The following is a 49277-nucleotide window of genomic DNA, read 5'->3' on the forward strand; positions in this document are numbered from 1 at the left end:
ACCGGTACGAGGGGGAAACCAGCACTGCCCCGGGACGAACTGGGGATAACTCAGGACGCACCCCCGCCCGGGCCGGGCGGTTCAGGTTCTTGCCCGAATCACCTGGCACATGGAGCGGGATGCACCGAGAGCATCCCGCACATCCATGCCAGCCGCACGACCAGGGCCCTTCCGCGTCACCTGGCTACCGACCTGGCAACGCGGTGACCGAAAACCCCGGCTAGTCGCCCTCCTCTACCACGGCTACCGCCGCCACCCGATCTTCTGCCGCCAGACGCATAAGGGTGACCCCCTGGGTGGTACGGCTGCGCCGGGGAATCTCCGCGGCCGCCAGGCGGATGACCTCACCTTCGGCAGAAATGAGGAACACGTCGTTCTTCTCCTGGATGACCCGTGCCGCTACCACCGGGCCCTGGCGCGAACCGGGCCGCAGGGTAAGGATGCCCCGACCTCCCCGGCCCTGTATCCTGTACGCGGCCAACTCCGTGCGCTTCCCGTAGCCGCGTTCGGTCACCACCAGGAGGTCCTTTCCCGCCGCCGGCCGCACCAGCGCCACCACCCGGTCATCCGGGGCCAGTTCCATCCCCTTAACTCCGCGGGCAGTGCGGCCCATGCTGCGTACTTCATCCTCGCGGAAACGGATCGACAGGCCGGCGCCCGAAACCAGCATTACGTCATCCCCGCCTTCGGTAACCTCCACCCCGATCAGAGAGTCGCCTTCGTCCAGGGAAAGGGCGATAATTCCCTCCCGCCGGGAAGTGGAAAACTCGGCCAGGGGTGTGCGCTTTACCACCCCCCGAGCGGTGGCCATAAAGAGGTAACCGCGGGTAAAATCGGCTACCGGTACTACGGCAGTTATGAGCTCGCCCTGAACCGGAAGCAGATTGACCAGGGGGAGCCCCCGGGCCTGTCTGCCGGCCTCAGGCACTTCGTACACTTTTAGGCGGTAAACTTTGCCGGCGTCGGTGAAGAAGAGCAGGTACGCGTGGGTATTGCAGATGAAGAAGTGCTCCACCACGTCCTGCTCGCGAACGGTGATTCCGGTAACTCCTCGTCCTCCCCGGCGCTGGCTCCGGTACGCCGAAAGCGGGATACGCTTCAGGTAACCCCGCCTGGTTATCGTCACCGCCACTTCTTCCTCCGGTATCAGGTCTTCCTCCCGGAGGTCGTCTTCGGCCTCGATGATGCCGGTACGCCGCTCGTCGGCAAAACGCTCTCCCAATGTCAGCAGCTCTTCCTTGACCAGCCCGCGAATCAGGGCCGCATCGGCAAGCACCCGTCGCAGCCGCTCGATCTCTTTTATGAGCTCGCCGTACTCCGTCTCCAGTTTCTCCCGTTCCAAGGCGGTCAGCCGCTGCAGCCGCATGTCCAAGATGGCCTGGGCCTGGACTTCGGTAAGTCCAAAGCGCTCCACCAGGGCCCGACGCGCGGTCTCCGGATCGCGGGACTGCCGGATGGTGCGAATCACGGCGTCCAGATTTTGCAGGGCAATGCGCAGGCCGAGGATTATGTGCGCCCGTTCCTCTGCCTTGCGAAGATCGTACGCACAGCGCCGCCGCACCACTTCCTCCTGGTGCTGGAGGTACTGTTCCAGCATCTCCCGCAGGCTGAGAAGCCTCGGCTGCCCGTCCACCAGGGCCAGAAGAATGATTCCAAAGGTCTCCTCCAGCGGGGTGTGTTTGAAGAGCTGGTTAAGGAGTACCCGGCTGTTGGTATCCCGGCGGAGCTCCAGTACTACCCGCAGGCCGCTCCGGTCGGATTCGTCCCTGAGCTCGGTTATGCCGTCGAGTTTCTTTTCCCGTACCAGTTCCGCTATCTTCTCCACCAGGCCTGCCTTATTTACCTGGTAGGGAATCTCGGTCACCACGAGCCGCGGCCGTCCGCCCTCGGTTTCCAGTTTCACCCGCGCCCGTACCCGGATGCTTCCCCTACCCTGGCGGTAGGCCTGCTCCACCCCCTGCCGTCCTACGATCATTCCTCCGGTGGGAAAGTCCGGACCCGGGACCAACCGGAAGAGTTCCGCCTCCGGGAGGCCGGGGTTATCGATCAGGGCCACCAGGGCGCGGATAATCTCACCCAGATTGTGGGGGGGAATATTTGTGGCCATTCCCACGGCTATGCCGGCGCTGCCGTTGATAAGCAGGTTGGGAACGCGCGCCGGCAGCACCGCCGGTTCGTCGAGGGAGCCGTCGTAGTTGGGGATGAAATCGACCGTTTCCTTTTCTATGTCTTGCAGCATCTCCATGGCCAGAGCCGAGAGCCGGGCCTCGGTGTAGCGCATGGCCGCAGGTGCGTCCCCGTCCACGGACCCGAAGTTGCCGTGCCCGTCTACCAGAGGATACCGGCTGGCAAAGTCCTGGGCCATGCGGACCATGCTCTCGTACACGGCCGCGTCGCCGTGGGGATGGTAGCGGGCCAGGACATCCCCGACCACGCGCGCGGACTTCTTGTGCGGGCGGTCGGGGCCCATACCCGCCTCGTACATGGCGTACAGTATCCTCCGCTGGACCGGTTTGAGCCCATCCCGCACGTCCGGAAGCGCCCGCCCCACGATTACACTCATGGCGTAATCGATATAGGACCGCCGCATCTCCTCTTCCAGGTCTAACGGTACAACCTTACCTGTCGCTTCGGCCATAGCCTCACCCTCTCAATCCCTTGCAAACCTATACGTCCAGGTTCCTTACTTCACGGGCGTGTGCTTCGATGAAACGCCGCCGCGGTTCTACCCTGTCACCCATGAGAATGCTGAATACGCGGTCTGCCTCGGCCGCGTCCCGTACCGAAACGCGCAGGAGCGTGCGCTTCTCCGGGCTCATGGTAGTCTCCCATAGCTGCTCGGCGTTCATCTCACCCAGACCCTTGTAGCGTTGAACACTCACCCCTTGCCGCCCAAGCCGCTGCAGTAGCGGCTCCAGTTCGGCCTCGGTGTAAAGGTAATATTCCTTCTTCCCCTTGACCACGCGGAAGAGGGGCGGCTGGGCGATGTATACGTATCCGCTTTCGATAAGCGGGCGCATGTAACGGTAAAGGAAGGTGAGTAGCAGAGTGCGGATGTGCGCGCCGTCCACATCGGCGTCGGTCATAAGGATGAGCTTATGATACCTGGCCTTCTTTAGGTCAAAATCCTCCCCCACCCCTGTACCCATGGCGGTAATAAGGGCCCGGATCTCCTCATTGCCCAGAACCTTGTCGAGTCTGGACTTTTCCACGTTGAGTATCTTGCCCCGCAGGGGCAGGATGGCCTGGAAGCGTCTGTCCCTCCCCTGCTTGGCCGAGCCGCCGGCGGAATCGCCCTCCACCAAATACAGTTCCGCCTGGGCCGGGTCCCTAACCGTGCAATCGGCAAGCTTGCCCGGCAGGGTGGTCACTTCCAGACCGCCCTTCCGCCGGGTGAGTTCCCTGGCCTTCCGAGCTGCCTCTCGGGCGCGGGCGGCGAGCAGGGCTTTCTCCACCACCCGGCGGGCCACCGCCGGCGTCTCCTCCAGGTAGGTGGCCAGGCCCTCCCCTACTACGGCTTCGACGATTCCCTTGACCTCACTGTTCCCCAGGCGGGTCTTGGTCTGACCCTCGAACTGCGGCTCGGGAACCTTAACGCTCACCACCGCCGTGAGGCCCTCCCGGATGTCCTCTCCGGTCAGAGCCACCTGGTCTTTGACCAGGTTGAAACGGCGGGCGTAGTCGTTGACCACTCGGGTGAGCACGGTCTTGAGTCCGGTTTCGTGCACTCCTCCCTCCCGGGTGTGGATATTATTGGCGTAGGACAGGATGTTTTCCACATAACCGTCGTGGTGCTGCAAGGCGACCTCCACGGTTACCCCGTCCCTCTCGCCGGCCAGGTAGATGGGCTCGGGATACACCGGCTCTCTCCCGTCATTCAGGTAGCGCACAAAATCCACCAGACCGCCGGTATGGACGAACTTCTCACTGCGCCCGGTGCGCCGGTCCTCCAGGGTCAGCTCCAGGCCACGGTTGAGGAAGGAAAGCTCGCGCAGCCTTTCGGCAATTACTTCGTACTCGAATTTGATGTGGGGAAAAATCTGTGGATCGGGCCGGAAAGTTATGCTGGTACCGGTGCCCTCGGCAGGCCCTACTACTTCCAGCTCGCTGACCGGTTCCCCGCGCTGGTAAGACTGGCGGTACAGGCGGCTGTCCCTCTTGACCTCTACTACCAGTTCTTCCGACAACGCATTAACCACCGACACCCCTACTCCGTGGAGACCGCCGCTCACCCGATACCCCTTCCCGCCGAACTTGGCGCCGGCGTGCAGCATGGTAAGAGCTACTTCTACCGCCGGCCGCCCGGTCGCCGGGTGGATATCGACAGGAATACCCCGACCGTCATCGGTGACCGTAATCGCTTCGCCGTGGTGGATAACCACCTCGATGCGGGTGCAGTAACCGGCCAGGGCCTCGTCTATGCTGTTGTCCACCACCTCGTAGACCAAATGGTGCAGCCCGTCGGGCCCGGTATCGCCGATATACATACCCGGGCGGCGCCTCACCGCCTCCAGGCCCTCTAACACTTGTATTTGGCTGGCATCGTAAATTTCTTCTCGGCCGGTCTCCGCCATTTTCACCCCTCCGATATTCCGGCAGCCATTCTAACATAAAGCCGTAACGGCCACAAGCGCTGCAGCACCTGGGTTCTTCCCGGTTTCTTTCCAGGCAACGCTGGGATACGTGGGTGGAGCACCGTGGCTATCCCTCGCTTGCCTGGCGGGTCGCGGTTCCGCCGGGAACCTGGAGTGAACCCCTCATAGACCCGCCGGAGGCAGAGGCCGAATCTCCCCGCCCTTCACCTCCACCGCAGTAACGCCGCTCCAGCGCCGCGGCAGAAGCAAGGTCTCGGTAGCGGTGACCACCACCTGAGGCCACGACTCCAGCACCTCCCCCAGCCATTCGCGCCTGCGGGCGTCGAATTCAGCGAAGATGTCGTCCAAGAGAAGCAAGGGCTTCCGTCCCAAGATCTCTTCTGTGACCTGGGCCTGAGCGAGCCGCAGGGCCACGGCCACCTCTTTCTGCTGTCCCCGTGAGGACCAGCTGCGTGCCTCGCGGGCCTGCACCAGGAGCTCGAGTTGATCTCGGTGGGGTCCGACTCGGGTATATCCTGCCTGGCGGTCCGCCGGCCGGCCGCGGCGCAGCAGTTCGAGTAATTCCTGTTCCAAATCGCACGCTTGGGGATCCGGGCCCACGGGCGAGTAGCGTATGGTGAGTTCTTCGCTGCCCCCGGCCAGAGCGGAATAGTTCTTTTCCGCACGCGTCCTAAGCCGCTCCAGGATCCGCAGCCTTTCTCTGATCAATCGCGAACCGTAGCGCGCCAACTCCTCCTCCCAAACCTCTATTCCCTCCGATCGGTCCCGGCGCAGGCACACGTTTCGCTGCAGCAGTGCGCGGCGATAGGCTCTCAAGTCCGCCAGATAACCGGGAGCCAGGCGGGCCAGGAAGGCGTCCAGGAAGCGTCGCCGCCACAGCGGTTCCCCATGCACCAGAACTACGTCCGACGGCCAGAATGACACCACCGGAAAGAGGCGAAATATCTCCGCCGCCGACCCGGCCACCCCGTTGAGGAACTGCTGGCGTTTTCCCTGTCGACTTACCACCGCCCGCAGGTGCAGACTGCGCCCCGCCGCCGTGACCTCGCCCTGTACCTCGGCCCAGGATTCTTCGTACTGGATCATCTCCGCGGGGGCCGTCAGCCCTCGGCCCAGTATCAGGAAGCAGACCGCTTCCAAGAGGGAGGTCTTCCCTTGAGCGTTGGCCCCCAAAACAGCATTAACGCCAGGCGAGAATGGCACCTCTGCCTGGCGGTACAGCCTGAAGTGACGGAGTCTGAGCCGGTTCAGGGACATCGGTAGACAAGTCTCACCCGCCTCCACCCAATCACCCTGTCCTAACGATTACCGGAAGCACCAGGTACGTATACCCCTCGTCCCCTTCCGGACGCAGGACGGCGGCGCTGAAGTCCCGGTTGAAACCGAGGCTCGCCCTGGAGCCCGGCAGGGCCTTCAGGCCGTCCAGGAGATACCTCACGTTAAAGAACACCTCTCCTCCTTCGCCCACTACCCGCGCCTCGACGGGTTCCATCAGGGTACCGATGCTACTCCGACCGCTTACTATAAGCACTCCCGAACCGATTTCCAGACGGACGATATTGGCATGGGTCTTATCCTCTTCCCTCACCAGCACGGCAGCCCGCTCCAGGGCCTCAAGGATGACCGAAACCTCGACGCCGACGGTGGTGGTAAGTTCGCGCGGAATCACGGCTTCGTAGTTAGGGTACCGCCCTTCTATTACCCGGGATAGAAGGAGAAAACCCTCGCCCTGAATGCTTACCTGTTGGCGGCCTACGGTAAGGCTAAGCCCCTCCTCCACTCCCTGGGCCAAGCGGGCGGCGATCTCCACCGTCCTCCTGGGCACCACGGCCCGAACTTCCGATTCCACCGTCACCTCGCAATTCACGCGCCACCAGGCCAGGCGGTGAGTGTCGGTAGCCACCAGGTTGAGGGGTCGGTTCGGACCCAGATCCCAGAGGATGCCGTTAAACATCGGCTGCACGTCGTCGTGGCCGCAGGCGATGACCACCTGTTTCAAGAGGGCCTGCCATTGCTGTGCGTCAAGAGTAATTCTGGCCCCGGTCTCCGGTTCGGGAAAGGCGGGGAACTGTTGCGCATCCAGGGTGGTGATCTGGTTTTGCCCCCGCGCATACCGAAGCAACACGGAGTTGTCCGCCTGTTCAGCGGCCACTTCCCCCTCCGGCAAAAAGCGGATCAGTTCCGCCGTCTGGTGTCCCGGGACCACCAGCCTGCCCGGGGTGAGGTCGCTCGCGGGTACCCTTACCCGTAGCGACACCTCCAGATCGGTAGCGCTTAACCATAATCCGGAGGCTTGCGCCTCCACCAGGATTCCCGCCAAAGTCGGAACACTGGGCCGACTAGGTAGCGCCCGGGCAACCAGCTGGAAACCCGCGCTGAGATCCTTCTGTTGGGCGCGAAAGCCAAGAGGCATGTGCTGATTTCCTCCTTAGCATTCTCTATTACTTTATCGAACCTCCAGTAAGTAGTCTTCGTCGTAGGGGCTGGGTATGGTGTGGATAAGGTGTCAAGGCGTAGGACCAAGAGGCAGCCGGTTCGAGCTGCGATTTTGAATAAGTCGTTTACAAGGACTGAAGTTGCTCGATCAGGTCTTTCACAGCCTGTTGCAGTACCGGGTCGGTCTGCAGGTCCCGGGTTATCTTTTCGCAGGCGTGGATAACCGTGGTGTGGTCGCGTCCGCCGAAGGCTTCTCCGATGCGGGGCAGGGAAAAGTCGGTAAACTCGCGGCAAAGATACATGGCGATCTGTCTCGGAAGGGCCACGTTGCGGCTGCGCTTCTTAGCCCGCAGGTCTTCCGGCCGCAAGTGAAAATAGCTGGCCACCAACCTTTGAATAATCGGGATGGTGATCTTCGGAGCCTTGTTTTTGGGCAGCATGTCCGCCAGGATGGTGGCCGCGGTTTCTGCGTCGACTTCGCGCTGGTAGAACGACGCATAGGCGGCTACCCGGATTAAAGCCCCCTCCAGTTCGCGAATGTTGGCCTGGAACTGCGAGGCGATGAAGAGCATTACCTCGGTAGACAATCGCGCACCTTCGAGTTCGGCTTTCTTTTCCAGGATGGCGATGCGGGTTTCCAGATCCGGGGGCTGGATGTCGGTGATCAGTCCCCATTCGAAGCGGGAGCGCAGGCGGTCCTCCAGTGTAGGTATATCTTTGGGCGGCCGGTCGCTAGATAGAATGATCTGGCGATTTGCCTCATGCAAAGCGTTGAAGGTGTGGAAGAACTCTTCCTGGGTGCGTTCCTTCCCCGCCAAGAACTGCACATCATCCACCAGGAGGACGTCGATGTGTCGGTACTTGCTGCGGAAGTCCTCGGTGGTGTCGTCCCTTATGGCGTTAATGAGTTCGTTGGTGAACTGCTCGGACGACACGTATACCACCCGGTAGTTAGGTAGACGGGCCAGCACGTGGTGGCCGATGGCATGCATCAGATGTGTCTTTCCCAGGCCCACTCCTCCGTAGATGAAAAGCGGGTTGTAGGTGCGTGAAGGATTCTCGGCCACGGCAAGAGCGGCGGCGTGGGCGAAGCGATTGCTGTTGCCCACCACAAAGGTTTCAAACGTGTACTTGGGATTGAGAGGCATGGACAGGCAGTCCTCGTTCGGACCGCGGGCTTCGGCGCCCGGCGGCAAAATGAACTGTATCTCCAGCTGCCGGTTGGCTACCAGACGCAGAGCGTTCTTTATGAGCGGTGCGTAGTTGTCCTCGAGCCAGTCGCGGGCGAACTGGTGAGGGACGCCGAGATACAGAGTGTTTCCCTGCAATGCCAGTGGCCGGGCGGACTGAATCCAGGTCTCGAAACTGGGGCGACTTACCTGCTTTTGAAGCAATTCTAGCGCCTGTTCCCAGATGGTCTGGACATTTTGGGAAGGCAAGGCCTCTTGACCTCCCAATGCAGGTTAAGGCTGGACCTATGTTAGCAGGAGTCGGGGTAAAAGGCAAGACCGGGGAAGTGCGAAGGTTGGCGAAGAAGGGCGAGATGGTAGCTGGCACCAACTCGGACTGGCTCCCGCACCGTCTTTTCGTCTTGACAGGTGGCCGGTGGTTGCGTAGACTAGGAATGGGTTGCCTAAGAAAGTCTCGTGGGGAGGTGTTGCCAGGCCGCCGGGGGCGGGTCTGGCAATAATGCATTGAAGCGGACTTATCAGCCGAAAATCAGACGTAGACATCGCCGCCACGGTTTTCTGGCCCGCATGCGCACCAGAACGGGACGGAGGATTATAGCTCGTCGGCGGGCGGTCGGCCGGAAACGTCTGGCGGTTTGAGGCGACTGAGGATTGCTTCCGCGGAGCAACCGCCTGCGGAGGAGCTCAGACGTCCGGGCGGTGTACCGGGAGGGCCGGGTGGCTTACGGTCGCTACGTTGCGGTGCGATGGCGCCCCAATTGTCGGCCGGTTAGTCGATTTGCCTTTTCGGTGTCGCGGCAGGTGGGCAAGGCGGTGGTCAGGAACCGCTACAGGCGTCGCCTACGGGAGGCCCTTCGGGCGCGGCTGGGCAGGCTGGTTCCGGGATACGATGTGGTGGTGAGAGTGTTGGGGGGGGCGCGAGGGCAGAGGGCGGCAGATTTTGCGGCCTTGGCGACCGACTTGGAAGCGGTGTTGAGGAAGGCGGGGCTGTTGAGGTGCGGGTGTCGCTGAGATGTCTGCTGGCGTTGATAGCGTTTTACCAGCGGTGGATATCGCCCTTGACGGGGCCGCATTGCCGGTTTTATCCGAGCTGTTCGGAGTACGCGCGGATCGCCTTAGAACGCCATGGGTGGCGAGGGGTGGGATTGGCGCTTTTACGCTTGCTTCGCTGCCATCCTTTTTCCGCCGGTGGCTGCGATCCGGTCCCATAAGCAGTCGGGAGGTGGCACCTGGCTTAAGCCGGCTACTTAAGGTTTAGGCGCAGGGCAAGAAATTGGGTGTACTGGTTAACTGGCTCTCTCAGGCGATTCAGTTCTTTTACATTCTGTGCTCGCATTTGGGGATACCCAGCTACGGTCTGGCCATAATCGTGTTTACGGTCGTGGTGAAGGCCGTTTTACTCCCTCTGACTCTCAAGCAACTACAGGCCATGCGGCGGATGCAGTTGCTTCAGCCTAAGGTGCAGGAGATACAGAAGCGGTACCGCAACAATCCTCAAAAGGCCCAGCAGGAGATTATGCGGCTCTACCAGCAGCACGGCGCCAATCCCCTGGGCGGCTGCTTGCCTCTGCTGATCCAATTGCCTATTCTATGGGCGTTGTTCATGGCTCTCAGAAGTTTCTTTGATCCGGTGCAGCATCCGGCGTATGTTAACCTGGCGGATGCCCGGTTCCTATGGATACCCAATCTTGGGGTGCCGGACCCGGTAATACTTCCGCTGTTGGCGGCGGGCTCTACGTTCCTCCAGCAGTGGGTGACGATGAATCTCTCGGGAACGACGGACCAAACGCAGAGGACGATGCTCTACATTATGCCCATCTTCATGGGGTGGATCTGCCGTAGCTTCCCTGCCGGTCTGGCGCTTTACTGGGTCGTTTACTCTCTGGTGGGTATCGTGGAACAGTTTCTGCTGCGCCGGGAGCCGGTAGGCGTTAAGGAGGAGATCAGGGCGAAATGAGGACGGTGGAAGCGGCGGGGAAAACGGTGGAAGAGGCGATCGAGTTCGGTTTGCAGGAGCTGGGCGCGCCCCGGGAGGAAGTAGAGGTTGAGGTGTTGGAGGCCGGAAGCAAGGGGTTTCTGGGCCTGGGAGCGCGGCTGGCGCGGGTGAGGCTGACCTGGCGCCAGGACTTCGGGAGGCTGGCTTTGGAGTTTCTGCAGGAAGTGTTCCGTGTTCTGGGGGTGGCGGTGAGGGTGGAGGTCTCGGAGCGCGACGGCTGTCTTTACGTCGCGTGCCGGGGCAAGGGCCTGGGAGTGCTTATCGGTCGGCGGGGGGAGACGCTGGACGCGCTGCAATACCTGGTGAACCTAGTCGTGCGAAAGCGGGCGGGTCGGCAGGTGCGGATAGTACTGGACGTGGAGAACTACCGCCGACGGAGAGAGGACACTTTGGTAAGGCTGGCCCGGCGGCTGTCGGAGAAGGTTAAGCGCACCGGGAACCGAGTGGTTCTGGAACCGATGACACCGCACGAGCGAAGGATAATCCACATGGCGCTTCAGGGGGACAGTCAGGTATATACTTTCAGTGAGGGAGAGGAACCCTTCCGCAAGGTGGTTATCGCGCTGCGCCGTTAGGTCCCTAGGTGTGGAGGCGGCCAGTGCCGGAACTTTGGCGGCCCAGTGATGCTTGCATTGCTGGGTCTTTCGTGTTTTAAGGGGTGGAAGAAGGTGGAAGAGACTATTGCGGCGGCGGGCACGCCTCTCGGCGAGGGTGCCATTGCCGTGGTGCGAATTAGCGGACCGCAGTCGCGGACCATCCTGGAGAGGATCTTCGTAGCCCGGCGGCCGGGGCCCCTGATCCCATTCCAGCTGCGACTGGGTTGGGTGCTGGACCCGGAGACGGGTAGGCGGCTGGACGAGGTGCTGGCCACCTGGATGCCTCAGGGGCGAAGCTACACGGCGGAAGAAATGGCGGAAATTCACTGCCACGGCGGCATCGCGGCCGTGCGGAGCGTCTTGCGCCTGGTGTGGCGTGAGGGGGCGCGGCCCGCCGGTCCCGGTGAGTTCACCCTGCGGGCTTTCTTGAACGGGCGGCTGGGTCTCACCGAGGCGGAGGCAGTCCTGGACCTGATTCGGGCACCGGGAGAGGCGGGACTGGAGGCGGCGGTCCGACAACTGGCCGGAGGGCTGCGGCGCTGGAGCGAGGACTTGTGGAGCGCGCTGCGGTCGGTATTGGCCGAGGTGGAGGCCAGTATTGACTTTCCGGAGGAAGTGGGCGAGGCCGAACGCGGCCGGCTGGCCTCGGAACTGGAGGGTATCGGGCGGCGGGCGAGGGAGATGCTGGCTAGGGCCGAACAGGGCCGGGTGGTCAGAGAAGGTTTGCGGGTGGTGCTGGTGGGGCGGCCGAACGCGGGTAAGTCCAGCCTGATGAACGCTCTGGTGGGACGGGAGCGGGCCATCGTTACTCCGATCCCCGGGACCACGCGGGACGTTCTGGAAGAAGCTCTGGATTGGGGTGGCCTGCCGGTATGTCTGACCGACACCGCCGGCCTGGGCCCGGCCCGGGATGGGGCGGAGGCGGTGGCGGTGGAGCGGGCGCGGGAGGCCCTGGGGCGTGCGGATGTCCTGCTCCTGGTGGTGGACGGGAGTGAGGAGGACGGGGGGAGTCTGGCTGCCGAAGTACCCCGCGACAGGGCCGTGGTAGTGGTCAACAAGGCGGATCTCTTCGGGGAGGTGGTACGGCGCCGGTGGGAGGAGGTATTTCGGGGGTGGCCGGTGGTATTTTGCTCGGCCAAGGAAGGCTGGGGACTGGACGAGTTGAGGGAGAAGGTGCTTGAGCTGGTGGCCGCCAGGGGAATACGGCCGGGCGACAGTCCCCTGATTACCCGGGAGAGGCAGCGGCGCCTTCTCGAGCGGTGTGAGGCGGCAATAGCAGAGGCCAGGGCGGCGCTGGCCGAGGGGCTGCCTTTGGAGGTAGTGGTCGTGAACCTCAACGAGGCCGGGGAGGCCCTGGGGGAGTTGACCGGCCGGCAGGTGCGCCAGGAGGTCTTGGAAGAGATTTTCAGCGAGTTCTGCGTGGGGAAGTGAGGCGGCGTGAGTAGCCCGAGGTATTACGAGGCGGGGGCCTACGACGTGGTGGTCGTGGGGGCCGGCCACGCGGGTTGTGAGGCGGCCCTGGCGGCGGCGAGGCTGGGATGCCGGACGCTGGTGCTCACGTTGAGTTTGGACAACATTGCGTTGATGCCCTGTAATCCGGCCATCGGGGGGCCGGCGAAGGGGCACTTGGTCCGGGAGGTGGACGCTCTGGGGGGGCAGATGGGCCTGGTGGCGGACGCTACCTACCTGCAGATGCGCACCCTCAACACCGGTAAGGGACCCGCAGTGCGGGCGTTGCGGGCACAGTCGGACAAGAAGGTGTACCAGCGGGAAATGACCCTGGTGCTGGAGAACCAGGAGGGCCTGGACGTCAAGCAGGGCGAGGTAGTGGGTATAGAGGTGGAGGGCCAACGGGTACGGGCGGTGGTGACCCGGACGGGTGCGCGTTTCCGGGCGCGGGCGGTGGTGCTGACTACGGGGACCTACCTGCGGGGACGGATCATCGTGGGAGATTGTTTCTGGGATGGGGGCCCGCAGGGCCAGTTTGCCGCCCAGGGTCTGGCCCGGAGCCTGCGCGAACTGGGTTTCAGAATGGGCCGCTTCAAGACCGGTACGCCGCCGAGGGTGGACCGGAGGTCCGTAGACTTCAGCGTGATGGAGGAGCAGAAGGGCGATCCCGAGCCCGGGAGTTTTTCCTTCCTGAGCGACCGGCCGACGCGACCGCAGTTCTCGTGCTGGCTTACCTACACCAATGAGCGCGCCCATGAGCTGATAAGGGCGAATCTTCACCGGGCGCCCCTCTTCACCGGCCTGATCGAGGGCCGGGGACCGCGTTACTGCCCGTCGATCGAGGATAAGGTGGTGCGCTTTGCCGATCGGGCGGCGCACCAGGTGTTCCTGGAGCCGGAAGGTTTGGGTACGAACGAGATGTACGTACAGGGCTTATCCACCAGTCTTCCGGAGGACGTGCAACTGGCGGTGTTGCGCAGCATTCGCGGTCTGGAGCGGGCGGAGATGATGCGGCCCGGCTATGCCATCGAATACGATTACCTCGATCCGACGCAGCTTTGGCCCAGCCTGGAGACCAAGCTCATCCGGGGCCTGTTTACCGCCGGGCAGATTAACGGCACCTCCGGGTATGAGGAGGCTGCCGCTCAGGGTCTGATGGCGGGGATTAACGCGGCGCGCTACGTGCGGGGGGAGGAGCCGGTGGTGCTCCAACGCTCTCAGGCCTATATAGGGGTGCTGATCGACGACCTGGTTACCAAGGGGGTGACCGAACCGTACCGCATGCTTACTTCGCGGGCCGAGTACCGGCTGCTGTTACGGCACGATAATGCCGATCTGCGGCTGACGGAACTGGGTCGGAAGATCGGGCTGGTAGATGAGCGGCGGTACCGGGTTTTCCAGACCCGGAGAGAGAGACTGGAGAAGGCGCGGCGGAGGCTGGACGAAACGGCGGTTTCTCCGGAGGAATGGGAGGCCAGGGGCTTGGCGGGACCGCTTGGCCGGGCGGTGAGCCTGGTGGAGTTGTTGCGCCGGCCGGAGGTGCGGTGGGCGGACATCTCAGTATGGCTGGGGGCAGATGGCGACCTTCCGTGGGAAGATGCGGCGGAATTGGAGGCCGAGGTGAAATACGAAGGTTACCTGCGGCGGCAGGAGGAGCAGGTAAGGCGGGTGCAGCGGCTGGAGGAGGAGAGGCTGCCGAGAGATCTGGACTACGGCGGCATTCGGGGGCTCTCCCGGGAGGCGCAGGAGCGGCTGACCGCGGTACGGCCGGAGACCGTGGGCCAGGCGGCGCGCGTCCCGGGCGTGTCGCCGGCGGACGTTGCGGTCCTGTTGGTGCATCTGGAAAAGGAGAGGCGGGCGGCGAGGGGTGGGCGGTCGGGCTGAGCTGGAGTACCTCCGGCGGGCCTTGGCCCGTCAGGGAATAGAGATTCCTCCCGCGCGGCTGCAGTGCCTTGCTGGCTATGCGGGGAAGCTTCTGGAGGCGAATCGCCGGGTCAACCTCACGGGAGCAGCCAACTGGGAAGAACTGGTAGACCGGCAGTTGGTGGACTGCGTGGTAGGATTGGGGCTAATTAGCTGGGACGGGGTGGAGCTGGCGGTTGACGTGGGCAGTGGCGGGGGCCTGCCGGGGCTGGTGTTGGCGGTACTCCATCCGGCAGTGAGGGTGCGCCTGGTGGAGTCGCGGGTCCGGCGGGCACGCTTCTTGCAAAGGTGCGCGGCCGAACTGGGGCTGGCCAACGTGGAGGTAGCGGTGGGGCGGGCGGAGGAATTGGCGCACCGCGGTGAATGGCGGGAGGCGGCGGATCGGGTTACGGCCAGGGGATTGGCGCCCCTGGCCGTGTTGCTGGAGCTGAGCCTGCCCTTCCTGGCGCCGGGAGGCCGGCTGCTCGCGTGGAAGGGGCCGGCAGTGGTGAGGGAGCTGGAGGAGGCAGCGGTAGCCCTGCGGGTTCTGGGTGGAAGGGTGGCGGGCCGGTACGGATACCGTCTGGCCGACGGGAGGGAGCGTTGGCTGTTGGTGGTGGAGAAGAACTCCGCCACCCCTCCCCGCTACCCTCGGCGCCCGGGAGTGCCGGAGAAGAAGCCCTTGGGTTGGTCGCGGCGGTTGGAGGAAGTGGATGGTGCTTGTTGAATACTTAAGGCGAGGCCGTGGACGGGGGCGGTCGGGCTGGGGGGAGAGGCGTGGGCCGGGTGATCGCCATTGCCAACCAGAAGGGCGGGGTTGCCAAGACCACCACCGCGGTGAACCTCGGTGCGTGCCTGGCGCTGGCCGGAGAGCGGGTGCTGGTGGTGGACGTGGACCCGCAGGGCAACGCCTCCAGCGGGTTGGGCGTGGATCGGCGGCGGCTCTCGCGCTGCATTTACGACGTGCTGATCCGAGAGGCAAGCCTGGGGGCGGTGATAGTGCGGACCGAGTTGCCGGGGCTGGAAGTGGTGCCGGCGACGGTCCGGCTGGCGGGGGCAGAGATTGAACTGGTCGCCCTGGAGGGCCGGGAGAAGCGGCTGGCCCAGGCCCTGCAGGGGGTTCGTGAGCAGTATACCTTTATTCTGATCGACTGCCCTCCTTCTCTGGGGTTGTTGACCCTGAACGCCCTGACCGCGGCGGACCGGGTGCTGATCCCCATCCAGTGTGAGTATTACGCCCTGGAGGGTTTAGGCCAGTTGATGCAGACCATTCGCCTGGTGCAGCGTCACCTTAATCCGCGCCTGGAACTGGAGGGGGTAGTGCTGACCATGTTCGACGGTCGTACCAACCTTTCCATACAGGTGGTGGAGGAGGTAAAGAAATTCTTCCGGAACAAAGTCTTCAAGACGGTTATCCCGCGGAACGTACGGCTGAGCGAGGCGCCCAGCCACGGGAAGCCGGTGGTGCTGTACGAGCCGCGGTCGCGTGGGGCAGAGGTCTACCGCGAGTTGGCGGAGGAGGTGCGGGAGCGTGGCTAGGCGAGGCCTGGGAAGGGGGCTGGAGGCCCTTATCCCTCAGGTGGAGGAGGGTCAGGGAGAGATCGTTAGCGTGCCCCTGGACCGGATTGAGCCCAATCCGTGGCAGCCGAGGCGGCAGGTGGATGAGGCGGCACTGGAGGAACTCGCGGCCTCTATTCGGGAGCACGGTGTGGTGCAGCCGATCGTGGTATCGCGGGCGGGGGAGGACCGATACCGCCTGGTGGCGGGGGAAAGGCGGTGGCGTGCCTGCCGGCTTTTGGGTTGGGAAGCCATACCGGCGATTGTCCGGGACCTGAGCGAGCGGGAGAGCATGGAGATGGCCCTGGTGGAGAACCTGCAGCGGGAGGATCTGAACCCGCTGGAGGAGGCTGCTGCCTACCGGGTTCTGCAGGACGAATTCGGGCTGACGCAGGAGGAGATAGCCAGGCGGGTGGGCAAGAGCCGGGCGCTGGTGGCCAATACTCTGCGGCTGCTGCAGCTTCCCCAGGCGGTAAGGGATCTGTTGGCCGCCGGGCAGTTGAGCGCGGGCCACGGTCGGGCGCTGCTGGCCGTGGAGGATGCGGCGGAGCAGGTGCGATTGGCCCAGGAGGCGCTCGGAAGGGGCCTGTCGGTGCGGGAGATGGAGGAGTTGGTTAGGAAGCGGCGGGCCTCTGGGCGGGGTGCACGGGCGAGGAGCACGGGTTGGGTGGAACCGCCGGAGTGGGCGGAGGCGGCCGAGAACCTTTCCGAGCGGCTGGGCACGCGGGTGCGGATACGCGGCGGCCGTGGGGGCAGGGGCAGGATCGAGATAGAATTCTACGGGCCAGGTGATCTGGAGCGCATATTATCCGTCCTGGGTGGCTAATGTTTCACGTGTTACTTTACGGTGAAACAACAATGGAGGGACCGGCATGGAGCCGTTCGGCCTGGGCCTGCTCGTCGGCCTGCTGGTGGGTGAAGGACACTTCGGAGGGGACGGTCGTCAGCCGCAGATCACCCTGCGGATGCACGCCCGCCACGCCCCCCTATTCCAGTACCTGGTCGAGATGGTGCCGGGCTCGCGCCTCTACGGGCCCTACGGCCACCAGGGCCGCAACTACTACCAGTGGATGGTACGCGGCCCGGCCCTGAGAGAACTCGTATCCCTTCTGGAGCAGACCCCCCTTGAAAGAATCGATCCCTACGCGTACGAGCGGCTCCAAGCCATGAAACAGCGCTACCGCCTGCGCTAGCTATCCGAACCGAAGGGCGAAGTCCGCCCCGAGCGCAGCGAAAGAGGAGAAACGAGCATGCTGGAAATCGCACAATGGCTACATACCCTTGACCCGTCTGCCTGGCTGGCCCTGGCCGCCCTGGTGCTGGCGGTGGTAGGCCTCGCGCGACCGCGCGCGGGAGCCCCGGCGGCCGGAGATCCGCGAAGCCTCGCACGCCGGATAGAAACGCTGGAAGAGGCGCTTCGCCGCGCCGAAGCCGAGACCGCCTCTCTCAGGCGGCGTGTCAGAGAAGCGGAAGAGCGCCTGCCCAGCCACCTGCAGAGGGTGGGTCTGGTGCGCTTCCGGGCCTTCCCGGAGGTAGGGAGCGATCTGAGCTTCTCGCTCGCCCTCCTGGACGCCCGGGGCAACGGCGTGGTGCTGACCAGCCTCTTCGGTCGGGAGGAAACCAGAGTATACGCCAAGCCCGTACATGAGGGCAAGTCGCCGTACCGGCTGGCCCCGGAGGAGGAACAGGCTCTGGCTCAGGCGCTGGCCTCCCCGCCGACCTCCCCCGCCCCCCGGTGAGAAGGGAATAGAATCCGCCCGCTCCGGAGAGCCTAAGAGCCGCCCGCCCCGCGCCGTACCGGAAGCGGCCCGAGCTGCGTAAGAGGAACGGTCCGGGCAGGATGCGGCCCTCGGCCACGAAGGCAGACAGCTCCGGGAGGAAATGCCGATGACCACTCCCCTACCCTTTGCCGACCGGACCGAGGCCGGCAGGGCACTGGCGGCCCGGCTGGCCGGCTATACTGACCCGCTGGTCCTGGGGGTGCCGCGGGGAGGCGTCGAGGTGGCGGCGCCGATCGCCGAGGCCCTAGGAGGGGAACTGGATCTGCTGCTCACCCGCAAGGTCGGCGCCCCGCTGGAGCCCGAGCTGGCGGTGGGAGCAATAACTCCGGACGGACAGGCCATCTTCAACCTGCTCCTGCTGCGGAGGCTCGGTCTGGCGCCCGAGGGACTAGAACCCGAGGTCAGCGCCGCGCGCCGAGAGCTGGAACGCCGCTGGCGGGAGTATCGCGGAGAACGCCCCCTGCCGGCGGTGCGGGGGCGCACGGTCATAACCGTAGACGACGGGATTGCTACCGGGTTCACGCTGCGGGCGGGTTTGGCCTGGATCCGCCGGCTGCAGCCGGAAAAGCTGGTAATTGCGGTCCCGGTGGCGCCTGCGGAAGTCTGGGGCGAAGTGGCGGCCGAGGCGGACGAGGCAGTCTGCCTGGCTAACCCCGAGCCCTTCTACGCCGTAGGTCAATTTTACGTGGACTTTGCCCCCGTCGACGACCGGCGGGTAATAGAACTCCTGCAGGCCAACTGGCGAAGACGAACCTAGGGGGCTCCGGGAGCCTCCTAGGGGAAAGTACGGGAAAAGCGGCTCCTCCGCCTAGCAGGACGCTTCCTGCGGCGCCAGTAAGGCAGGCGCAACCTCCGGCCTGGCGGCATAGTGGGTCTCCCAGGCGACCAGCACTGCTGCGGCTATCCGCTCGGCCATGCGCATGACCAGGCTCAGCCGCGTGTTCTGAAGCACCATGTACTCCATGTAGCCCGCCACATTTACCACCCCGGTGACGTGGAGGTCCCCTACTGAGGGTAGCTCCTTGTGAACACCCGCCCCCGGCCGCAGCGGCCCCTCGGCCACGGTTATAAGCCCAATACTATCCCTCTGGCCCAAGGACGCGTCCACCGCCACCACCAGAGGTCGGGAGCTTGAGTTGCCCAGGGTCCGCAGGTGGTCCAGGAGGTTTGTGGCGTGAACCGGGTTGTCCAGGGTGCCAAGTACCCTGGGCCCGCGGCCGCGCTCCGCCAGCTTGGAGCCGACCAGGGGACCAAGGCTATCGCCGGTAGAACGGTCGGTGCCGATACCCAAAACTATAACCTCCCGGCTGCCCTCGGGGTCCAGGCGCCGAAAGCCGGCGGCCAAGGCGCCGGCCATCTTCGCCACGGCAGCCGGGTCGTCGTAAGCCACTCGGATCCTGGGTAGAAAGGACAGCATAACAACCTCCCGGCATTGAATACCTGGTTAAGAGTATATGCCGATTTTACCCATTTTATACAGGGTTAGGCTGCCCGGCAGAAGGCATAAGCTTAACCGGTGAGAGGCTTGGGTCGCGAATTCCTGCGTTCTGCTGCGGTCTACGTGGGCACGCTCATCGGGGCCGGGTTTGCCTCCGGGCAGGAGTTGGTGGGCTTCTTTGCCTGCTTCGGCCTCTGGGGCCTGGCGGGTGCCTGCCTGGCCGGGGCGGCTTTGGGGCTGGGCGGCTGGCTGATCATGTGGTGTGCCCGCACCTCCCGGGCCACGAGTCTGCGGGAGCTCCTCGCCTCCGTGCCTCGGCCCCTGGACCGAGCCCTGGCCCTCGTCATCAGCGCCTTCCTCTTCAGCGGCCTCACCATAATGCTGTCGGCCGGCGGCACCTTACTGGAGGGACAGATACGCCTTCCCCGATTCGCGGGCATTCCCCTGATGGCCGCGCTCACGCTGGCGGCCTGCTGGTGGCGGACCGAGGGGCTGGGCCGGGTTAACACCCTGGCGGCGCCCCTGCTCATAGGGACGGTAGCCGCTACCGGCCTGATCCACCTCAGCCGGCTGTCGGCATTTCCGTCCGGTACGGACCGCATCCCGGTCGCTCCCCATTGGTGGTGGGCAGCCGGGCTGTACGCCGGCTATAACCTTCTGGCCGGAGCAGCCATACTTCCGGCCTTCGCCCACGGCGGTCCCGGTGCCGGTCGGGGTGCCCTGGCCGGCGGGTTGGCGGTGGGGGCCGTAGCCGCCCTTTGCGTACCGGCCCTGAACAGCTATCTGGACCAGGAGCTTCCGTTGCTGGCCGCCGCCCGGAGTCTCGGCGCGATGTGGGCCTGGGCTTATACCGCCAACCTCGGCCTGGCCCTGTGGACCACGGCCGCCGGCCACCTCTTCGGTCTGGCGGCTAATGCCCGAGCCTATCGACCTCGCCTGATTGTCCTCCTCCTTCTTGCCATCCCCCCAGCGCACCTCCCCTTCTCCGCCCTGGTAGGCAGTCTGTATCCACTCTTCGGGTATCTGGGCGCGGTGCTCATGCTCTGTCTGGCCCTCTGGCGCCCGAGATGTGCCGGTCGATGCTAGTGAACCGGGAGGCGCACCGGACGCCTCCCGCCCGGCTCGGCCTTGGGCAGGCGAACCTCCAGGACCCCGTCCCGATAACCGGCCTGGGCCTTCTCCGGCACCACCCGAGCGGGCAAAGATATGGCCCGCGCGAACCGGCCCCAAAACCGCTCGGCCAGCGCGAGGTTTTCCTCCTGGGCTTCCTGGGCCCTTCGGATCTCGCCCTTGATGGTAAGCGTGTCGTCGGTAACCCCGACCTCGAGATCATCCCTGTCCTGTAGCCCGGGTATCTCCGCCGTTACCACTACTTCCCTTTCGGTCTCGTACATGTCGACGCGGGGAGCGTACTCCGTGCCCGTCTGGTCCAGAGCCCGGACCAGACGATCCAGCTCCTGGCGCAGCCGGAGAAGCTCCGGCCAGGGATTGCGCGGAAGCAGGCTCACCGTACCATCCCTCCTTATCCGCCCCAAGTAATTCCCGGCACCGCCTCCGGCCGGCCCGACGGCGGTCGTCTTGCGCAACCCCCGGCGGCATCACGCCGGGGCCCCTCGGCGACAGAACCGGGGTGCGCTCCCGGTGCCCGAAGCCCGAAGGCGCGCCCGTACGCCCGATGTCTCACCGTGTCTAACCCGGCGGCCGGAGGGGAAACCGGGTAGAGCAGGAACCGACGATAATCCCACTATCCCTTCCCTCGCTGCCCATATTCTTGTGTGGACGAGAGAATATTATGCTCGGAAGGAAGGGAAGCGCATGGCAGACGCCTCGTTCCTATTCTGGCTGCTGTTTCTGTTCCTGGCCTTCTGGCCGGCCTGGCAACAGCGACAGATTGCCGCCGCCCGGCTCCGCGTCCTACGCCGACTGGAGTTGGAGCGAGGGTCGCGCGTAATTACCCTTATCCACCGACAGGAGATGCTGAGCTTCCTGGGCATTCCCCTCAGACGCTACATTACCGTGGAAGATTCGGAACAGGTGCTCCGGGCGGTGCGCCTTACCCCTCCCGACATGCCCATCGACCTGATCCTGCACACCCCGGGTGGGTTAGTACTGGCGGCGGAACAGATCGCCCGCGCCCTTCTGCGGCACCCGGCCAAGGTCACCGTATTCGTGCCCCACTACGCCATGTCCGGGGGCACTCTGATCGCCCTAGCTGCCGACGAGATCGTCATGGACGAAAACGCGGTCCTGGGACCGGTAGACCCCCAGATCGGGCAGTACCCGGCAGCCTCGATCCTGGAAGCCGTACGCCGCAAGGACGTTAACCGTGTGCATGACGAGACCCTCATCCTGGCCGATCTGGCCGACAAGGCGCTGCGGCAGGTGGAAGGCACGCTGCGCTCGGTACTGGAGACCAAATTCGGCCAGGAGCGGGCTCGCACCCTGGCCGATACCTTCGGCCGGGGATACTGGACCCACGACTTCCCCCTTACGGTGGAGCGGCTGCGGGAAATGGGGCTGGCGGTCAGCACCGACCTGCCCCCGGCGGTTCACCAGCTAATGGACCTCTACCCCCAGCCCCCGCAGCGTCGGCCCTCGGTCCAATTCGTTCCCCTCCCCTATGACGGCGAGCGACGCTAGCCGGCAGGAAACCGCAGGCGAATAGGGAAAATAAAACTGCGTCCAAAAGGGATGGGGAGGCACGGGTATGGGCGTACCGGCCGAGGAACTGGCGTCCAGGATAGGAAACCTGCAGGCAGGGCTCGCGGCACAGGGAGTGACGGCGGCCGTAATCATCCAGCGGCTGGACCTCTATTACTACGCCGGCACCGTGGGTCTGGACTACCTTGTGGTGCCCGCAGCCGGTGAGCCCCTGGGTCTGGCCCGGCATAATCCCTACGAACCCGGACCCTGGCGTACGGAGGTCCTGCGCCGCCGGGAAGACCTGGCAGGTTTTCTGCTAGAACTCGTGGGTTCCGGAGGCCGCCTGGGGCTGGAACTGGATGTGCTGCCCGCCAGGGTCTACCTTCGCCTGGCCCAGGAGCTAAAAGGGTATACGCTGGTGGACGTATCCGCCCGCATCCGGCGGCAGAGGGCGGTCAAGAGCGCCTGGGAATTGGAGGTGCTGCGGGCCACGGCCCGAAAGGACCTGGCGGTGTGGTCCGCGGTTCCGGATCTCCTCGGCCGGGCCCGGACCGATCTGGAGCTGGCGGCGGCCATAGAGGCCACGGCTCGGTGCCAGGGGCACCAGGGGCTGATCAAGTTCCGCGCCTTCAACGAGGAGATATACTTCAGCTCGGTTCTCGCCGGCCCGGACGGCGCCCTGCCGGGCCCCTGGGACACGCCGCTGTCCGGCAAGGGGGTATCGCCGACCTTTCCCCAAGGCACCTCCGGCACCCTCCTGCGGGCGGGCGAGCCGATACTCATCGACTACGGCGGCTGCTATCAGGGCTACGTCGTCGACCAGAGCCGCCTCTTCGCCCGGGGTTACCTGCCCCAGGACCTCCGGCGCGGCTACGAGGTGGCCCGGGAGATCCAGGAGGCGGTGATCGAGACCGCCCGGCCGGGCGTAGCCTGCGGGACGCTTTACGAGAAGGCACTGAGACTGGCGGAGCAGGCCGGGCTCTCCGAGTTCTTCATGGGAGCCAGGCGTGTTCCCTTCATCGGCCACGGCGTGGGGCTGGAGCTCGACGAATGGCCGGTTCTGGCCCGCAATTCCCCGGTGGCCTTGGAGCCGGGCATGGTGTTTGCATTGGAACCCAAGTTTGCTTTCCCCGGCCGCGGCGCCGTGGGGCTGGAGAACTGCTACGCGGTAACCCCGACCGGGGTGGAGAGGCTCACCCTGGCCACCGATGACCTGATCATCGTGTAGGCGGGCGAGTTATCCCCATTTTCCGAAGAGCAGTGCGGGTTTCGCCCCGGTACTTAAGGCGCGCCGGTTGCCGAACTCGGAGAGCAGGATAGGCGGGCCGAAGGCCACGGATGGCCGGTGCGGCGCGGGCACCATGGACGGGTTCCTGCGCGGTGTGATGTCCTCTCAGATAGGGGGGTGAGCGCTTGGCGGCGGACGCGACCACCGGTATTATGCGCCGCCTGCCGGCGGTAGAGCAGATCCTGCGCCGGCCGGCCGTTCAGGAATTGCTTTCTTCCTGCCCGCGTTTGGTAGTGGTGGAGGTTGTCCGAGAAGTACTGGCAGGTCTCCGCAGGGAGTTGCGTTCGGGGTACCGGAAGGAGGCTCCGTCGGCGGGCGAGGTCGAGCAGTTGGTGGCGGCTCTGGTTCGTTCCCGCTGGCGACCCCGGATGCGGCGGGTCATTAACGCCACCGGAGTGGTGCTGCACACCAACCTGGGTCGGGCGGTACTGAGCCGGGCGGCGCTGGAGGCCCTGGCCGAGGTGGCCGGCCACTACTGCAACCTCGAACTGGATCTGGACACGGGCGCGCGCGGGTCGCGGCAGGAGCACGTGGCCGAGCTCCTGTGCCGCCTGACCGGTGCGGAGGCCGCCCTGGTGGTCAACAACAACGCCGCCGCGGTTCTCCTGGCGCTCACCGCCCTGGCCTCGGGACGCGAAGTAGTGGTGAGCCGGGGCCAACTGGTGGAAATCGGCGGCTCCTTTCGCCTGCCGGACATAATGGCCGTGAGCGGTGCCCGCCTGGTAGAGGTGGGCACCACCAACAAGACCTACCTGGAAGACTACGAGCGGGCCGCGGGGCCGCAGACCGCCCTGCTGCTCAGGGTACACGCCAGCAACTTCCGCATCGCCGGCTTCACACAGCAGGTGAGCGCGGCCGAACTGGTCGGCCTGGGCCGGCGCCTCGGGGTGCCGGTAATGGAGGACCAGGGCAGCGGCCTCTTGCTTCCCCGCCAGGAGTGGTTGTTCCGGGAGGAGCCGGTGGCGGCCGGTAGTATTGCCGAGGGAGTGGACGTGGTCACTTTCAGCGGGGACAAGCTGCTCGGCGGCCCCCAGGCAGGCATAATCGTGGGCAAGGCCGAGTATCTGAACCTCATGCGTCGCCATCCCCTGGCCAGGGCCCTGAGGGTGGATAAACTTGCCCTGGCCGCCCTGGAAGCCACCCTTCGCCTCTATCTGGACCCGGCGGAAGCCGCCAGGAGTATCCCGGCCTTGAGAGCCCTGACCCTCCCGCAAGAAGAGCTGAAGGCGCGCGCGGAGAGACTGGTGGACCTGCTGGCGGCGGCGCTGGCGGGCCGGGCAGAAGTGCAACTGGTGGCCGGCCGGTCGGAGGCGGGCGGCGGTGCCCTGCCGGGGGTCGAACTGCCTACCTTCCTGGTGGAGATAAGGCCGGGTTTGGTCTCCGCCCGGGAACTGGCCGACCGCCTGCGCCGGGCAGACCCCCCGGTCATAGCCCGTCTGAGGGAGGGAGCGCTTGTCCTGGACGTTCGCACCCTGCTCGAGGGTGAAGAGGCACTGGTCGCCCGAACGCTGGCCGGGTGCCTGAAGGAGGTCTAGCCCATGGGGTTTCTGGTGGTGGGCACCGCCGGCCACGTGGACCACGGCAAGACCGTCCTGGTACGGGCGCTGACCGGAGTGGATACCGACCGTCTCAAGGAAGAGAAGGAGCGGGGAATCTCCATCGAGCTGGGATTCGCCCCCCTGCGGTTGCCGAACGGCCAGGTCGCGGGCCTGGTAGATGTGCCGGGGCACGAACGGTTCATCCGGCAGATGTTGGCCGGCGCCGCCGGCATCGACCTGGTCCTTCTGGTGGTGGCCGCCGACGAAGGGGTGAGGCCGCAGACCCGGGAACACCTGGCCATTGTGGACCTGCTGGGAGTGCAGGCCGGGATAATCACCCTCACCAAGAAGGACCTGGTAACTCCCGAATGGCTGGAACTGGTGGCCGAGGAGGTACGGGAGGCGGTAAAGGGAACGGTGCTTGCCGAAGCGCCGATGGTGGCGGTGTCGGCGTTGACCGGCGAGGGCCTGCCGGAACTCCTGGACCTTCTGGCGGAGCAGGCGGAGAAGGTTATCCCCCGCCAGCCGACCGGTCCAGCCCGCCTGCCCATCGACCGGGTGTTTTCCGTGCGCGGGTTCGGCACGGTAGTCACGGGCACCCTGTGGTCGGGAAGCCTGCGTACGGACCAGACGGTGGTGATCCTGCCCCAGGAGCTTTCCACCCGCCTGCGCCAGCTCCAGGTGCACAACCGCCGGGTAGGCGAGGCCTATGCCGGCCAGCGCGTGGCCTGTAACCTTGCCGGAATCGAGGTGGGCGACGTAAAGCGGGGAAGCGTGGTGGTCAGTCCCGGCGCCTTTCGGGCTACGCCTCGCCTGGACTCAGAGCTGAAGCTGCTGAGCGACGCGGGACGGGAACTGCGACACGGTCAAAGGGTGCGGTTCTACCTGGGTACGGCCGAGGTAACCGGCCGGGTGCTGCTCCTGGATCGGGAGGAACTCCTCCCCGGGGAGACGGGACTGGCCCAACTGGTGCTGGAGGAGCCGGTGGTGGCCGCCCGGGGCGACCGGTTTGTGCTTCGCTCCATGTCACCGCTGATCACCCTGGGCGGCGGCTGGATCCTGGACCCCTACGCCCCGCGGCACAAGCGGCACCGCGCCGAGGTGGTGGCGGCCCTGCGGGCGGCCGGGCAGGCTCTTCCCCAGGAGCGGGTACTGGGGCTGTTGACCCGGCGGCGCTGGGGCCTTCCGCTTGACGAATTGGCCCTCCTGGCCGGACTCGAGGCGGCGGACGCCGCAGCCGTGGTAGAGGATTTGGCCGCCCAAGACCTGGTAGTGGTCCTGGCCTACGAAGGGGGACAGTATGTGGCGGATCGGGCCCGGGTGACCCGGTGGGAGGAGGAGGTAGACGCCCTGCTGGGCGAGTTTCACCGTCAGTATCCCTTGCGTCCGGGCATGCCCAAGGAGGAACTCCGAACCCGGCTTTTCGGCCGCCTGCCCGCGCGGGCCTATTCCGGCCTCCTGGAATACTGGTGTGGCCGGGGACGGGTAAAGGATCAGGGGGGCTACGTAGCCCGGCCCGACTTTACCCCCAGCCCCAGCGGAGCGCAAAGCCAGACTCTGGAGGCCCTGCTGACCGCCTTTCGGGAAGGGAGATGGCAGCCGCCGGCGCCGGAAGAAGTGTTTGCCCGCCTGGGAGTAAAGCCTGAGGAGGGTCACGAGTTGCTGCACTACCTGGTGCAGCAAGGCGAGTTGGTGCGGGTGGGGGAGGGACTGTATTTCAGCCGCCAGGCGGTGGCCGAGGCCAGGGAGCGGATAGCCGACCTGATTCGTACCCGGGGACCGGTTGAACTGGCGGCGGTGCGCGATCTTCTGGGTAGTTCCCGCAAGTATGTTCTCCCTCTAATGGAGTATTTCGACCAGATTCACCTCACCAGGCGGGTGGGGGACAAGAGGGTGCTGTATTCCGATAGGGCCTAGCCGGGTCCCGGGCACGCCTTTCGTCTCGGCGACATAAGAGGAGAAGGGGCCTTCCGTCGGGAGACGGCGCCCACGGGCACCGATACGGAGCCGGCCGGAAGGCGAAGGTCGAACCCTAGTTCGGTCGGCTAAGCGACCGGTACGAGGGGCAAACCAGCACTCCCCTGAGACAAACTGAGGATAACTCAGGGGGGGTCTGACGTATCCCCACTTTCGAGTTAACTTGAGTTAACTTGAGTTGACTGGAGTTGACTGGCGGTACCGGGTGCTCGCCTGAGTACATTGGCAACTCGCCGGGAACCGAACTTGGCGAGGACGAGCGCGGAGGCGGGCCGGAGGCCACGGACGGCCGAAGCCGAGGAGCGCCATGGACGGCGCTTCCGAGGGGAGCCCGCCGTAGCGCGAAGGCTGAGCCTTAGTTTGGTCGGCGAGGTGACAGTACGAACGGGGAGCACCCAGTACCGCCTAAGGGAAACTGGGGATAACTCAGAGGGTGGGTCCGTTGCTCCCGGTTGCGGCCGGTGCTATAATGTAAACCGCAGCGGAATACGGGAGCGGATCGGGCCTGGTGGCCTGCCTGGACTTCAAATCCAGTCGGCGCCTGGGTGGGTGCCCGGGCGCGGTGGGTTCGATTCCCACACGCTCCCGCCATTGGGCGGGCCGGCCTAATGGCTGCGCTCCTTGATGGCCTCGGTCGGGCAGGATTCTACCGCCTGCCGGCATTCCTCCTCCAGTCCTTCCGGAACCGGGTTTACCACCGCGTGCGATAGCCCCTCGTCGTTCCAGGCGAATACCTCGGGGCAGATCTCAATGCAATCGCCGCAGGCTATGCATAGGTCCTGATCTACCGCAACTTCCATGGTGACGCCCTCCTCTGTAACCTCGCCGGCCGTTGTCGGCTTCCGCCTCAACGGGTTACCGGCGGTCTCCCCCCGGGGAAAGATCCCTTCAGGACCATCCCCCTCGGAGGGCCGTGTGGATGTTTCCACTAATTAGGGGCCGTTAAACGGCCCCTATCTATTTACAAGAGCCCACAACGACCTTCGCTCCGGCCGACGCAGATCCCGCCACAGCTCCCGACAACCTTTCGGCCGCCGGAAACCGCTCTGGAACCTACGCCCGCCTTTGCCCGACCAGCTTGCCTGCCTACGGAGCCGGCAGCCGCCGCCTGGGCGGCTGCCGACCCCCACTCCTTCCAAAGAAGGCATGCGGCAAGCAAGGTAATCTTGGCTCGACCGCTCTCGGCTCCTTGGAGACCCGGAGACAGTCGTTCGGACTGCCCCCGAGCCTTTTCGGAACCGGAGCGATCTTCCCGCCGGCTGACGTCGAGCCCTTCGACCCGACGTCAACCTTTGGCCGACCATGACCGAGCCCTCTTCGGACCCGACCATGATCTAGGCTCGGCCGTTGTGGACCCTGCGTCTATATGATTTCCTCCCACTGGGGGCGATATACACCTTCTTCCGCCGGACCGGGAAATTTTTCGGCTCCGGGTATGCGCCGGACGTGCTAGAATCGGGTGGAAGGGAGAAAGAAGGCCTATGCGTGACGAAGGCGGCTGCGGCGGCCGTATCCTGGTGGTGGACGACGAGCCGCCCATTCTGGAGCTGGTCCGGTACAACCTGGAGCGGGAAGGTTTCGAGGTGGTTACCGCCTCCGACGGGGCCGAAGGTTTGGCCCGCGCCCGCGAACGGCGGCCCGACCTCATCATCCTGGACGTCATGCTGCCGGGCATGGACGGGTGGGAAGTCTGTCGCCGGCTCCGCGCCCTTCCTGAGACGGCAGGAGTGCCGATAATCTTTCTGTCCGCCCGGGGGGAAGAAGTAGACCGGGTGCTGGGCCTGGAGCTGGGCGGTGACGACTACGTCACCAAGCCCTTCAGCCCCCGGGAGCTGGTAGCCCGAGTGAAGGCCAGGCTGAGGCCGAGACCGGTGCCCCGCGAGGACGAAGGGGTGCTGGTGGGCGGGCCGGTGGTGATGCGGGTCAAGGAGCACGAGGTCCTGGTGAACGGGGAGAGGCGCGACCTTACTCCCAAGGAGTTCGAGCTGTTGCGGCACCTGCTGCTCAATGCCGGTAAGGTGTTGCGCAGGGATTATTTGCTGGATCGGATATGGGGGTATGATTATTGTGCCGACACCCGGACGGTGGACGTGCACATCCGTTACCTGCGTCAGAAAATAGAACCCGACCCCAGCCGGCCCACGCTGATCGAGACCGTCCGGGGCGTGGGCTACAGATTCCGGGAGCGGAAGTGAACGATGTCCATCAATACGCGGCTGACCGCAACCGTAGCCGGGCTTCTCGCTCCGTTGGCGCTCGGTATGGCCTCTTATCTGGGGCAGGCGCTGCCCGCAGAGGCCCCGACCGTCTGGAGTTGCGTCGCCGCCTTCTACCTGGCCGTGGTGGCCACGGTGTACCTTTGTACCCGTCATTACACCCGCCGGCTGGAAGAACTCACCTCCACGGTGGCGGCTGCTGCCGCCGGCGACCTGAAACGCCATGCCAGCATCCTTACCGGTGATGAGGTGGGACGGCTGGCGGGCTACTTTAACGAGATCCTTCACCGCTGGCGCGAGAGCCTGCGCCAGGTTTCCCAGGAAAAGGAACAGCTCAATGCCGTTCTGACCAGCATGAGCGACGGCGTGCTTGCCGTGGATCAATGGGGGAGGATATTGCTGGTAAACCGGGCGGCCAGGGAAATGCTGGCTCTGGGTGAGAACGAGCCGGTGGGCCGTACTCTCCTGGCGGCGGTACGCAACCGGGAGCTGGATGCCACGGTACAGGCGGTCCTGAGTGAGGGGCGGCCTGTGGACAGGGAATTCACCTTTTCGCCCGGCGGCAGACGAGTCTACCGGGTATCGGCCGTACCGATTCTGGGCGAGGAGGGCCGCAGGGAAGGGGCGGTTCTGGTGCTGCGGGACGTGACCCGGATACGGCAGCTGGAGAAGATGCGCAGCGAATTTGTGGCCAACGTATCCCACGAACTGCGTACGCCCCTCACCTCCATCCGGGGCTTTGCCGAGACCCTCCTGGAGGGAGCGGTAGATGACCCGGAAGTGCGCACCAGATTTTTAGGCATAATCATCTCGGAGGCCAACCGGCTGCAGCGCCTGATCGAAGACATCCTCGTCCTTTCCTACCTGGAGGACCGACAGGCCAGACTCAAGGAGGGGCGGGCGACGCTGCCGGGCGTGGTGGCCGAGGTGGTGGCCCTGCTGGGGCCCCTGGCCGAGGCCAAGGGGGTGGAAATGAGGCAGGAAGTGAGCCCCGCCCTCCCTCCGGTGAACATGCACCCGGATTACCTTCGCCAGGTGATGGTTAATTTGTTAGATAATGCTATCAAATTTACTCCCTCCGGCGGTCGCGTGGAGATTCTGTGCCGGGCCGCGGGGCAAGGGGTGGAGGTGGAGGTGCGGGATACGGGAATCGGGATTCCTGCGGAAGCCCTGCCGCGCCTGTTTGAGCGCTTCTTCAGAGTAGACAAGGCCCGCTCGCGCGAACTGGGGGGCACCGGGTTAGGACTGGCCATAGTCAAGCACCTGCTGGAGCGCCACGGCGGGACCATTTGGGTGCGGTCGGCTCCCGGTCGGGGAAGCAGCTTCACCTTTACCGTTCCGGCGGATCTGCCGCCGGCCGGTTTACCGAACCCTAACCCGAACTTAACCCAATCTTAACCTTGATGCCTTATCATGGGTAGGAGATTGAGGCGGGTAAGTGAGGAAGGGACGTGAAGCCAAGTGGCCAAACGTTTACCCCTGATCAGGGACAGGCTTTTCGCGGGACTCGCTTTCTTTTTCGCCTTCCTGATGTTGCTCCTGATCGGGGGCATGGTGTACTTCCTGGTAGACGCCTCTGTTCCTGCCTGGAGAACCTTCGGCCCATCCTTTGTTACCGGACAGCGCTGGGATGCCATCCGGCAGGTATTCGGAGCCCTGCCCTTCATTTACGGCACCCTGGCTTCTTCTCTGCTGGCCCTTATTCTGGCCCTGCCGCTGGGTATAGGGGCGGCCATTTTTCTGGCCGAACTGGCCCCGCCCTGGGTACGGGTGCCTCTCTCCTACTTGATCGAACTCCTGGCCGCGGTACCCAGCGTGGTCTACGGCCTGTGGGGCCTGCTGGTCTTGGCCCCTGCACTGCGTTCGACCGTGGAGCCCTGGCTGGAGCAGTATCTGGGCTTCCTGCCCCTGTTCCGGGGCCCGGCCTTTGGGGTAGGAGTGCTGGCCGCCGGGGCGGTGCTGGCGATCATGATCCTCCCGACCATCTGCTCGGTCAGCCGGGAAGTGATGCTGGCGGTGCCCGACAGCCAGCGGGAGGCCATGCTGGCCCTGGGCGCTACCCGGTGGGAGACCACGTACAAGGTGGTGCTTCCCTACGGGCGGTCCGGTATCATCGGCGCCGTGGTCCTGGGGCTGGGACGGGCCCTGGGCGAAACCATGGCCGTGACCATGGTCATCGGCAACTCCCTGAGCATGTCCGCCAGCCTTCTGCACCCCGCCAACAGCATGGCCAGCATAATCGTCAACGAGTTCGCCGAGGCGGTATCCGAACTGCACCTCTCCGCCCTAATCGGCATAGCCCTGATACTTTTCGTCATCACCTTGCTCCTTAATGCTGTGGCCCGCGGCCTGGTCCGGGGAGCGGCCGGCCCATCCGCGGGGGCGAGGAGGGAATGAGGTGGCCGACTACCGTCGCCGCCGCCTGATCAGCCGCCTGGGACTGGGGCTTTGCGTGGCCGCCACCGGCCTGGCCGTCCTCCCTCTCTTCAGCGTGCTGTTTTACGTCCTGGCGCGGGGAATAGGGGCCCTGGATCTTGCCTTTTTTACCCAGATGCCCAAGCCGGTGGGTGAGCCCGGGGGTGGGATAGCCAACGCCATCGTCGGCTCGCTGGTTATGGTCGGCCTGGGTTCGGCTATGGGGATACCGGTGGGGATCATGGCCGGAGTTTACCTCGCCGAGTACGGTCGGGGTCGATTCGCCCAGGCGGTACGCTTCCTTACCGACGTCTTCATGGGTGTTCCCTCGGTGGTAATCGGCGTCTTTCTCTACGCGGTGCTGGTGGTCTCCGCCGGGGGGTTTTCCGCCCTGGCCGGTGCCGTATCTCTGGCCCTAATCATTATCCCTCTCGCCACCCGGACCACCGACGAAATGCTGCGCCTGGTACCGGCCAGCCTGCGGGAGGCGTCCCTGGCCTTAGGGGCCACCAAGGCCCGGACCATAGTGAGCGTGGTCCTGCGCAGCGCGTCCGGAGGGGTGCTGACCGGCGTCATGCTGGCCCTGGCCCGGGCGGCCGGAGAAACCGCTCCCCTGTTGTTCACCGCCCTGAGCAGCCGGCACTGGAGTCTTTCCCTGGGCGAACCCATGGCGTCGCTCCCGGTGTATATCTACACCTACGCCATCTCTCCCTTTGCCGACTGGCAGTCCCAGGCCTGGGGAGCGGCCCTGGTGTTGGTCGTCCTGGTCCTGGTTCTAAACCTGCTGGCGCGGATCGCGTCCCGGGGGCACTATCGCTACTGAGAGGGTGGACAGGTTGGGAACTCCCATTACGGTTCAGGGACTTTCTGCCTGGTATCGGAACAAGCAGGTGCTTTACGACATCGACCTGCGTCTGGTTCCGGAACAGATTACCGGCATTATCGGTCCTTCCGGATGCGGCAAGTCCACCTTTATCCGCTGTCTGAACCGGCTGCACGAACTGGTGCGGGGCGGGCGGTGCCGGGGCCGGGTGCTGCTGGGCAACCAGGATATCTACGGTCCCGGCGTAGATCCGGTGGTGGTAAGACGCCGGGTGGGCATGGTGTTCCAAAAGCCCAATCCCTTTCCCACCCTTTCCATTTTCGAGAATGTGGCCGCCGGTCCCCGTCTTCACGGGGTTCGGGGTAAGGCCCTGGCGGAGATGGTGGAACGGAGCCTGATCCAGGCCGGCCTGTGGGAAGAAGTACGGGACCGGCTGCACCACCCGCCCACCAACCTTTCCGGCGGGCAGCAGCAGCGGTTGTGCCTGGCCCGGGCCCTCGCGGTAGAGCCGGAAGTCCTGCTCATGGACGAACCCTGCTCGGCCCTGGATCCGGCCTCCACCCTGCACATTGAGGAGCTTATGGCCAGGCTAAAGGGGCAGTATACCATTGTGATAGTAACCCACAATATGCAGCAGGCGAGCCGGGTGGCGGACTACACCGCCTTTTTCCTCGAGGGGCGACTGATCGAGCACGGTCCCACCGAGGAGCTTTTTACCCGTCCCCGTGATCCGCGCACCGAGAGTTACATTACCGGCCGTTTCGGCTAGTTCGGGTGAGGAGGGCCGGCATGACCAACCCCGAAGCGGAGATACCCAACCCCAAGATCCAGGTGCGGAACCTGAACCTCTTCTACGGGGCCTTCCTCGCCCTGCGCGGGATCTCGCTGGACATACCCTCACGGGCCATAACCGCCCTGATCGGACCCAGCGGCTGCGGGAAGACGACCTTCCTGCGAACCCTAAACCGGCTGAACGACCTGGTGCCGGGGGTGCGCATCGACGGGGAAGTGCGGCTGGACGGGGAGAACATCTACGCCCCCGGCACGGACGTAATCGGGCTGCGACGGCGGGTGGGGATGGTCTTCCAGAAGCCGAACCCCTTTCCCATGTCTATTTACGACAACGTGGCTTACGGCCCCAGGGTGCACGGCATCCGGAAGCGGCGCCTGCTGGACGAACTGGTGGAGAGGAGCCTGCGCCGGGCGGCCCTGTGGGAGGAAGTAAAGGACCGGCTGCGCGCGCCCGCCCTGGGGCTTTCCGGCGGCCAGCAGCAGCGCCTTTGCCTGGCCCGCCTCCTGGCCGTAGAGCCGGAGGTAATCCTCATGGACGAGCCCTCTTCCGCCCTGGATCCGATCTCCACCCTGAGAATCGAAGAGCTGATTCGCGAGCTCAAGCATGAATACACCATTGTCATCGTCACCCACAATATGCAGCAGGCGGCCCGGGTCTCGGACATGACCGCCTTCTTCCTCCAGGGAGAGATGGTGGAGTACGACGCAACCGAGGTCATTTTCACCCGGCCGCACGATCGGCGGACCGAGGACTACCTTACCGGGCGCTTCGGTTAAGCGGCCGGCAACCCCGGGAGGCCGGCGCAATGGAGTTTGAGGCCTGGCACCGCCGCTTCTGGAACGCCTGGGTGGGCAGGGAAGAGAGGCGGGATCGCGATCCGGAAAAGCAGGTCCACACCGCCCTGGTCTGGCGTACCCTGGAACGCTACCTTCCGGGTATAGAAACGGTGCTGGACGCCGGGGCCGGCCCGGGGAGGTTTTCCCTGCCGCTGGCGCGCCGCGGGCTGAAGGTTACCCACCTGGACCTGGCGCCGGCCATGGTGGCCCGGGCGCGCCAGCGGGCGGAGCAAGAGGGCCTGGAGCTGGAATTCGTGGTGGGGAGCCTGCGAAACCTGCCGTGGCCGGACCGGCGCTTTGATCTGGTCCTTTGTCTGGATGCCCCGGTTTCTTACGTCTTCCCTCCTTCCGCCGCCATCGGGGAATTGGCGCGGGTCACCGGCCGGTGGCTGGTGGTTTCCGTTGTCAACCGCCTGGGACAGGTTCCGGTGGGATTGAAGCTGGAAGCCCGTTGGCGCAAGGATTTTAGCTTTACCCGGGCCTTCATCGACCACGGGGACTGGTTCCCGCCTCCCCGGTGGTTGCGTTTGCCGGTGGTAGGCCGGCGGATATTTCCCCCCCTCCACGCCTTTACTCCTCAGGAGTTTCTGGCCGAGCTGGAAAAGGCGGGGCTGGAGCCGGTCGAGGTATCTGCCACCGGCACCCTCGCCCGCCTGGTGGGCCGCAGGACCCTGAGGCGGATCCTCCGGCACCCCCAGTGCAGGGAGGACTTCCTGAACCTTTGTGAGAGCCTGGAGGTGCGGTCGGAGTTCTGGGGGGTAGGGGCGGAGGGCGCGGCCGGGCTGCTGGCCGTGTGCCGTCCGCGAGCCCGTGCGGACGCACCCCCGGCCGGCTCCGACCGCCACGGCCTGGCCCCTGCATAGGCCGGAGGTGGTCGGACCATAATAAACCCGGAAAAAAGGGTGAGGGAGTGACCCGGCATGGAGCTCGAGATCAGCCCCGACTCCTCCCCGGTCGAGGCCCCGGAACCCCGGCGCACGCCCCATCCGGAAGTATCACCCCCGGAATTTCCGGCGCGGCCCGAGCCTCCCGTCCGGCCCCCGGATACGGGGGTTTTTCTTTATAGGCGCGAATGGTAAAATACCCGTGAGGACCCGAAAACAGGCGAAGGAGTGAGGTCCAGTGCCCCAGGACAAGCTCACCGTGCCGCAAATCCTGGCGTTCAAGCAGCAGGGCCGAAAGATTACCATGCTCACGGCCTACGACTACGTCCAGGCCCAGCTGGTGGAAGAAGCGGGCGTGGACATGATCCTGGTCGGGGATTCCCTGGGAATGACCATGCTCGGGCTCGCCAGCACCGTGCCGGTTACCATGCAGGACATGCTGCACCATACCAAGGCGGTGGTGCGGGGGGCGCCCAACACCTTCGTGGTGGCCGATCTGCCCTTCCTTTCCTACCAGGTCAGCCGGGAGGCAGCCATCCGCAACGCCGGCCTGTTGATCAAGGAAGGGGGGGCAGACGCGGTAAAGCTGGAAGGGGGCGGCCCCATGGTGGAAATGGCGCGGGCCATCGTGGAGGCCGGCATACCGGTTCAGGGTCACCTCGGCCTCACCCCCCAGACGGCGGTGCAACTCGGCGGCTACCGGGTTCAGGGACGGGAAGAGCGGCAGGCACGTAAGATAGTGGAGGATGCCCGCGCCCTGGAAGAGGCCGGCTGCTTCAGCCTGGTCCTGGAGTGCGTGCCCACGGGGCTGGCGGCGGAGATCACCCGCGCCCTTTCCATACCGGTGATCGGCATCGGGGCCGGCCCTGACTGCGACGGGCAGGTGCTGGTCTTTCACGACGTCCTGGGGCTCTTCCGGCGCTTCGTGCCCAAGTTCGTCAAGCAGTACGCGCAGTTGCGGGAGCCCATTGTGGAGGCCTTTCGCACCTACGTGCGCGAGGTACAGGAAGGGGAGTTCCCGGACCTGGAACATAGCTTCAAGTAGGGGTGGCGGTGGTGCTTAACTGGCTCGATTGGGTACTGCTGGTACTGATTTTGCTTTTTGCCCTGCGCGGCTATTCCCGCGGTCTGGTGCGGGAACTGGGAGGGCTGGCAGCCCTGCTGGTGGGGCTGGCGGTGGCAGTACCCTATGCACCCAGGCTGGGGGAGCAGCTCGGCAGGGCGTTTCCGCTGGTGGTGGAAGGGCTGGCCGCGCAACTCTCGGCATCGGCGGCGGGCACGGAGGCTTCGGCCAATCCTCTCCTCACCTCACCGCTGGGAGACCTCTTCGGTTTGGGGCTGCCGGTCGGTACCCTTATCGGTCACTGGCTCGGCTACGGGGTGCTAACCGTCATAGCCTTTATCCTCATCTTTTTGGTCGTAGCCGGGCTGGTGCGCTGGATAAGTTCCCTGGCCAGTGCGGCCGTAAACCGTACCCCCCTGGGGGTCATCAACCGCCTGCTGGGGCTGCTGCTGGGCGGCGTGATCGGTGCCGTGATCCTGGGACTGGTTCTCAGCCTGGTCGGTTTCTTCTTGCAGCTCGGAGCCCAGCCGGGTGCACCCGGTCCGTGGCAGGCTGCCCTAAAGCACTCGGCGCTAGCCCCGTACCTGCAGCAGTGGTTCTTCGCGGTGGCCATGCAGCTAAAGGCGTGGTTGCAGCCGGTCTAGAGGGGGTGCGGCTATGGAAACCGTGGTAGATGCGCGGGGGCTGGCCTGCCCGCAGCCGGTGGTGAACACCAAGAGGGCCCTGGAAGCGGCCGGGGAAGGAGTGGTGGTTACCATCGTGGATAATGAGGTGGCCCGGGACAACGTGGTCAGGTTTGCCCGTAGTCAGGGCCTGAGAGCGGAAGTGGAGGAGAAAGGCAGCGAGTACTATATTCGTATAAGCCGTACCGGCTTTGCCGAGTTGTCCCAGCAGGCCAACCCGGCGCTGGTAGAGGTCCTGCTGGTTACCGGCGCTGCCCTGGGACGGGGCGACGAGGAGCTGGGGCGGGTACTCATGCAGAGCTTCTTGACTACCCTGGCCCAGAGCGAGCATCTGCCCCGCAAAATCCTGCTTCTTAACTCCGGAGTGAGGCTGGCCTGTGAAGGCTCCCCGGTGCTGGATAGCCTCTTGGCGCTGGAGAGCAAGGGCGTGGAAATCGTCGCCTGCGGCACCTGCCTGGACTACTACGGCCTTAAGGAAAGCCTCTGCGTGGGTTCGGTCACCAACATGTACAGCATCGTGGAAGCCCTGGCCGAGGCGGAGAAGATCCTGCACCTCTAGGGAGGGAGTCGCTTGCCCCGCTATGCCTTGGGGGACGTGGTCCGGCTTAAGAAGCCGCATCCCTGCGGGAGCGATACCTGGGAGATAGTGCGTACGGGCATGGATTTTCGGCTGCGCTGCCTGGGCTGCGGGCATCAGGTGCTAATGCCGCGCCCGAAGTTTGAGAAAAGCGTGAAGGCGCTGGTGGCCAAAACTACGGGCGGGAAGCCAGAAGAAAGGTGATGTCGCGTGGGCTTTCGTTGTGGTATCGTCGGTCTACCCAATGCCGGCAAGTCCACCCTGTTTAACGCCCTGGCCCGGGCGCAGGCGGCGGTGGCCAGCTACCCCTTCTGCACCATCGAGCCCAACGTGGGCACCGTGCCCGTGCCCGACGAGCGCCTGGACCGCCTGGCCGGGCTCCTCCAGCCGGAGAGGGTGGTGCCGGCCACCCTGCGCTTTGTGGACGTGGCCGGCCTGGTTCGGGGGGCGAGCCGGGGTGAAGGCCTGGGCAACCAGTTCCTGGGGCACCTGCGCGAGGTCGAGGCCCTGGCGCACGTGGTAAGGTGCTTCCCGTCCCCGGAGGTGGCCCACGTGGAGGGGGAGCTGGACCCGGTGCGCGACGCCGAAATCGTGGACACGGAGCTGGCCCTGGCCGACCTCGAATTGGTCGAGCGCCGCCTGGATAAGGTGCGGCGGCAGTACCGGCTGGGAGGAGAGGTGGGGCGCCGGGAGGAAGTGGAGCGCCTGGAGCTGCTGGTCGAGCGCCTCAACCGGGGCCAACCCGCCCGGGAGGTGCCGGAGGTTCCCGCCGGCCCCGATCTGCCGCTTCTGACCGCCAAGCCCATGGTATACGTGGCCAACGTGGGCGAAGAGGATCTTCCCCAAGGAGGGGAGGCGGCGCGAAAGCTGGCCGAGTACGCCGCCGCGCATAACTGCGCTTCCCTCACTCTCTGTGCGCGGCTTGAGGCCGAACTGGTGGAGCTGGACGAGGAGGAGCGGCGGGCCTTCATGAGAGAGTACGGCCTGGAGCGCTCCGGGCTGGAAGAGCTGGTGCGGACCGGATATGCCCTGCTGGGGCTGATCACCTTTTTTACCGTGGACGGGCCCGAAGTCCGGGCCTGGACGGTGCCGGTGGGCACCACGGCCCCGAGGGCGGCAGGGAAGATCCACAGCGACTTCGAGCGGGGGTTCATCTGCGCCGAGGTGATACCCTGGGAGACCCTCACTGAGTGCGGCGGCCTGGCGCGGGCTCGGGAGATGGGCTTGGTACGGCTGGAGGGCCGCGACTACCGGGTCCAGGACGGGGACGTGATCCACTTCCGGTTTAACGTGTGAGGCGTTGAAGCAGGAGAAGGCAGGAATACGGAGAAAGCCTCTATTTACGAGGGGAAGTTTCCATTTACGTTAGACACTGGCAAATAGATAGACTCGTACAGCAAGGTGCCTCATTGTAACCAGGTTGGTGGGGTAGAGGTGGCTAGGCCGGGCTACGGCATGGAACAAGTCTATTCACACACACCAAATGAGCGGGGGTGTTGGCATGATTTGGTTGTCCACCTAACTAGGGTGGCCGAACTGGCGGCCGGCTTTGCCGGGATTTTTGGTGGTGAGCCGCATGCGACCTGGGTCGGCCTTTTCCACGACCTTGGGAAGTTTCATCCGCGGTTTCAGGAGTATCTGTGGGCCCAGCACCAAGGTAAGAGCCACCCGCGAGTGCGGCACGCCGTATGGGGAGCGGCCGCCGCGTACTTGCTGCTGTACAAGACCGCCGGTGACCCTAGAGCTTGGGAAGAAGTAGCTCTTCCCGTTTACGGCCACCACGGCGGGCTTGCCACTGCCGGTCGCCTGGCCCAGGACCTGGAGGATTTTCTGCAACAAGACTCTACGCGCCTTGCGTCCATTATCCAAGCGTTGCGTTCTCTCCCCCGACCGCCTGCCCTGCGTCCGTGCCCGGCCCAAAGTACCCGCCGCGAACTCTTCATCCGCATGATCTTCTCCGCGCTGGTGGATGCGGACTATCTGGATACCGAGAGCCATTTCTCCCCTCAGGCGGCGCAGCGGCGAGAAGCGTGGCCGTCCATCGCGGAACTCTGGCCTCGATTCTTGGGCAACCAGCAGACGTTCCTGGCAGGGCGCGGGCCTGCTACCCTTGCCGACCGGGTGCGCGGGGAGGTGTATGAGGCTTGCCTCCAAGCGGCGGAAGACCCTTCCGGCGTCTGGCGGCTCACCGTGCCGACGGGCGGAGGGAAGACAAGAAGCGGGCTGGCCTTCGCCCTCAAGCACGCCCTGGTCCATGGCAAGCGCCGGGTCATAGTAGCCATTCCGTATACCAGCATTATCGACCAGACGGCTGGAGTCTACCGCGATATCCTCGGCGAGGATGCGGTTCTTGAGCATCACAGCCAGGTTCAGGTTCAGGACGATGAGGCCGAAGATGGCCTGCCGCTTCGGTTACGCCTTGCCTCCGAGAACTGGGCGGCACCGCTAATCGTTACCACCACCGTGCAACTCTTCGAGAGCCTATTTACTGACCGGCCCAGCAGAGCCCGCCGGCTGCATAATCTCGCTCAAAGCGTTATCCTTCTGGACGAGGTACAGGCTTTCCCCGCAGAGCTTCTTAGGCCCACCTTTGACGTCCTCCGGGCCCTGGTAGAGGATTACGGCGTGTCTCTGGTCCTGTCCACCGCCACCCAGCCCACGTTTGACCGCGCTCCATATCTTGAAGAGTTTTGCGGCCTCCAGGTACGGGAGATCGTGCCTCAGTACCCGGAGCACTTCCGGTTGCTCAGTAACCGGGTGCGGTACGAGTTCCGTCCGCAACCGTTAGGCTGGCAGGAACTGGCGGCTGAGATCCGCGAACTGCCTCAAGTCTTGGTGGTGCTTAATTCCCGCCGGGATGCCCTGGAAATGCTCAAGGCTTTGGGGGACGTGACGGACGTTTTCCACCTATCCACGCTCCTGTGCGGAGCCCACCGGCGCCAAATCCTGGCGGAGGTAACACGGCGTCTGCGGCAGGGCAAGCCGGTACGGCTGGTCAGTACCCAGGTAGTGGAGGCGGGCGTAGACCTGGATTTTCCGGTAGTCTACCGGGCGGTAGGTCCCTTGGACCGCGTAGTTCAGGCCGCCGGCCGGTGTAACCGGGAAGGCCGCCTTTCAGAGGGCAGGGTAGTAGTCTTTGAACCGGCGTCCGGCAGGACGCCTAGCGGTCCTTATAAAGTGGGGCTGGAAAAGGCCCGGCTCCTCCTGAAAACCCACCCGCCAGAGAGCCTCCACAATCCGCAGCTTTACCAGGAATACTTCCAAAGGCTGTTCGCCGACGTAAACTTGGACAAGAAGGACGTACAGCAGTATCGCCGCGATCTTAACTACCCCGAGGTAGCCCGGCGGTACCGGCTCATAGACGAGGAAACAGTGCCCGTGGTGGCGCCGTACGGCGAGGCGGAAGAACGGCTGCAGGAGTGGCTGGCCCGGCCCAGCCGCCGGAGCTGGCAGCGGCTGCAGCCCTACCTGGTGGGGATTTTCCACCATGAGGCGGCGAAGTTCAGGGAGGCCGGGCTGCTGGAGCCCCTGAGTACAGGCTTCTACCGGTGGCGGGGTAAGTACGACGAGCGCTTAGGGCTGGTCGGGCCGATCTACGATCCCAGCGACCTGATTGTATAGGGGTTTAGGGTTTGCGGGACTAGGGGGGGGTGCCGACCTGCTACAGGAGAGCGGCCACCTCACCCGGCGCCGGCCCGAAGAATAATATGGAGGTTCGAGGCAATTGCAAGCAGCGGGAGCGATCAGGGTTAAGGTGTGGGGGGACTATGCCTGTTTTACGCGCCCGGAGTTTAAGGTAGAAAGAGTCAGTTACCCGGTAATTACTCCCTCGGCCGCCCGGGGCATATTGGAGGCCATCTTCTGGAAACCCGAAATACGCTACGAGATAACCGCGATCGGCGTGCTGCAGCTCGGCACCCAAATGGTGATTCTGCGTAACGAAGTAGACCGCCGTCAGGCAAACGCGCCGTTCTTCGTCGAAGATGCCCGCCAGCAGCGGTCAAGCCTGATACTTAAAGATGTAGCCTACCTTATCCTGGCCGAGATGAAGCTAAGGGCACACGCCACCGACCCGATCGCCAAATATCTCGACCAATTCAACCGCCGCGTGGAGAGGGGCCAATGCTACCACCGTCCTTATCTTGGCACCCGGGAGTTTGCCGCGTTTTTCTCGGGTGATGGCGGAGAGGCACCTAACCCGTTACTGAATCTGGATCTTGGGATAATGCTTTTTGATATCGCCTTTGTGGAGAGTAAGGAGCGCACGGAACTCGAGTTCGTCCGGCACGGTCCTGGGGGCGCGAGGCGGACACGGGGATACGCTCAAGCCCTGTTCTTCCGGGCGCAACTGGAACAGGGATGGCTAAGGGTGCCACCTGAAAAGTACCATGAGCTTTACCGGCTGGAGGATGGTCCAAATGCTCAGTGCTCTAGTTGAAGCAGCTCAGCGTTTCCGGCGTGAGGGCGAGTTGCCGCCCAGGGGATACAAACCCAAAGCGCCCAAGCGGATTTGGATTGTGAACCTTGAGGAAGGTTCGGTTTTCCTTGAAGGACCATATACCCAAAAAGAGCCGGACACTCTCGCACCGCACCGCCTGTTGGCGCCGGACCGCCAGCGCTCGGGAACCCCTTCGGAAACCAACCTCAAACCCTACCTGCTGGTGGACGATGCCCGCTACTCGCTTGGTAAGGCCGAACCCGGCAAGGAAGAGGAAGCCAGGCTGCTGCACCGAGGATTTGTGGCTCTTCTAGAGAGCGCCTACAAGAGGACTCAAGTCCCAGAGTTGAAGGCGATAATCGATTTTCTGAAATCAAACAAGGTGGAAGAAGTGCGCACGCAAGTAGGGCCCAAAGACATCATACGGTTCCTGGTTGACGGTGAGGACCCGGCTGAAAGCCCGGCGGTTCAGGCTTTTTGGGCCGAGTATCTAGCAACAGAGCTAGTGGCCGGTCACCGTGCTCACTGCGGGATTTGTGGTGCGGAGGCGCACGTACTCCGCATCTTCCCGCGCGAGGTAGTAGTGCTGGGCCAGAAATGCCAGATAACCTCCTTTAACTCCGAGGCTTTTGCCTCTTACGGGAAGGCACAGACGGAAAATGCTCCGACTTGCTTTGCATGTGGCAGCGATGCAGTAGATGCCCTTGACTATCTGATCCGGAGCGAACGGCACCACCGTACCCTGCTAGTTGGGGGAGGAGCGCGGGGGTTAGAGAATCAGCTTGCGGTATTCTGGCTTCAGGAGAAGGTGGAATTGATTCATGAAGACCGGGTCTACGACCTCGAGGCCCTTCTTGGCGCCGTACTGGGAGACGTGGACCGGACAAGCGGCCCGCCGGCAGAGCTTTCCCAGCTTGACGCGTTGCTGGGCGTTCCATGGAACGCGAGGGCCAGCGCCCTAAACGTTGATGAATCCCGTTTCTACCTCGCGGTTCTTTCTACCAATAAAGCGAGGCTGGTGGTTCGGGACTGGCTTGAGACTTCGGTTGGAAGAATTAGAGACAACCTTAGGCTCTTTCTGGCCGCACAAAGAATTGTTGATCCCTACGGGCAAACACGGCGGGTGTTTCCCATACCCGTGCTCCTGGCTGTGCTTAAGGCCGGAGATCCTAATGTTACCCATGACCTCCTGCGAGCGGCCTACCTGGGGCTTAGGCCGCGTGAAGGGCTCCTAGAGGTGGCCTTGCAGCGGATTCGCAATCCGAAGGTGTTGCGGAACCCCCAGATGCTTCATCCCCTGCTGGCCCTAATAAAGCTCGTGCTTACCTATGGTGGGGAGGAGGCTATTAGCATGGAAGTCTTGGATATTACCCGTGACCGGGCAGCTTATCTCTCTGGAAGGTTACTGGCAGTGCTAGAAGAGGCGCAGCGTCGCGCTTCCGGGGGGAACCTCAATAGTACTCTGACCGACCGCTTCTATGCGGCTGTGGCAGCGGCACCGGCGGCGAACCTGGCGATCTTGCTCGCACGCGCGAAGGTCTCACACCTGCCCAAGATCCGGCGCGAAGGGCGTGGCTATAAGGAGATCGAGGGAATTCTGGAGGAAATCTTTACGCGGCTCGAGGCTCGAGAAGGGCTTCCCGCTATCCTAAACCCTAGAGATCAGGCGGAGTTCGCTTTGGGGTACTACCACCAGCGTGCGCAGTTTCGGCAAGAAGCCAGGGAGGTGTCAGATAAACATCATGGAGAAAGTATGCCTGAAAGGCGATAAGCGTCACGAGTTTATCTTGCTCTTTGACGTAAAAAGCGGAAACCCGAATGGGGACCCGGATGCGGGCAACATGCCGCGTATTGACCCCGAAACCATGCACGGCCTCGTTACCGATGTGGCTATCAAGCGTAAGATCCGGGACTATGCGGCCTTGGTTCTCGGGAAAGACATTTTCATTAGAAGTGAGGTGGCCCTCAATACTCTTATTTCTGAGGCTTTCAAAGAGGCGGGGGTAGAACCGTTACAGGCGTTGCTAAGCGAGGCAGAGCAGGACGATGAGGAGTTGCTTGCGTGGATTGGAGGCAAGCAGGAGGCTGGCTTCTGGGTACAGCAAGGCCGCGTCATGTATTCTGGCGGGGCAACCAAGCCCAAAGAGATTGCCAAGATACTTACGGATGGCATTGAGGAAGACCAGAAAGAACTTGCCAAAAAGCTTCAGCAGGTGGCCCAGCGTCTGGCGGAGGCTGCAAAGAACTACAAAGGTAAGGGTATCACACGCGAGGATCGGGAGGAGGCTCGTAAACGGCTCTGTGCCAGGTACTTCGATATTCGCATGTTTGGCGCCGTTCTATCTACAGGGCTGAACGCAGGCCAAGTAAGAGGGCCGGTGCAAGTTACCTTTGCGAGGTCTCTCGATCCAATTCTCCCCATGGATATTGCAATTACCCGTCAGGCCCGCACCACCGAGGAACGGATGGCAACCGGCAGCACCGAAATGGGGCGTAAGCCGATTGTACCGTACGGTCTCTACCGCGCCCACGGTTTCTACAATCCTTTTCTGGCCCGACAGACTGGCGTTGGGCAGGAGGACCTCGAGGCGCTTTGGGAAGCCCTTGCAAACCTCTTCGAGTATGACCGCTCGGCCTCAAAGGGCGAGATGCACGTCCGTAGGCTCTGGGTATTTACGCACGAGAACCCCAAGGGTAACGCCCCGGCGCATAGGCTCTTCGAACTGGTGCAGGTACGCAAGAAGCCCAGCGTAAGCGTACCCCGCAACTTTGATGATTACGAGATTATCGTGGAGGAGGGAAGGGTGCCGCCGGGAGTCACTCTTACCCGGCTGGTGTAATCGTGGAAGAGCTCGTCCCCATCAGCGCCTTGCAACATTACGTGTACTGCCCGCGCCAGTGCGCTCTAATACACGTGGAGCAAGTTTGGGAGGAGAACCTTTACACCCTGCGGGGCCAACGGCTTCACCAGACGGTGGACGTGCCCGATTCCGCACTGCGAGACGGCCTGCGGGTTGAACGTGCCTTGCCTCTTTGGTCGGAGAAGTTAGGTATAGTAGGCAGGGCCGATGTGGTAGAGTTCTTGCCTGACGGCACGCCTTATCCGGTAGATTACAAGACCGGGCCCCGGCGGGCGAGGCGGGCGGACGAGGTCCAGCTCTGCGCCCAAGCCCTATGCTTAGAAGAGATGTTGGGACGGGCGGTGCCGTCTGGCGCCCTTTATCATCACGCTTCCCGCCGGCGGCGCGAGGTCCGGTTTACCGCAGAGCTTCGGGCAGAGGTAGAAAAGGTCGTGGCGGAAGTGCGCGAACTACTTGGGAACGATAGGCTACCGGCGCCGGCGGCCGATAGTCGCTGTCGTGACTGTTCTCTGGTAGAGGCCTGTATGCCCCATGCCTTGCGGGGCCTCCCTGCATGGTTGGAACGGGAATGGAAATGATCTCGCAACTTCTCAATACCCTCTATGTGCAGACCCAGAGTGCCTACGTTCACCTGGACCACGACACCCTGGTTGTTGAAGTAGACAAGACCGTCCGTCTCCAGGTCCCCTTGCACCACCTGGGAGGCCTGGCCGTTTTCGGGAACGTGCTTATAAGCCCGTTTCTGATCCACCGCTTTGCCGAGGACGGTCGGAGCATTGTCTGGTTTGACCAGAACGGGCGGTTCCGGGCGCGGCTGGTCGGTCCGGTTTCAGGAAATGTACTGTTGCGAAGAGCCCAGCACGAGGCCTATGAGGATCCTGACCGCCGTGCCTTTCTGGCGCGCCGTTTTGTGACCGGTAAGATTCGCAACGCGCGCCACGTACTGCTCCGGGCCATGCGTGATTACCCTGACGTGGGTTCTCGGGTAGAGGCGGCGGCGCGCGAACTGGAAAACTGCCTTAAGGAGGCGAACAGGGCCACCGACCTGGAGGAGATACGCGGCGTCGAGGGGCGGGCGGCTGCTGTCTATTTCTCCGTGCTGGACTGTCTAATTCTAAACAAAGACGCGGCGATTCGCTTCGAGGTTCGCACTAAGCACCCGCCCCGCGATCCGGTGAACTCGCTTTTGTCATTCGCGTACACGCTTCTGGCCCATGACTGTGCCTCGGCCTGCGAGGGGGTTGGCCTCGATCCCCAGGTGGGTTATCTGCACGCCTTGCGGCCGGGTCGTCCCGCACTGGCCCTGGATCTAATGGAAGAGTTCCGCGCCTTCTTGGCCGACCGGCTGGTTCTTACCATCCTTAACCGGCGCCAAATCAGCGAGAAGGATTTTATTGAACGGCCCGGCGGTGCCGTGCTGCTTACTGATCAGGCACGGCGCACCTTCCTTGAAGCATACCAGAGAAGAAAGCAGGAAGAGATTACCCACCCATTGCTGAGACAACAGGTTCCGGTGGGCCTTCTCCCTCATATTCAAGCACGCCTGCTGGCGCGCTACCTCCGCCAGGATGCGGCCGAGTACGCGCCGTTCGTTGCGCGATGAAGAAGCTAGACATCATAGTGGCCTACGACGTGAATACCGAAACCAAAGAAGGGCAAAACCGCCTGCGCAAGGTAGCCACTATCTGTAAGGACTTCGGGCAGCGGGTGCAATACTCCGTGTTTGAGTGCCGGGTAACGCCCGCTCAGCTGGAAGAGCTTACGCACAGGCTCCTGGGCGTCATGGACGAAGAAGAGGATAGCCTGCGTATCTACGTCTTGCATGGCGGACGGGAGCGCTCGCTTAAAGCCTACGGCCGCGATCGATATGTGGATTTCGACGGACCGATGATTCTTTGAGCCTAAGTTGCGCGGACCAGCAGTGAACTAGGCTAGGCAGGGAGGTTCGCGATGTAGTGCTCATGCGGTTTCGCAGCCACCTCCGCACGTACAGCCCCTGCAGGAGGCACTCGATCCTGACCGGTTCGCGCTGTCCCCTGTGCTGGCCCTTGCACGCTGCGGCTTCCCGCCGCACACTGTAGCACCCGGCCTTCGGGCCGGGTGGGGATTGAAACCCGACCGGCAAGCGTTATTATCTGGGGGCGAACTGGTAGCACCCGGCCTTCGGGCCGGGTGGGGATTGAAACCAGGCGGTTGGTGATCCTGCGCCAGCGCTCGTGCAAGTAGCACCCGGCCTTCGGGCCGGGTGGGGATTGAAACAAGTCAAAGGTTAGGTTACGGTCAAGCAGGTCATAGTAGCACCCGGCCTTCGGGCCGGGTGGGGATTGAAACCCTTCAGGTTTCGCTGGGCTTCTACCGCCCGGAACAGTAGCACCCGGCCTTCGGGCCGGGTGGGGATTGAAACTGGCCTGCTCCCGCTGCGTGGCCGTGGCGTATACCGTAGCACCCGGCCTTCGGGCCGGGTGGGGATTGAAACTTTGCCGCACTTAGGACATCTGCTTATCATTCCGTCCCGTAGCACCCGGCCTTCGGGCCGGGTGGGGATTGAAACCCTGTGAGGCGGTGCGGGCCATGCTTTGGGTGAGTAGCACCCGGCCTTCGGGCCGGGTGGGGATTGAAACATGCGGATCTACGAGCAGTACGCGGGCCGCAAACGTAGCACCCGGCCTTCGGGCCGGGTGGGGATTGAAACCATGGGGATCACCCCGCGATTAGCGCCTTAGCCACTCGTAGCACCCGGCCTTCGGGCCGGGTGGGGATTGAAACACTCGGATTGAGTTTGACCCACGCTTTTTCCGCGTAGCACCCGGCCTTCGGGCCGGGTGGGGATTGAAACGGCTAGACGGCCTATCATCTCGATATCAGGCACCCTCGTAGCACCCGGCCTTCGGGCCGGGTGGGGATTGAAACACTCCTGCCCGGTGGGCGTATACCCACCCGGCGGGTAGCACCCGGCCTTCGGGCCGGGTGGGGATTGAAACCCCCACCTGCGCGCAAAACCTATTGACCGCCCCATGTAGCACCCGGCCTTCGGGCCGGGTGGGGATTGAAACTTCTTCTACATCGCCCTCCATACTGGCCTCTACGTAGCACCCGGCCTTCGGGCCGGGTGGGGATTGAAACTCTCTCCCATAAGCCGCTATATCCCGCTCAGACCAAGTAGCACCCGGCCTTCGGGCCGGGTGGGGATTGAAACGTGCCGGCGGGGCCGAACGCCAAGTATTGCTTCGAGTAGCACCCGGCCTTCGGGCCGGGTGGGGATTGAAACGCTTCAAGCAGCCGTGTGGCGTAGGTATGCCTTAGTAGCACCCGGCCTTCGGGCCGGGTGGGGATTGAAACTGACTGAGGTTATAGAAATGGGAAAGCGCATAAAGGTAGCACCCGGCCTTCGGGCCGGGTGGGGATTGAAACTGCGGACGCTGGCCGAGGGGACGGCCGATAAGAAGTAGCACCCGGCCTTCGGGCCGGGTGGGGATTGAAACAAGAGCAAGAGGCAGCAAGAGATGTTCGACGACTTGTAGCACCCGGCCTTCGGGCCGGGTGGGGATTGAAACAAGGTCGGGAGCCGCTGGAACGAGCAGAAGAGAGGTAGCACCCGGCCTTCGGGCCGGGTGGGGATTGAAACTCTTCCAGACGCCGCGTTAAAGCATCCCGACCTACCGTAGCACCCGGCCTTCGGGCCGGGTGGGGATTGAAACCATCTATTTTTACGTTGATCCTTCCGGCGTACTGCACGTAGCACCCGGCCTTCGGGCCGGGTGGGGATTGAAACTTCACCAGCTTAAACGGGCATATCAACATTCCGGAGTAGCACCCGGCCTTCGGGCCGGGTGGGGATTGAAACTACACAGGGGCGCTCACATCGGCAGACACGCTGGGTAGCACCCGGCCTTCGGGCCGGGTGGGGATTGAAACCCGTTCACCAGGTAGACCTTGCCGCTGCCGTCCTCGTAGCACCCGGCCTTCGGGCCGGGTGGGGATTGAAACGAACAGGTCAAGCACCCTGCCCATGCAGCTAAGCTGTAGCACCCGGCCTTCGGGCCGGGTGGGGATTGAAACTCCTCGATCTCTTCCTCGGCCTCGACCTCGGCCGCGTAGCACCCGGCCTTCGGGCCGGGTGGGGATTGAAACTGGGGCGGGATTCGCCGGCCCTGCAGCTTCTGCAGGTAGCACCCGGCCTTCGGGCCGGGTGGGGATTGAAACGCGTGGCTTCCGATGTGGGCGGGGGCTCTGCCGTGTAGCACCCGGCCTTCGGGCCGGGTGGGGATTGAAACATCGCCTACGAGGTTGCGGTTATCGGGGTTCGGGGTAGCACCCGGCCTTCGGGCCGGGTGGGGATTGAAACCCTGTGCTAGGTGCAGGGCGGCTGTAGCCCCAGCCGTAGCACCCGGCCTTCGGGCCGGGTGGGGATTGAAACGCGAACTATTGTTCGTGACGCTTACCTACCATGAGGTAGCACCCGGCCTTCGGGCCGGGTGGGGATTGAAACTCCTAGTATTTTTAACGCCTCTACTGGCAAAAGGTAGCACCCGGCCTTCGGGCCGGGTGGGGATTGAAACCTGGTAACATTAACCCATTAACAGGGTTAACAGGGTGTAGCACCCGGCCTTCGGGCCGGGTGGGGATTGAAACCTGCCACTCGGGCCACGGCGTGAACCCGGCCAGGTAGCACCCGGCCTTCGGGCCGGGTGGGGATTGAAACATCTGGGATGAATGGGATGGGATGCAAATCACGTGGGTAGCACCCGGCCTTCGGGCCGGGTGGGGATTGAAACCCAGAGTTGCGGCACCATCTGCACAACCACGTCAAAGAGTAGCACCCGGCCTTCGGGCCGGGTGGGGATTGAAACAATCGCAAGCCCCACTACTGCAGAAACTGCTCCTACGTAGCACCCGGCCTTCGGGCCGGGTGGGGATTGAAACTGGTTCCCTCGCCGCATATTTCCACCCGCAAGGCCTGTAGCACCCGGCCTTCGGGCCGGGTGGGGATTGAAACCACCGAATCAGGGAGGATGTCGAATGTACGTCTGGTAGCACCCGGCCTTCGGGCCGGGTGGGGATTGAAACTTATGTTCGGGTGCATCGCTCTTTGTGCGGTGGTGTAGCACCCGGCCTTCGGGCCGGGTGGGGATTGAAACGTGACCGGCCTGGGCAGCGTTTCGGTATCCGGCGTTGTAGCACCCGGCCTTCGGGCCGGGTGGGGATTGAAACAGGATGGAGGCTTTCTGTTTGGTGAGAGCGGAGAGTAGCACCCGGCCTTCGGGCCGGGTGGGGATTGAAACTTATGTTCGGGTGCATCGCT

Annotated in this window: 45 protein-coding genes, 1 tRNA gene and 1 CRISPR repeat array; of the genes, 38 read left to right on the forward strand and 8 right to left on the reverse strand. The window is 64.0% G+C overall.

The annotated features are described in order from the left end of the window. Positions 1–220: 220 nt before the first annotated feature. The 5 genes from gyrA to dnaA all read right to left on the reverse strand — a co-directional run bounded on the left by gyrA (position 221) and on the right by dnaA (position 8470). Positions 221–2638, reverse strand: a complete 2418-nt coding sequence (gyrA, locus tag NUV99_09095; protein ID MCR4420258.1) for a DNA gyrase subunit A — start codon at positions 2636–2638, stop codon at positions 221–223. Positions 2639–2666: 28 nt separating this feature from the next. Next, positions 2667–4574, reverse strand: coding sequence for a DNA topoisomerase (ATP-hydrolyzing) subunit B (gene gyrB / locus NUV99_09100; GenBank protein ID MCR4420259.1), 1908 nt, complete (start codon positions 4572–4574; stop codon positions 2667–2669). Between the two features lie 183 nt (positions 4575–4757). Beyond that, positions 4758–5852, reverse strand: a complete 1095-nt coding sequence (locus NUV99_09105) for a DNA replication/repair protein RecF (GenBank protein MCR4420260.1) — start codon at positions 5850–5852, stop codon at positions 4758–4760. A gap of 31 nt (positions 5853–5883) precedes the next feature. Next, on the reverse strand, positions 5884–7008 hold the full coding sequence (gene dnaN, locus NUV99_09110) for a DNA polymerase III subunit beta (GenBank protein ID MCR4420261.1): 1125 nt from the start codon (positions 7006–7008) through the stop codon (positions 5884–5886). Between the two features lie 148 nt (positions 7009–7156). Beyond that, complete coding sequence (dnaA, locus tag NUV99_09115; GenBank protein MCR4420262.1) at positions 7157–8470, reverse strand: chromosomal replication initiator protein DnaA; 1314 nt, start codon at positions 8468–8470, stop codon at positions 7157–7159. Positions 8471–8725: 255 nt separating this feature from the next. Here dnaA and rpmH point away from each other — a divergent pair, with 255 nt between their 5' ends. The 13 genes from rpmH (at position 8726) to NUV99_09180 (ending at position 18259) form a co-directional block, all read left to right on the forward strand. After that, positions 8726–8860: a 50S ribosomal protein L34 gene (gene rpmH / locus NUV99_09120; protein ID MCR4420263.1), complete on the forward strand. Its 135-nt coding sequence runs from the start codon at positions 8726–8728 to the stop codon at positions 8858–8860. Positions 8861–8872: 12 nt separating this feature from the next. Then, positions 8873–9232, forward strand: a complete 360-nt coding sequence (gene rnpA, locus NUV99_09125; protein MCR4420264.1) for a ribonuclease P protein component — start codon at positions 8873–8875, stop codon at positions 9230–9232. Further along, on the forward strand, positions 9217–9432 hold the full coding sequence (gene yidD / locus NUV99_09130) for a membrane protein insertion efficiency factor YidD (GenBank protein ID MCR4420265.1): 216 nt from the start codon (positions 9217–9219) through the stop codon (positions 9430–9432). The genes rnpA and yidD overlap by 16 nt, the downstream gene beginning before the upstream one ends. A 62-nt stretch (positions 9433–9494) precedes the next feature. Beyond that, positions 9495–10178: a YidC/Oxa1 family membrane protein insertase gene (locus tag NUV99_09135; protein ID MCR4420266.1), complete on the forward strand. Its 684-nt coding sequence runs from the start codon at positions 9495–9497 to the stop codon at positions 10176–10178. Beyond that, positions 10175–10792, forward strand: a complete 618-nt coding sequence (locus NUV99_09140; GenBank protein MCR4420267.1) for a protein jag — start codon at positions 10175–10177, stop codon at positions 10790–10792. The genes NUV99_09135 and NUV99_09140 overlap by 4 nt, the downstream gene beginning before the upstream one ends. Before the next feature lie 93 nt (positions 10793–10885). Further along, entirely contained in the window at positions 10886–12244 is a 1359-nt protein-coding gene (gene mnmE / locus NUV99_09145) for a tRNA uridine-5-carboxymethylaminomethyl(34) synthesis GTPase MnmE (GenBank protein MCR4420268.1), read from the forward strand. A gap of 6 nt (positions 12245–12250) precedes the next feature. Next, positions 12251–14146: a tRNA uridine-5-carboxymethylaminomethyl(34) synthesis enzyme MnmG gene (mnmG, locus tag NUV99_09150; GenBank protein MCR4420269.1), complete on the forward strand. Its 1896-nt coding sequence runs from the start codon at positions 12251–12253 to the stop codon at positions 14144–14146. Then, the gene (gene rsmG, locus NUV99_09155) at positions 14130–14891 is read left to right on the forward strand and encodes a 16S rRNA (guanine(527)-N(7))-methyltransferase RsmG (GenBank protein MCR4420270.1); all 762 of its coding nucleotides are present in this window, start codon (positions 14130–14132) and stop codon (positions 14889–14891) included. The genes mnmG and rsmG overlap by 17 nt, the downstream gene beginning before the upstream one ends. A 50-nt stretch (positions 14892–14941) precedes the next feature. Further along, complete coding sequence (locus tag NUV99_09160; protein MCR4420271.1) at positions 14942–15703, forward strand: AAA family ATPase; 762 nt, start codon at positions 14942–14944, stop codon at positions 15701–15703. Beyond that, complete coding sequence (locus NUV99_09165) at positions 15696–16547, forward strand: ParB/RepB/Spo0J family partition protein (GenBank protein ID MCR4420272.1); 852 nt, start codon at positions 15696–15698, stop codon at positions 16545–16547. The genes NUV99_09160 and NUV99_09165 overlap by 8 nt, the downstream gene beginning before the upstream one ends. 46 nt (positions 16548–16593) lie before the next feature. Beyond that, positions 16594–16914, forward strand: coding sequence for a hypothetical protein (locus NUV99_09170; GenBank protein ID MCR4420273.1), 321 nt, complete (start codon positions 16594–16596; stop codon positions 16912–16914). Positions 16915–16971: 57 nt separating this feature from the next. Next, positions 16972–17460: a DUF4446 family protein gene (locus NUV99_09175; protein ID MCR4420274.1), complete on the forward strand. Its 489-nt coding sequence runs from the start codon at positions 16972–16974 to the stop codon at positions 17458–17460. 148 nt (positions 17461–17608) lie between these two features. Next, entirely contained in the window at positions 17609–18259 is a 651-nt protein-coding gene (locus NUV99_09180) for a phosphoribosyltransferase family protein (protein MCR4420275.1), read from the forward strand. Positions 18260–18310: 51 nt separating this feature from the next. On the opposite strand, the gene yyaC is transcribed toward NUV99_09180, so the two are convergent. Then, positions 18311–18919, reverse strand: coding sequence for a spore protease YyaC (gene yyaC, locus NUV99_09185; protein ID MCR4420276.1), 609 nt, complete (start codon positions 18917–18919; stop codon positions 18311–18313). 99 nt (positions 18920–19018) lie between these two features. Here yyaC and NUV99_09190 point away from each other — a divergent pair, with 99 nt between their 5' ends. After that, positions 19019–20026 (forward strand): hypothetical protein, encoded by a 1008-nt coding sequence (locus NUV99_09190; protein ID MCR4420277.1) that lies wholly within the window; start codon positions 19019–19021, stop codon positions 20024–20026. Here the strand turns inward: NUV99_09190 and NUV99_09195 are convergent. Then, positions 20023–20448 (reverse strand): Hsp20/alpha crystallin family protein, encoded by a 426-nt coding sequence (locus NUV99_09195; protein ID MCR4420278.1) that lies wholly within the window; start codon positions 20446–20448, stop codon positions 20023–20025. The genes NUV99_09190 and NUV99_09195 overlap by 4 nt on opposite strands. 307 nt (positions 20449–20755) lie before the next feature. Here NUV99_09195 and NUV99_09200 point away from each other — a divergent pair, with 307 nt between their 5' ends. From NUV99_09200 to NUV99_09220, 5 genes are all read left to right on the forward strand, one after another. Next, positions 20756–21580, forward strand: coding sequence for an ATP-dependent Clp protease proteolytic subunit (locus NUV99_09200; protein MCR4420279.1), 825 nt, complete (start codon positions 20756–20758; stop codon positions 21578–21580). 67 nt (positions 21581–21647) lie between these two features. Further along, positions 21648–22811 (forward strand): Xaa-Pro peptidase family protein, encoded by a 1164-nt coding sequence (locus NUV99_09205; protein ID MCR4420280.1) that lies wholly within the window; start codon positions 21648–21650, stop codon positions 22809–22811. A 185-nt stretch (positions 22812–22996) separates the two neighbouring features. Further along, positions 22997–24406 (forward strand): L-seryl-tRNA(Sec) selenium transferase, encoded by a 1410-nt coding sequence (gene selA / locus NUV99_09210; protein MCR4420281.1) that lies wholly within the window; start codon positions 22997–22999, stop codon positions 24404–24406. A gap of 3 nt (positions 24407–24409) precedes the next feature. Then, positions 24410–26326, forward strand: coding sequence for a selenocysteine-specific translation elongation factor (gene selB / locus NUV99_09215; GenBank protein ID MCR4420282.1), 1917 nt, complete (start codon positions 24410–24412; stop codon positions 26324–26326). 550 nt (positions 26327–26876) lie between these two features. Continuing rightward, a tRNA-Sec gene (locus tag NUV99_09220) sits at positions 26877–26977 on the forward strand. Between the two features lie 14 nt (positions 26978–26991). On the opposite strand, the gene NUV99_09225 is transcribed toward NUV99_09220, so the two are convergent. Then, the gene (locus NUV99_09225) at positions 26992–27186 is read right to left on the reverse strand and encodes a ferredoxin (GenBank protein ID MCR4420283.1); all 195 of its coding nucleotides are present in this window, start codon (positions 27184–27186) and stop codon (positions 26992–26994) included. A 681-nt stretch (positions 27187–27867) separates the two neighbouring features. Between NUV99_09225 and NUV99_09230 the strand changes: the two genes are divergently transcribed. The 19 genes from NUV99_09230 to cas2 all read left to right on the forward strand — a co-directional run bounded on the left by NUV99_09230 (position 27868) and on the right by cas2 (position 45874). Continuing rightward, entirely contained in the window at positions 27868–28581 is a 714-nt protein-coding gene (locus NUV99_09230) for a response regulator transcription factor (protein MCR4420284.1), read from the forward strand. A 3-nt stretch (positions 28582–28584) separates the two neighbouring features. Further along, a complete protein-coding gene (locus NUV99_09235) occupies positions 28585–30000 on the forward strand; it encodes a cell wall metabolism sensor histidine kinase WalK (protein ID MCR4420285.1) in 1416 nt (471 codons plus the stop codon). 63 nt (positions 30001–30063) lie between these two features. Then, positions 30064–30999, forward strand: a complete 936-nt coding sequence (gene pstC / locus NUV99_09240) for a phosphate ABC transporter permease subunit PstC (protein ID MCR4420286.1) — start codon at positions 30064–30066, stop codon at positions 30997–30999. A 1-nt stretch (position 31000) separates the two neighbouring features. After that, positions 31001–31840 carry a phosphate ABC transporter permease PstA gene (pstA, locus tag NUV99_09245; protein ID MCR4420287.1) on the forward strand — a complete coding sequence of 280 codons (840 nt, stop codon included), beginning with the start codon at positions 31001–31003 and terminating at the stop codon, positions 31838–31840. 13 nt (positions 31841–31853) lie between these two features. Beyond that, positions 31854–32609 carry a phosphate ABC transporter ATP-binding protein PstB gene (gene pstB, locus NUV99_09250; GenBank protein MCR4420288.1) on the forward strand — a complete coding sequence of 252 codons (756 nt, stop codon included), beginning with the start codon at positions 31854–31856 and terminating at the stop codon, positions 32607–32609. A gap of 20 nt (positions 32610–32629) precedes the next feature. Further along, positions 32630–33409, forward strand: a complete 780-nt coding sequence (pstB, locus tag NUV99_09255; GenBank protein MCR4420289.1) for a phosphate ABC transporter ATP-binding protein PstB — start codon at positions 32630–32632, stop codon at positions 33407–33409. Between the two features lie 29 nt (positions 33410–33438). Beyond that, positions 33439–34332: a class I SAM-dependent methyltransferase gene (locus NUV99_09260; protein MCR4420290.1), complete on the forward strand. Its 894-nt coding sequence runs from the start codon at positions 33439–33441 to the stop codon at positions 34330–34332. A gap of 259 nt (positions 34333–34591) precedes the next feature. After that, the gene (gene panB / locus NUV99_09265) at positions 34592–35398 is read left to right on the forward strand and encodes a 3-methyl-2-oxobutanoate hydroxymethyltransferase (protein MCR4420291.1); all 807 of its coding nucleotides are present in this window, start codon (positions 34592–34594) and stop codon (positions 35396–35398) included. 11 nt (positions 35399–35409) lie between these two features. Further along, positions 35410–36060 (forward strand): CvpA family protein, encoded by a 651-nt coding sequence (locus NUV99_09270; GenBank protein MCR4420292.1) that lies wholly within the window; start codon positions 35410–35412, stop codon positions 36058–36060. Between the two features lie 13 nt (positions 36061–36073). Further along, positions 36074–36658: a sulfurtransferase-like selenium metabolism protein YedF gene (yedF, locus tag NUV99_09275; protein ID MCR4420293.1), complete on the forward strand. Its 585-nt coding sequence runs from the start codon at positions 36074–36076 to the stop codon at positions 36656–36658. 12 nt (positions 36659–36670) lie between these two features. Then, on the forward strand, positions 36671–36880 hold the full coding sequence (locus NUV99_09280) for a DUF951 domain-containing protein (protein ID MCR4420294.1): 210 nt from the start codon (positions 36671–36673) through the stop codon (positions 36878–36880). A 6-nt stretch (positions 36881–36886) separates the two neighbouring features. After that, a complete protein-coding gene (gene ychF, locus NUV99_09285) occupies positions 36887–37972 on the forward strand; it encodes a redox-regulated ATPase YchF (protein MCR4420295.1) in 1086 nt (361 codons plus the stop codon). Between the two features lie 159 nt (positions 37973–38131). Then, entirely contained in the window at positions 38132–40297 is a 2166-nt protein-coding gene (gene cas3 / locus NUV99_09290; protein MCR4420296.1) for a CRISPR-associated helicase Cas3', read from the forward strand. 103 nt (positions 40298–40400) lie between these two features. Beyond that, positions 40401–41114 carry a type I-C CRISPR-associated protein Cas5c gene (gene cas5c / locus NUV99_09295; GenBank protein MCR4420297.1) on the forward strand — a complete coding sequence of 238 codons (714 nt, stop codon included), beginning with the start codon at positions 40401–40403 and terminating at the stop codon, positions 41112–41114. Further along, a complete protein-coding gene (gene cas8c, locus NUV99_09300) occupies positions 41065–42885 on the forward strand; it encodes a type I-C CRISPR-associated protein Cas8c/Csd1 (protein MCR4420298.1) in 1821 nt (606 codons plus the stop codon). Before cas5c ends, cas8c begins: the two co-directional genes overlap by 50 nt. Next, complete coding sequence (cas7c, locus tag NUV99_09305) at positions 42857–43954, forward strand: type I-C CRISPR-associated protein Cas7/Csd2 (GenBank protein MCR4420299.1); 1098 nt, start codon at positions 42857–42859, stop codon at positions 43952–43954. The genes cas8c and cas7c overlap by 29 nt, the downstream gene beginning before the upstream one ends. 2 nt (positions 43955–43956) lie before the next feature. After that, the gene (gene cas4 / locus NUV99_09310) at positions 43957–44553 is read left to right on the forward strand and encodes a CRISPR-associated protein Cas4 (protein MCR4420300.1); all 597 of its coding nucleotides are present in this window, start codon (positions 43957–43959) and stop codon (positions 44551–44553) included. Further along, complete coding sequence (gene cas1c / locus NUV99_09315) at positions 44550–45578, forward strand: type I-C CRISPR-associated endonuclease Cas1c (protein MCR4420301.1); 1029 nt, start codon at positions 44550–44552, stop codon at positions 45576–45578. Before cas4 ends, cas1c begins: the two co-directional genes overlap by 4 nt. Beyond that, complete coding sequence (cas2, locus tag NUV99_09320) at positions 45575–45874, forward strand: CRISPR-associated endonuclease Cas2 (GenBank protein ID MCR4420302.1); 300 nt, start codon at positions 45575–45577, stop codon at positions 45872–45874. Before cas1c ends, cas2 begins: the two co-directional genes overlap by 4 nt. 178 nt (positions 45875–46052) lie before the next feature. After that, positions 46053–49257: direct repeats of the CRISPR family, unit length 37 nt; unit sequence GTAGCACCCGGCCTTCGGGCCGGGTGGGGATTGAAAC. Positions 49258–49277 lie beyond the last annotated feature (20 nt).

It is taken from the genome of Clostridia bacterium (assembly GCA_024653205.1).
Lineage (GTDB): Bacteria > Bacillota > DSM-521 > Neomoorellales > SLTJ01 > JANLFO01.

What these genes read in the sequence shown, in the direction of transcription:
- gyrA (MCR4420258.1), bottom strand. Translation starts at nt 2,638, where the DNA reads ATGGCCGAAGCGACAGGTAAGGTTGTACCGTTAGACCTGGAAGAGGAG.
- gyrB (MCR4420259.1), bottom strand. Translation starts at nt 4,574, where the DNA reads ATGGCGGAGACCGGCCGAGAAGAAATTTACGATGCCAGCCAAATACAA.
- NUV99_09105 (MCR4420260.1), bottom strand. Translation starts at nt 5,852, where the DNA reads ATGTCCCTGAACCGGCTCAGACTCCGTCACTTCAGGCTGTACCGCCAG.
- dnaN (MCR4420261.1), bottom strand. Translation starts at nt 7,008, where the DNA reads ATGCCTCTTGGCTTTCGCGCCCAACAGAAGGATCTCAGCGCGGGTTTC.
- NUV99_09140 (MCR4420267.1), top strand. Translation starts at nt 10,175, where the DNA reads ATGAGGACGGTGGAAGCGGCGGGGAAAACGGTGGAAGAGGCGATCGAG.
- NUV99_09170 (MCR4420273.1), top strand. Translation starts at nt 16,594, where the DNA reads ATGGAGCCGTTCGGCCTGGGCCTGCTCGTCGGCCTGCTGGTGGGTGAA.
- NUV99_09175 (MCR4420274.1), top strand. Translation starts at nt 16,972, where the DNA reads ATGCTGGAAATCGCACAATGGCTACATACCCTTGACCCGTCTGCCTGG.
- NUV99_09180 (MCR4420275.1), top strand. Translation starts at nt 17,609, where the DNA reads ATGACCACTCCCCTACCCTTTGCCGACCGGACCGAGGCCGGCAGGGCA.
- yyaC (MCR4420276.1), bottom strand. Translation starts at nt 18,919, where the DNA reads ATGCTGTCCTTTCTACCCAGGATCCGAGTGGCTTACGACGACCCGGCT.
- NUV99_09200 (MCR4420279.1), top strand. Translation starts at nt 20,756, where the DNA reads ATGGCAGACGCCTCGTTCCTATTCTGGCTGCTGTTTCTGTTCCTGGCC.
- NUV99_09205 (MCR4420280.1), top strand. Translation starts at nt 21,648, where the DNA reads ATGGGCGTACCGGCCGAGGAACTGGCGTCCAGGATAGGAAACCTGCAG.
- selB (MCR4420282.1), top strand. Translation starts at nt 24,410, where the DNA reads ATGGGGTTTCTGGTGGTGGGCACCGCCGGCCACGTGGACCACGGCAAG.
- NUV99_09225 (MCR4420283.1), bottom strand. Translation starts at nt 27,186, where the DNA reads ATGGAAGTTGCGGTAGATCAGGACCTATGCATAGCCTGCGGCGATTGC.
- NUV99_09230 (MCR4420284.1), top strand. Translation starts at nt 27,868, where the DNA reads ATGCGTGACGAAGGCGGCTGCGGCGGCCGTATCCTGGTGGTGGACGAC.
- NUV99_09235 (MCR4420285.1), top strand. Translation starts at nt 28,585, where the DNA reads ATGTCCATCAATACGCGGCTGACCGCAACCGTAGCCGGGCTTCTCGCT.
- pstB (MCR4420289.1), top strand. Translation starts at nt 32,630, where the DNA reads ATGACCAACCCCGAAGCGGAGATACCCAACCCCAAGATCCAGGTGCGG.
- NUV99_09260 (MCR4420290.1), top strand. Translation starts at nt 33,439, where the DNA reads ATGGAGTTTGAGGCCTGGCACCGCCGCTTCTGGAACGCCTGGGTGGGC.
- yedF (MCR4420293.1), top strand. Translation starts at nt 36,074, where the DNA reads ATGGAAACCGTGGTAGATGCGCGGGGGCTGGCCTGCCCGCAGCCGGTG.
- cas3 (MCR4420296.1), top strand. Translation starts at nt 38,132, where the DNA reads ATGGAACAAGTCTATTCACACACACCAAATGAGCGGGGGTGTTGGCAT.
- cas8c (MCR4420298.1), top strand. Translation starts at nt 41,065, where the DNA reads ATGAGCTTTACCGGCTGGAGGATGGTCCAAATGCTCAGTGCTCTAGTT.
- cas7c (MCR4420299.1), top strand. Translation starts at nt 42,857, where the DNA reads ATGGAGAAAGTATGCCTGAAAGGCGATAAGCGTCACGAGTTTATCTTG.
- cas1c (MCR4420301.1), top strand. Translation starts at nt 44,550, where the DNA reads ATGATCTCGCAACTTCTCAATACCCTCTATGTGCAGACCCAGAGTGCC.
- cas2 (MCR4420302.1), top strand. Translation starts at nt 45,575, where the DNA reads ATGAAGAAGCTAGACATCATAGTGGCCTACGACGTGAATACCGAAACC.